Genomic DNA, 56,467 nt, shown 5'->3' with positions numbered 1-56,467 from the left:
GTGCGGGACTTCATGCAAACCCTGGACGATCGCCGCGTCGCCGTCAGTGTCCGCCGCACCCGGGGCCTGGAGTCGGATGCAGCCTGTGGCCAACTCCGCGCCAACCTGGGCAAACCCACCGGCCGAGTTGGACGATTTGGGGGCGATCGTCGCCGCTAGGTTCCCACGAAATGTGAATTGCTGACTACCATGAAATTAGTCATTGTGAATTCACATCATGTCAAACCAAAACTGGGGAAAGGAAACAATTACCCGTGGCCTAGAGCTTTTGCGCCAGGGATTGTTTCCTTTCATTCAGGAAGCCATGCAGACAGAATATGGGGATGATTGGGCTACAAAATCCCTACATTTCTTACCCAAGCTACGAACAGCCCAGCCAATTTTAAAAAAGTATTCTCCCATCAAAATCATTAGTGAAGATGTAGCCAATTTACTAACAATTCTAGATAAGCATTACACCAAGGTCTTTAAAGACCGATTAAGCAAAAGCGACAAAGTTCTAGTCAATGAACTTCAGGAAATTCGTAACCAATGGGCCCATGAATCAGAATTTCCCACCGCAGATGTTTATCGATCGCTCGATAGCATTCGTCGGTTACTACAGGCGATCGGATCGCCTCTATTGGAAGAGGTAGTCACCCAGCAAAATGAAGCTTTGCTAGCCTTGAGTCATCAAAACCAAGCGCAGCAATGGGGTCTAAACCCTAACAATCAGGCAGACCGACAGTTTCAAGAGCAGTGCGATCGCCTCATTTCTCAAATTCCGTTCCAGAATCTCAGCCTCCTGAAACAGGCTCTAACCCATAGGTCTTATAAGAATGAACACCCAAGCAGTGGCGATGACAATGAACGGCTGGAGTTTTTAGGCGATTCCGTTTTGGGATTGGTAGTGGCCGAGTATATTCATAATAAACACCCGTACCTAACCGAAGGAGAATTGACTCAAATTAAATCTCGAATTGTGGAAAATACGCAACTCGAGATTTTTGCGAGTCAATTGGATCTGGGTGATTGTCTGAGACTAGGAAATGGGCTTAAGCGTGATCAGAAAATTAGTCAAAAGAATTCAGTTCTTGCTAATGCCTTTGAGGCATTGATTGGAGCCTACTATCTTGATTCTGGTTTGGCAGCAGTTCAGGCATTCTTCTGGCCAAAGCTTGATCAAGTGATCGATAAACTGGGCTACGAAGGTGCAACGGCCCGACATCCTAAAAATGCTCTTCAAGAATTTCTACAACAGCCAGAAAATGCAAGTAAATATGGCATGGTAGATTACTGTCCAGTTCCAGGGGCGGAGCCTTGGACTGTAGAAGTCAAGCTTCAGAACCGAGTGTATGGCCAAGGGATAGGGAAGACCATTAAGGAAGCAGAAACCCAAGCAGCAATTGCAACTTTAGCTATGCTGAAAGCGGAAGGGTTTGGGGTCGATCGCCCGTGATTGCCATCGTTCCAAGTACTGAGCCGATCGCCCATTGGCAACCAGTGAGCTGGGAAACTTACCTAGCCGAGATCGCCCTTTACAGCAGCTTGCCGGGACTGAACTTAGATGGCCACGACAATTGCACCTATCGCCGATCGGGAGAGCTGGAAGTGCAGCCCGATGCCTCGTTTCATGTGGGCGATCGGGCGAATTTAATTCCCTGGGATGCAACGATTGTGGATTGATAGTAGTTTCAATTAGAAATGAGACAGTTTGCTGGCTTGTAAGAATGAGCTGGTCTATCCGCTATGGGCTGGTGCGTTGCCACTAGCTCATCGGTTGAGGTGTCTGCGGGCGCATATCGCATGTATACAAGCACTTAAACGGTTAGTTCCAAATATTTGTCCCTCGATATAAATCCCCGATCGCCACGTCTAACCCAATACTTTCAAACACCACTCGATCGCCCGCAGTAAATGCCACACAATCCCAATTTAAACTTCGCCGAAATACCTCAATTTGTTGTGTATGCTGTGAAATCAAGACGTACTCTTCTAAAGACTCCAAACATTGATAATCTTCAAACTTTTGCCCGCGATCAAATATTTCCGTAGAAGGGGACATTACTTCTACAATTAATTTGGGATGGCGCTTAATGTAATCATTACTGTGCCGCAGCCGTGATTGGTGAACTCTTCCCCCCGCCATCAGTCGGAATAACGATCAGGATTCATCGATGTCGCGGCGGTGGCCGATACGATCGATTGTGATCACTCATCGGTTGGGTCGCCCGATCACCTTGGATCTGTGGGGGCTTTGTCACGACGATTGCCCAGTGATCTCCCACGCACCGCAACCATTTCGCCATTCACGAAACCGGTTGGGCCGCGCCATTGCAGCGTTGCGTAGGGCACAAGCCCAATCTCCGTAAACTGCGAGCCGTTGCCCTACGGCACCCTACGGGCGTTTCGTAAGAGGAAGGGGATGCCGCTAGTATAAGCAGCCCATTCAATGCCCGTCTCTCTTGGGTTAGACCCGCTCCGTTGACGTAGCACCCGCCAGCCAGCCAAAGAGCCGATCGCCCGTCAAATCCAGATCCAAAGCTGGCAACACCGGCAACCGATCGCCCCCGGCCAGTTCCACCGGAGCGCGATCGGGCAAAAACACCACCACCACCCGATCGCGCGGCAACACCAACCATCCCAACTGGCTGCCGTGGGCCAAGCAATGGGTGAGATTCCGAATCACGCGGGTTTCGCCCTGGGCCGGCGACAGAATTTCGATCGCCCAAACCGGGGCAAACTCGATTCCTTCGGCAATCACATTTCCTTGGGAATCGATCAGCAACTCAGCGGTTTTCAGGACGCACAGATCCGGCACGATCGACCGATCGCTAAAGGTGCAACGCAACTCTGGCAAGGCTTCCCAGCCCGGCTCGATCGCATTAATCGCCGCCGCCAACCGAATTTGCAGCCGACTATGTTGAACTCCGAGCATTGGTTTTTGCTGGGCTAGGCGATTGTGAAATTCCCAAGCGGGCGACTCGTCAATAGACCTCCTGCACGAATCAGCTAACAGCCCTCATCCCCCAACCCCTTCTCCCAAGGAGGGCGAAGGGGAGTCAGAAATAGGGAGTTACGGCGATTTCGTTGTTGATTTTCCAGTCCCTCTCCCGACTTGGGAGAGGGATTTAGGGTGAGGGTCTTGATTGATGCAAGAGGTCTAATCTCTGGCCGCCGCAAAAAGTCCGCCAGGGTGAACGCCGGGGTAAGGGTTGGCAGCGTCATAACCCCATGGCCTCCAGGGTGAGATGTCGATGGTTTTGTAATCTAATTGTTGAGCAAATTTTCTTCGGCGGATTTTAAAAATAGCCGCCTGTGCTCCTCGCCGGGGAAAGGCTGGGTCGTTTCTGCCCTAGCGAGCTTGGGTTGCAGGAGCCTTCGGGGCAACATTGGGCTGAGGAGTCATGGGTTGGTAGCGCTGGAGCGCTTGGTTCGCAAACTGGCGCAACTGTTCAGCCTTTGCGTAGGCAGTGCTGGCCGGGTGAACGCGCTCTAGGTTGTTCTCGATCGCCTGGAGGATTCCCAGCAGTCGGGGGTTACTGGGATCGGCGGCGGCCAGGGTGCGCCATTGGGCGATCTCTTCATCAGCTTGTTGCAAGTAGTCGATCGACTGGCGCTCCAAGGCCTCCCGTTGCTTGGCAATGGCCAGATTTTGCGCATATTCCGCCCGGAGCCGCTGGGCTTCTGCAAATTGCGGATCGTCATCCTTAATTTGGTTCAACAGGGCCAAGGCCTCTTGCCACAGGTTTTGCACTACCCGCCACTGTTCCACCGGATGAGGGGGTTTTTGAGCGGCCAAGGCCGCCCGAAATCCATATTCCTTGGCCCCCGTGATCAGGCTACCCACTTGTTGCCGCCCCACCGCCCGACCGGTGACCGATTGAAAATCCCGATCGATCCCAACCAATTTGGCGCGTGCTTGCCGCCCGGCCAAGGTTTCCTGGGGCACTTCCCGCAGGCGATCGATTCCCGATTGCCAATCACCGAGAGCCGCGTTTTGGGCGCTGCCGTCCTTGGCGTTTTTGTGCTGTTGGCGGGCCGTTTCCACCGTTGCCAAGGACTGACTCAACAAGGCTTGGGCATTGCGCTCCTGAAACACCTGTGCTTCCAACCGGGCCACGGTTTTGCGGGCGGCGGCAAATTCATCCAACGAGAATCGCCACCGGCATGAAACCAGGCTGCAATAAACCTTAGGCCGAGACCCCAAAAACCAAACGGGCAGGCGATCGAGCGCCGCTTGGGCCGCTTGGGTCTTGGTGGCTCCCAGTTCAATATCGGCCGCACTGGTGGCATTGTCGAGCAATTGTTTGGCCTGGGCCGTGGCGGCGGTGGCGGCTCGATAATCTTGATCCATCATCCAAAAGCTGGGCAACAACAGCAATGGCGCGTTGTCTGCCACCACATTCCGAATTGGCGGCAATGGCAGGTTGGCCAGGGCAATCCCCCCCGTCGCCATCACCAGTCCCGCCAAACCACAGCCCCAAGATCCCCAGCCCCAAAATCCCCAGCCCGTCTTAGGCTGGTTAAGGCGAGCGGCGGACTTGAGCAAGCCCAGATCAAAATCCGGGAAAGCATCACTCACGATCGCCTGTAGATCTTCAAAGCCGGCCGGCTCGCCAGACTGTAACCGCAACTTTTCTAACCGCTGCCACAGCACTTCCTTGGGAATCCGGGTGGCGGGTTGCTGTTGATAGCGGGCGCGAATGGCTCCCTTCAGGAGTTGGTAAGCACGATCATTGAGGCGAGACATGATCCACGGGGTAGAAAGGGCCGATCGCGAGCAATGGTTGAACCCGATCGCGCTGTTAATCGCGGGCGTACTTTGGGGAAGTACCTATGTTGTTGTCAAGTCTAGTTTAGAGGCCGTTGCTCCAAGCGTTTTGATGTTGGTGCGGTTTGGGATTGCCACGATTGCGCTGCTCCCGATCACCCTTTGGAGCGGTTTACCGAAAAATTCGGCCGCTTGGGCAGTCACTGGGCGTGGCGGCTTGGAATTAGGCTTCTGGATGGCCTTGGGCTATGTGGCTCACACGATCGCGCTGCAATACACCACGGCGGGGCGGAGCGCGTTTATCACCGCCCTCTATGTGGTGTTGGTTCCGTTGCTGACGGGCGTTGCGGGCCAGCGGCTGTTCCCTAAGGTTTGGTGGGCCGCAGCGATCGCGGCCTTGGGGGTGGCGTTGCTGTCCTACGATGGCGCACCGCCCAACCTTGGGGATTTGTGGAGTGTGGGCACGGCCATCACTTGGTCTTTTTATATTTGGCGGATGGAGGCCTATGCAGCTCGGGCCCAAGTGTTGTGGCTGTCGTTGATTCAGTTGGGGATCACGACGCTGGCGGCGGCCCTGTGGGTGTGGGGGTCTTCGTTGGCGATTTCATCTGCCATTTGGAACCCCCAGACCATTCCTTGGCTAGATTTGGTCTATTTGGGAACCTTTGCCACGGCGGGCACGGCCTGGTTGCAGGCGATCGGCCAGCGATCGGTGGCGGCTCCGGTGGCGGCGATTTTGTATACCTTGGAGCCGGTTTGGGCGGCCCTGATGGCGGCGGCTTGGTTGGGGGAACAGTTGGGCGATCGGGGCCGGGTGGGAGCGGCTTTAGTGCTGGGAGCTTGTTTGTTGTGCCAGCTTCCGGTGCGATCGCTGGGGCGGCAACTGGGCCGGGCGATCGTCGCAGTTTGGCATCGACCCTAACTGTTGATTAACCCCTTGTCCGAAACGAGCAAAAAACAGAGCGGGGACATAGGCTCACCTCCCTTGTCCCCGCTCAATACGGTGCAATTGCTCAAAAAACTTTACCGATAACGGCGCTTCCGGCGGGCAGCAGCGGCCTTACGCTTGCGCTTTTCGATCGGGGTTTCATAGTACCGGCGATATTTCACGTCCGCCAAGATACCGGCTTTCGAGACTTGGCGCTTGAAACGGCGTAGCGCGGATTCGATTCCTTCGTTTTCACCCAAAACCACTTGGGTCATGCGGTTTCACTCCTTGCGATAGGTGGACAAAATACGGCGCACAGGCCCAAAGGCATGACGCTGACTCTTTTGGGGCGAATTGGACGCTGGCAAAAGAGGGCGATCGCTAAGAAAATCGCCAAATATCTATCGTACCAAATGGAACCACTTTGGGCGGAATCGTTTGCGGGAGTTGTGGCCGGGTGCTAACCGCCAAGCCACTGACCCAGGGGCGATCGGCTCCAGGCCAGGGCTGCCGCGCCGCTGCTCCACAGGCCATAGAGTCGGGCGCTGTACCAAACCAGCCCGAGAATCAGCAGCCCGCGCCCGATCGCCCGCCGAAGCGATCGCCCGATCGGCCAGACCAGTCGCCGTCGTGCCCGTAGTTCCACAGTCCATTGCAATCCCAGACCCAGTAAGACCCCAAACAACAGAGGGCCGAAGGGATGGTAGCCGATCGCCCCCGGCCAGTCCCCCCGGGCGATCGCCACGAACGATCGGGTCAAGCCGCAGCCGGGACAGGGTAACCCCGTCAACCAGTGAAAGGGACAGACCAGCGGTGAAGTTTGGTGACTGTGGGCCAGCCAGTGGGCCGCAACGATCGGGGAGGCCACCAGCGACAGGCCGATCAACCGATGCTGGCGATCGGCGGGGGCAAGGGGACGGTGAACCAACAGCGGTCGTTGCATCATCAAGCGAGGTTAATCAACAATCGGGTTTTCAGGAATCGGGTTTTCAAGAATTGGGTTCTCAGGAATTGGGTCGATCGCGATCGCCTATGGGCGCAGCTAGCGGAAAGAGTCCATGGCCAGCATCAACCCAACCAATCAGCCCAAGGTTTAGCAGCGGCTGATCCGGTGCGACGATATTAGGCGATAGCTTTCAGAGATCTTGAGCATAAGGGTAGGGTCATGGGCAACGGCTTAGGAACGATCGCGCCATTTTCTTTGCAGGAAGTGGCCCACATCACGGGAGCAACGATCCAGCACTTACCCGATCGCGCCTTGGCCCAGCCGATCGCCCAAATCAGCACCGATAGCCGTGCGATCGGCTCAGGGGAGCTGTTTGTGGCCCTGCGGGGGGCAAATTTTGACGGTCGGGCCTTTGTGCCGGGGGCGATCGCAGCGGGAGCCGTGGCGGCGATCGTTGAGGAGCCAATCGCGGAACCGTTGCCGCAACTGATTGTGCCCAATGCTCTGGCGGCCTATCAGGCCCTGGGACGGGCCTGGCGCGATCGGGCAGCCATCCCCGTCGTGGGCGTGACCGGTTCGGCGGGCAAAACCACCACCAAGGAACTGATCGCCGCTGTCCTGGGCACAGCGGGCCAAGTTCACAAAACCCACGCCAACTTCAACAACGAAATTGGCGTGCCCAAAACCCTTTTGCAAATCACCGGAGCGCATGATTTCGCCGTGGTGGAGTTGGCCATGCGCGGTCGGGGACAAATTGCCGAGCTAACCCAAATCACTCGCCCAACTGTGGGGTTGATCACCAACGTGGGCACGGCCCACATTGGATTGCTGGGGTCGGAGCAGGCGATCGCGGAGGCCAAGTGCGAACTGCTGACGGAAATGCCGATCGACAGTGTGGCGGTGTTGAATGCCGACTGTGCCCGGCTGATGGAGACAGCCAGCCGCCTCTGGCCGGGGGAAGTGATTGACTACGGCTTTGCCAACGGAACCTTTCGCGGTCAATTGCTGGATGCCCAAACCTTGCGCGTGGAAGGCAAAACCTTTCCCTTGCCGCTACCCGGTCGCCACAATGCCCTCAATTTTCTGGGTGCTTTGGCCGTGGCCAAAGTGTTGGGAGTGGATTGGGAGCCGATCGCAGCGGGATTGGTGGTGGAATTACCCGATGGGCGGGCCCGTCGCCACGATTTACCCAATGGGGTGACCCTGTTGGATGAAACCTACAACGCTGGTTTGGAATCGATGACAGCGGCTCTGTACCTGTTGGCGGAAACACCGGGGCAGCGGCGGTTAGCGGTTTTGGGAACCATGAAGGAATTGGGCGATCGCGCTCCCGAGTTTCATCAACAGGTGGGCGAGTTGGCCCGAGACTTACGCCTAGAGGGCCTGTTGATTTTGGCTGATGACCCCACGGCCTTGCATATCGCGGCGGGGGCCGAGGGCATTCCCTGCGAAACCTTCACCACCCATGAGGCGCTGATCGATCGCCTGCAAGGGGAGTTGCGATCGGGCGATGTGTGGCTCCTGAAGGCTTCCCGATCGGTTGGCCTCGATCGCGTGGTGCGGGCCCTACTGGCTCCGGATCGCTAAGCTCCAGCTAGCTGAATCAGACCGGCCAAGGGTAAAGGGCAAAATCCACAGGACTAGGGCTTCGGGGGTTCCAAGCGCAGATCCAGGGCGATCGCCCCTCGCTGGCTCACCCCCGCCACACGAGCTTCTAACCAGTTGGCACAAAGACCATAGGCATTGGTAAAATCAGCCCCCGCCAAGTTAGCCCCCTGGCCGTTCACCTCTTCCAAATTGGCTCCGGTTAAGCTGGCTCCGGCCAAATCGGCCTGGCTTAAATCCGCCCCCTGCAATTGGGCTTGGCTCAGGTTGGCTCCCCGCAAATCCGCGCCCCGCAAATCCGCGCCCCGCAGATTGGCTCCGGCGAGGTTGGCCCCGCTCAGAACCGCCCCGATCGCCATGGCCCGAGTCAGGTTCGCCCCCATCAGGATGGCTCCCCGAAAATTAGCCCCCCGCAGATCCGCTTCCGCAAAATCCGCCTGGGTTAAATTAGCCCCCACCCAAATTCCCCGGGCGATCGCCCCAGTGGCTTGCAGTCCCACCCCATTCACACCCGAGAGCACCGCCCGGTTTAAGCAGGCGTGGCGCAGATCTGCCCCGGTCAAAATGGCTCCCACCAACCGACTTTGGCTCAGATCCGCCCTGGATAGCTGGGCCTCTTCCAAGTCCGCACCCGTCAGATCCCGATCGGCTAACTGCAAAAGCTGACCATCGCGAATGGCATCCAAATCAAGCGGGAAAAGACTAGTCATAGCACCGGTCAACCTGAAAGTGATGGAGTTGAGGAGGGAGCATCATTTAGGCGATCGCCCCCTCGTCCAATAGCCAGAGGCCCGAGGAAGCTCGCAGCGACATCTGTGGCAATTCCCAGCCCTGTTGCAATCCCTGAGCCAATAGGGTCAAAGCTTCCAGCAGCTTTGGATCCCAGCGCCCTGACTGATCGCGGTAGTGCTGCAAAATTTCGTCCGGCTGCTCACCGCGCGATCGACGGTGCTGGAAGTCGGCACAAAGGGCCACCACTCGCGACTCCAGCGGAATGGCATCCCCCGCCAAACCCGAAGGCTGCCCGGAGCCGTCCCAATGCTCCGTCAGATGGTTCAGGATGTGGGCGATCGGGCGCAAGCGCGGCATCACTCGCAACACCTGCACCGCACTGAGATCGCAACAATCGGCGGATGGGTCAGCCAGCCCTTCACGCCAAACGGCGGGCCAACGGCCCAAGCGATGGAGCGCGGCGGCCAACCGCATTCGCTTGAGTTGGGCCGCTGGCAAATCCAGCAGTTGCCCGATCGCCTCCGTCAGCGCCGCCACCGCCGCCGCCGATCCGGAACTTTGCCCATCGGACAACTCCAACAGTTCCGCTAATCGCAAAAATGCCTGTAATTCATTGGAAACCAGGTTTTGATCCAGCGGGGCCCCCACTGCAAAGCCCAATTGCCCCGGTTGCAATTCCGGGTGGCGATGTTGATGGGTGGCTTGCAAGTAGTTCACCACTTGCTGGGTGATGGTTAACCAGTCTTCTCCTGGGGCCGTGGCCTGCGCTTGGGCCACCGCTGCCAATTGCCGTTGGAGCTGTTCCGCCAGGGCTGGTTGATAGCGAGCCACCCGTTCCACCAGCAAGGCCGCACCGCGATCGACCCACTGGGGCACAAAAGTCCACAAACCATAGAACTTGCGCTCTAAGTCCGATTGGGGCGGCCCTTCGGGGCCATAGTCCACCGCCGTCAATTCCTGACAAAGCACCATGGCACAGTAGGACGGCGACACGATGGTTAAGTGCCATTCTTGGGCGACCGGATCCGTGGGACTGAGGGGCACGATCGCCACGTTTGATCGCTGGCTGGTGGAATGCTCCGTAAACCCCGCGTCCGGCGCAGCCAAAATCACAATTTGGCGCGATCGATCCGCCAACTGCCCATAGCGATCGGCCTCTTGCAAATACCACTTACCCAGTTGAAATGCCGCCAGCACCACCGGCCGGCCCTGGGATTGGGCGATCGCATCTTCCAAGGCATGGCACAGGGCCACGAGCGTATTTTTGTAATAAACCCCCAAGTGGAGCGTTGCCCCTTCCACTCGGGCCAAATCCGTTAATTGCTTCAGAATCGATTCAGGTAACACAAGCGATTAACTACAAGCGAGGGATGAGGGCGATCGAAATTGGGGCGATCGGGCAATGGCGGCATTACCAGCCCAACAGTCCTTCATTCTCGCCTATTTCCAGGCCCCGGCTTGCGGCCAACCGCAAAGAACCATCATCAGCCCATTGCCATCTTGACCTCATCATCATCAGCATTTTCGCCCAACGGCAGCGATCTCCGCGTTCGATCGCCCGCCAGACTTTTGCAACTTTTTTAAAGATTTGATGAAGACGGTAGCCAAAAACTTGTCGAATCCCCTGCTCCTAGGGAATAATCAGGACAGCAACTCAGGCGAGAGAACACAGATGCTGACGCTCTCTTGAGTTTGTTTCCGCTCTTACTCTCGTCTTGAATGGCTGACGAGCAACCGAAAGTTGCGTTCGCAGTCCTAGCTCAGACTTACCTAAAACCTTGACCGTTAAGGCAGGTCAGCGCAGGGATTTACCAAGTAAGGCTTGATGGGTTACGGGGGTAGCTCACTGGCCGGTGGTTCCGCAAAGGCCCGATTTGACAAAGATTTCGATAAAAAAATCGGAATCGCGAGGGGGGAAGGCGACTCCGAATTCGTCTACGTCTTTTGGGAGGAAAACTTGAGGGCTACTTGAACGTGGCCCTTTGGCTTTCGCTCTAGTTGGATATTAGCATTTCACGCAGCAAAAGTTTAGTCTTCTTGTAGAATTTTTACCAATTCTGGATGAGGTACGGGCTAAACAGCCTCCCAATCACTGAAATTGTGGCTTTACAGCCTGAAAATTGGAGCCGCCAGCCAGGAAGCGCGATCCGGCTCGGTGATCCGGAGCAGAGCGTTGAAACAAGTCCTTGGACGCAAATCGGAGATGGTGCGGGGGTGTGATAAGACACACCCAGCCCCTTACCCCCACGATGGTTGGTAATTGGCGAGTGTCTCAGGATGCTTTTGGGTATCTCCTCAGCTCAGCATTGGCGATTCAGCTTAGGGAGCCGGTGACCCTTGGGGCGTGGGCACTGAGGTAGTGCTCAAGACTTTTTGGGTTTTTAGATCCAACTCTGCCACATTCAACACTTGGTCACGGGTGTAAAACACCGAAAAGCGCTGATCTTTCACCCCCGATGCGCCGTGAAACTCATCCACATTCTCGATGAGCAGTGCAAAGCGTTCACCATTGGCATCGGAAACCGCCAGTGTTTTGCGATCTTTCTCGGTCAGGCGGCGATCCTGGTTGCTGTCGGTTGTAATGACTAGATAAACGAACCCAACCGGCGTTGTGACTGGAGGATCCGTGGGCTTGGCAGGAGCGACTAAAAGTTTTTCATCTATCAAAATCAGTCCCCGATCGGGCGGTTTGAGCCAATAGGTTTGACGGGTCAGCTCGTTAAAAAAGAGATAGTTCTGTAGGGAATCTGCTTCTTTGGAATAGGAGGAGCTGCCGAATCCACGGCTTTGGTCATAATCCTGGGTTAGGTGCAGCGGTGCGCGTAAGGTGTTGGTTCCCTCGATTCGCGCAAAATTTCCCAATCGGGTTCGGGTCGCCATCGATTGGCTTTGGTCAATGTTCATGACTTGTGCAGCCGGGCGTGATCGCGCGTCGTAGGCCAGCATTGAGATCAAGGCCAACCCCATTAAGCCCAAAGAGAGCAGACCACCCAACAGAATAATGACCGCATTTACACGCCAGATTTGGACAAAAATTTGCCGAAGTTTCATAGGAAATAGAAGCAAGGTTTAAAGTCAGCCGATCGAGTCAGCGCCGAGCCAACATCCAGGCGAGGGCGAGCTAGGGATTAAGCTAGCCAAGGCCCTCAACCCAGATTTTATAGATAATCAGGATCTGCCAGATTCAATCATCGGCCACTTTTTCGCATCATCGATCGTCAATGATGGTCAGTTCATGGCCAATTAATGACTCATACAATGATCATGATTTGCCAAGCTTTAGGTGCAACTCTCTGCCTAGGACTCAACCCGTGAAACCCATTCGATCCTCAAAATAGGTTTTTGCTGCTCAACATTGCAGAAGACAGGTATAAAAAAATCCCCCAAGGGAGGATTCTGTCACAACAGGTCAGTCAAGGTTCTAGAGCATTCATGCAATCTGAGGGGTCGCATGGTGCTATGCCGTGGAAAGGTCAAATGATGGGAAAACGATGGTCAGAAGCTTCGGCAACTGACTCATTGGCTTTCGAGTAGCCTCAAACCATACACCTGAATTTCGCCCATGATCGTGGTTGGGAGGTTAGACAGTATTGCTATGATGCAGGCTTGATCGATCCCAATGAGGCAGTTGCCCTGGATCATCTCAACTCGTCACCACAATTCAAACAACCAGAGGCAAGAAATCGCTAAGCCTGCGCTAAATTAACCTTCAGCCAACCCTAAACCAACGCTGAACCAGTGACGAAAAGACTCGATCGACTGAGATCATCTTTGTCTCTGGATTGATCAAATATTGTTGGTCTATGGTTGGTCAGTTTTGCCAGTTAGGTTGTCTAATTTAGCCACGCCTTTAGCCACGACGTTCATCACCACGGCGCGGGGGATCTTGATTGCTAACCGCGCGGGCCACGACCAAGAGGGCTTGGGATGAGTCTTGATCGTGAGCAGAGGTTGCCTGAGCGACCAACGGGGCAGCGTTTTGGATCACGCCTGCCGCTGTGATGGTCACAACCCCAGTGGCGATCGCTGCACCTACGCGGGCAAACAGGGACGGCTTGGTAGGGGAAATGTGCATTTGAGTCATACAACCTCGCGCAATATTGAGAGTCTCTAGTCCTTCTTTCGGTTGACCTTTCACATTTCGGGAAAACTGCAACCGATCGCTCTAAAACTGACAATAGAAGGCCTCAAAACCAGCACGAGGATTGACATTTTCACTTTCGCAACTGAGCTTCAGACTTTGATTGATCCGGATCAGTTCATAAATTGACCTTGGGCACAGTAATGTTGCTATCTCAAGGGTTTGGAACTTTTCAGCCGCTCCGCAAGGGATGGTGCTAGGCGGGGCAATTTAGAAACTGGCACGAAGACTTCACGAAATTTTTAAAAATCTTCAGCTTTAACAAGAGGTCGTATTATGAGATGGCAATTCCATCGAGACTCCAAGCCCGATCGCCCCGAACAGGCTGACACTGGCGCGTAAACGTTTTTCATCACCAGACGCTCTGGCACTGTTGAGGGTGAAAGCGTACAAACGACAGCGTTAAATCACTATCGACTTGGGATCGACTCGTTTGGGTATCTAACTCGCTTCATATAGACAGCCAGCCAGTGCATTCACCCGGGCTGTCGCTTTCCGAGACTCAGGAGGCTTTTCGTGAAATCGTTGTTTTCTCGCGCTTCAGCCGCAACCCTGGCCGCCGTGAGCGCGGTGCTGGGATCGATGGTCTGTTTCCCGTCGATCGTGCAGGCCCTGAGCACCGATGAAATTGTGCGGCGCTTGGATGTGGTGCCGTTGTTTTCCGTCACCCAAGAAAATGGCCAGCCCATTTTGGTGTTCCCCAAGCAACAGGGCCAACCGGCCGCCGAACCCAAACCGGCTGATGGCGCAATTTTGCACTTTGTGGATCCAGAGGATGTGCGGGCCTTTGCGAATCGTGTTCAAAGCGAAGCGCCGCCTGAATCCCGCAAAGTTAGCTTGGCTCTGTTGACCCTGGGCCAGTTCTATCGGATGTGGACTGAGGCTCAAAATAAGCCGGAAATGCCCGACTTGGTGGTCACTCCCAGCAAGGAAGATGTGGAAGCGGCGATCGCGATTTTGAAGCAACAGGGCCAGTCCGTTGAGCAATTTGCGGGCATTCCGCTGTTTTATGCCGTGGATCCCCAGGCGGAGGATGCGCCTCTGACGCTGCGGGCGGATAATCGCGAAGTGGTGCCGTTTTTCTTCAGCAAACGGGACTTGCAAGCGATGCTGGATGATTACAAACAGCGTCAACCGGACATCATCAACCGGGCCCAACTGCGGGTCTTTACGCTGGATGGACTGATTGAGGAGCTGAAAAAGGCCACGGATCCTAACTCGTTGGTGGGCAGTGTGCGCTTGATTCCGTCCTCTTCGGCAGCAGCGTTCTATATGCGGGCCATGCGATCGAACCAACCCGGCCAGCCCAATGGTCAGGGCGCTGGGCAGTCGGGTGCTCGTCCCGCCACTCCGGCTCCCGCGAGCGGGGCTGCTGGGTTGGGAGGACAACCGGCTAATCGCTAATCACACCCGTTAAATGGTGTGCAAAACCGACCGGGGCAATTAGCGCACTGGTCGGTTTTGATTTTGGAAAGTGGGTTAGCTCCTAGACTGGTTTGGGAATCGCCTTGGGCATGGAACCGGGCGCATGAACGGTTTGATCAACAGGATGGAATGGACGATGGTGAGTTTGGGATTGCGAGAGCGTTGGCAATCAGTGCGATCGAACTGGCGGCAACTGGCCGGAGGCTGGGCGATCGGCTCCCTGGCTTGGTTGGCAGCGATCGGCCCCTTGGCAGCGCTGCCCCCCGAGGAAATTGCCCGCAAATTAGAAGCCGTGCCGGTTTTCGCCCTCACCGATGCCCAAGGTACGCCCGCCCTGATTGATGTGGGAAATGCCGATGGTCAGCGCACAACGGTGGCTCGGATGTTTTTGAACCCACAAGATGCCCAAGAGTGGCTGAAGCGGCTGCAAGCGGGAGCAGTGAGTTCATCCAGTGAATTACGGGTCAATGCCATTCCCCTTTCGGCAATCTATGAGCTATTGCAGAAACCATCCACCGAATATCAATTACAACTAATCCCTGATTTGGAAGAGGTGAAATTAGCCCGAGAACTGTTGGCATTAAATCAACAACCACCGGAAAAATTGCAGGGAATTCCACTCTTTTTGGTCACCGCGAGCGATGGGTCAGCCCCCACCTATGTCACGGTCGATCGGGATGGGACAGAAGAAATTCGTTTTTATATGGATCGCGCCCAAGCGGAATTGGTAGCCAAAACCTTCGCGGAACAAAACCCCGAACTAGCCGCCACCGTTCAAATTCAGGTGGTGGATTTTGATGAGTTTCTTTCGGTTCTTTCGGAACGGGAAGATGAGTGGCTATCGCGGGTGCGGATTATCCCTTCCCAAACTGCTCAGGCATTTTTTGAAACCATGGGCAATTAGGCTGTTTTTGAAAGCCACATCAATCTTGAACTGTTGATTAACCCCAAAACAAAGCCCCCACTCATGAACTGAGCAGGGGCTTTGCGATCGGGCAATGAAGGCACGAAGGAACCTAGGCAGCAGATCCTAGAAGTTCATTTCGGCGGCTTGCACCTTTTCTACTTGCTTCTTCTTCAGAACCAGCAGGATTTGGGTGATCATCACCGCCACAAACAACGCCAGCAGACCCAGAACGCGGTTGGGATCTTGCAGCACAATTTCCGTATCCATTTGGCCAAAGCCACCCACGTTCGGATCGTTGGTGATCGCTTGACCCGCCGTCACCACATCGCCTTCCTTGACGATCGGTTGGGGGCCAGCAGGGATCGCATCTTCCACCGTCGAGCCATCTTCCTTGATGATGGTCACAAGGTAGCCACCATCATCGGTCTTGCCGATCGCGCCGATCGTGCCAGCGGCCGAAGCGTTAAAGACCGTGTTGTTGCTCTTGTCGCCCGTGGGGTAAACCTGACCGCGGCCGCGGTTGCCACCCACATGCACGGCGTACTTACCGAACTTGATCGCCTTGTCCTCAGCGGGGTTGGGCGACAGCACGGGGAATACGATTTCTTGGTATTGATCGCCGGGCAGCGGGCCCACAATCACCACGTTATCTTGACCTTCCGCGTAGGACTGGTAGAACAGGCCTTCGGTCTTTTCCTTCAGTTCTTCGGGAATCCGGTCTTCGGGCGCAATCTTGAAGCCATCGGGCAGCATCAACACCGCACCCACGTTCAGGGGTCCGGGTTCACCGGTACCGGTGACTTGTTGCACGCTGGTATCGTAGGGAATCTTCACCACGGCTTCAAACACGGTGTCGGGCAGTACCGATTGGGGCACTTCCACGATCGTTTCTTTCTTAGCCAGGTGGCAGTTAGCGCAAACAATCCGGCCGGTCGCTTCCCGGGGGGTTGCCGGAGCCACTTGCTGGGCCCAGAACGGATAGGCCATGGCAGCCTGGGGAGCTACGAAGTCGCCACCGATCAACAGGGCGATCGCGGCGATCGCGGCGATCGCACCGCGAGTCAAAACCTTGAAAGCAGTCTTCATGAGTTGTCTAAAAAGTACGGTCAGCCGCAATATTGATGAGCAATTGTAGAAATTACGACCACCAGGGTTCTTCGCCGGTGCGGAAGTCGGTTTCCGGCCAGGGGCTGAGGCTCACGTTGTCGTCATCAACCGACACGTGGGCCAAGGCGAGGGACAGGGGCGCGGGGCCGCGAACCACTTTGCCTTCGTTGTTGTATTGCGAGCCGTGGCAAGGGCAAATAAATTTACTGGCGCTGGCGTTCCAGGGCACGACGCAACCGAGGTGGGTGCAAACGGCGTTCAAACCGTAATCGGCGATCGCTTCTTTGCTGTTCACGATTAGGTAGGTGGGGTCGCCCTTGAGGCCTTGGACCAACACCCGATCGCCCACATTGTGCTCAGCCAGGAACGAGCTGAGTTTGACGCTGTTGCCCAGAGCATCCTTAGCCGCTACGCCGCCACCAGTACCACCGGTCGAAGGGGGAATGAAGTAGCGCACAACGGGGTACAACGCGCCCAGGGCGATACCCGTTGCCGAGCCAAAGGTCAGAAAATTCATGAACTGGCGGCGACCCATGCTGGGTACGTCCGCAGGGCTGGAAGCTTGAGCCATAATGCCTACTCGCGTGCCTTCTCTTGGGGGTTCTATAACGAATCTTAAAGATTGTATGACTGCAAGGGTGGGGTTTGAACGGGCCAAACAAAGCCACCGCAATTGCTAGGGTATTATTGCATCTCTCGGGCCAGGTGATCGCGTTGCTGAGGGGCGATCGGGCGGTCGTAACAGATCCGTATAAAACTTCATATTGCGTTACAAATAATTACTACTCATCTCCTTCAACAAGGGGCTGAGAACCTGTCATCGAATCGTCTAAAACCCTGATTCCACCGTTACGATCTCGTGGGGGACAAGGGGCTGAGAGCCTGTCATTGAATCGTCTAAAACCCTGACTCCACCGTTACGATCTCGTGGGGGACAAGGGGCTGAGAGCCTGTCATTGAATCGTCTAAAACCCTGACTCCACCGTTACGATCTCGTGGGGGACAAGGGGCTGAGAGCCTGTCATCGAATCGTCTAAAACCCTGATTCCACCGTTACGATCTCGTGGGGGACAAGGGGCTTAAGCCCCTTGTTGCGACGATTGGGGCACGGAAAATTAACCGTTTCAGCCTCGCATCGAGAAATGACGACAGTCCCTAAAGCCCCTTGTTGTCCTGGGGCCGGTTTCAAACCGACCCAAACCCCGCCACACCCTTTATCACCATCACTCGATCGCGCCATGACTGGTCAGGACTTACACCAATGGATTGTGGACAAGTGGGGCTTTTCCTACGATGTGCAAGTCCGCAAAATCAAAGACAAAATTTTTGTGCAGGTGATGTGGCGCTACCTAGAGCAAGTGTCGTTTCCGATGACGGAAGCGGAATATTTTGAGCATCTGTCTACGGTGGCCACCTACATCCAAGGCTGGGGCGCGGCGGAGCAGGTGCGATCGTTTATTCAAAACACCAAAAACCGACCCCGACAAGGCAAGGCCGTGAGCATCCCGATCGACCTGGGCGATCGGGCCTCGGAATGGTTGTTGGATATGCCCTAGGGCTTGGTCGCCACCAACACGCCCATCAAGCCGCCCACCAAGGGATAGTGCCGCACGGATTGGAAGCCGATCGCCTGGGCCCGTTTTACCTGCTCGCGCCCCACGGGAAACCGCTGCAAACTGGGCAGGATGTATTCATATTCAGCCGTTGCGCCAAACTGCTGGGCGACGGGAACCACCAGCCGATCGAGATAAAGTTGCTGAAATTGCTGGGCGATCGCGCTGTCGGGCCGATGGAAATCCAAGGCCGCCAAGGTCGCTCCGGGTTTCAAGACGCGATAAAGCTCCCGGAGCGCTTGGTCAAAATCGGTCACGTTCCGCAGGCCATAGCCCACCGTAGCGCAGTCAAATTCCCGATCAGCAAAGGGCAAATTCAGCGCATCCGCTTCCACCCAGGCGATCGGGGCCAAAGACCGCAACCCTTGGGGCCGATCGCGTGCCCGATCGAGCATTTGCGCCGAAAAGTCCGCCCCCACCACCTGACCGTCGGGGCCCACCGCTGCCGCCAACCGTAGGGCCAAATCCCCACTGCCACAGCAAAGATCCAACGCGCGATCGCCCGGTTTTGCGCCGCTCCATTTCACGGTCATCTGTTTCCAAACCCGATGCAGCCCGAAGCTCAACCAATCGTTGAGATCGTCATAAACGGGTGCAATTCGGTTAAAGATGCCTTGGACGCGATCGGCGGAAGAAGTCATGAGAACCCGAAAAATCCAAAAATTATGGTTGTCTTGAATCGTTTTAAAAAAAGGGAAATCAACCCCCCAATTCCCGTAGGGGCGCACCGATGTGCGCCCTCGATCGATTAAGCCATTCAGCAATCAAGTCCGCCGATTGAAGGTGTTGGAATCGATTGATCGATCAATCAATGCCGCAATGACCGAGGGCGCAAGCGTTGCGCCCCTACCAGATTGAATTGAATTGATCGAGGGCGCAAGCGTTGCGCCCCTACCAAAGCGACTTGCTTAATCGACGAAGGCCGATCGCGCCTGTTGGGTTTGTTCATAGCAGGCTTGCAGCGCGGCCCAATCCTGTTGATCGATCGCCCCAATGATTTGATCCAACTGATCACGATAGCGCTGGAGCGATCGCAGCAATTCCGGCCGGTTGAATTGGGCCATCATCACCCCTAACTCCGGATTGCCGCCGCCAACCCGACTAGTATCCCGAAATCCGGAACTGGCCAGGGATTGAGCCAGGGCAAGAGTTTCGGGGTCTGGCTCCGCTCCGCAGGCCGCAATCAGGCTGGCGCTAATCGCCACGGGCAAATGGGAAATCCAAGCCACGGCCCGATCGTGCTGTTCCGGGGTGCAGCGGTACAGGGTCGATCGCAAATCTTGGGCGATCGCGGTGACCCGGGCGATCGCTTCGGCCGGGGTGCGATCGGTGGGCGTAATCGCAAAGGGACGACCCACAAACAAGTCCGGCAGGGCCGCTTCGATGCCGCTGTCCGCCGTGCCCGCCATCGGATGGGCCCCGACAAAGTTCGGCCAAAGGGGTTCGATCGCTTGGACAATCGCCTGTTTCACCGACCCCACATCGGTCAACACCGTACTGGGGCTGAAGTGGGGAATCAGTTGGCGCACCGTGGGTTCGATCGCCCCGATCGGCGTACATAAAATCACCAGATCAGCATCGGCCAGCAGCGACAGTTCACAGCCCGCCCGATCGGCAATGCCCAGCTCGATCGCCCGATCGGCCGTTTCCGGTCGTCGCGCCACCCCAAAAATTTCGTGACCCAAAGGCCGCAAGGCCAAGCCCAGCGACCCACCAATCAACCCCAAGCCAATCACACCAACCTTCATAGGTCTCCAGTCCCAAAACAATGGGGCACGGCACAGCCGCACCCCAACCCCACAGCAGTCTTAATAATCCAAATAATCCGATGGCTGGCCCCTAGGAAACCACGAAGGCGATCGCCATCACCCCGAGCACCAATCCCAGGCCCAGAGCGCCCAAAACCACATAGTTCCGCTTTTCCGTTGAAGAGGGCGTGTCAGCGGTATACATCTTTGGCTCTTTGGCAAAATTATTCAGGCGGCCGCCATCTTCCGTGGTGTAAGGCATTTGTTACAGTCCTTTGCAATTGTTAGCAACACAGCATTAATTCGCCACTGTAACAAACATCGACCGGCCCCGGTCAAGGGTCGTCCCTAGCCGGTGGTCACCAACCCGGTCAGGGGCGAGCTGGCGCTGGCCAATCCCTTCACCGGAATCCGCCCGGCCAGGTAGCCCAACCGACCGGCCGCCGTACCCAGGGCCATGGCGCGGGCCATGGCGGCGGGGTTTTGGGCCTGGGCGATCGCCGTGTTGATCAACACGGCCGAAGCGCCTAGCTCCATCGCCTGGGTGGCTTCGCTGGGCGTGCCGATCCCCGCATCCACCACCACGGGAACCTTGGCGTTTTCCACAATGATTTGAATATTGGCGGCGTTTTTCAGGCCCTGACCCGAGCCGATCGGGGAACCCAAAGGCATCACCGTGGCGCAGCCGGCCTCTTCCAAATGCTTGGCCAAGAGTGGGTCGGCGTTGATGTAGGGCAGCACGGCAAAGCCTTCTTTCACCAACTGTTCGGCGGCCCGCAAGGTTTCGATCGGGTCGGGCAGCAGGTATTTCAAATCGGGAATCACTTCCAGCTTCACGAAGTTGTTGTCCTCCTGGCCCAGTAGCTTGGCCATCTCGCGCCCCAGCCGCGCCACCCGAATCGCCTCATCGGCCGTTTGACAACCGGCCGTGTTGGGCAGCATCCAAATTTTTGACCAGTCGATCGCCTCGGCCAAGCCTTCATGGCCCGGGGCCTGGGTTTGCACCCGGCGCACAGCCACGGTCACAATTTCGCAGTCACTCGCGGCAATGCAGGCCTGCATTTGTTCGATGCTGCGATATTTACCCGTGCCGGTCATCAGGCGCGATCGAAAGGTGCGACCGGCGATCGTCAGGGGCAAATCAGACACCAAATCCGTGGGGATCCAATCTTGGGCCGCAAGCGTCGGTGCGTTGGAAATCTGCGTCATGGAAAATCCTGGCTGGAAATAAGCTGAGAGGGCGAACCCTTATTGTCTAACCAGTCGGACGCTCAAGGGGGTGGGATTTTGCGATCGGCTGGGGGCAGTTCTCGCGATCGTTGCGATCGTCCTGCGCCATCTCTTTGAGTCCCTTGGGCGCTGAAGTTGCACGAAAACCGGAGTACGATCGAATTGCGCTGGATTTGTTTTGCTGGATTCTTAACTTCAGCGAACCATCGGCCAATGATGAGCAGAGTTTGGATGCTGCTTGATCCAGAAATTGATCATCAATTGCCCTTCATATGGTTATTTTTGGAGTTTAAATTATCTTTGCTTTGGTCTTGTTTGCTTTGATCTGGACTGATTGGATTTTGACTGATTGTTGCTGTTTTCTTGTCGCGTCCTATGGCCGGAACTGAATCCTCGATCGCCCCACCCACTAGCACGCTCAACGCTCCGATCTTGCTCGTGGAAAGTGATGATTCGATCCTCGATCGGGCCATGACGGATCTCAAAAACGCCGGGTATGCCGTCGCCACGGCCAAGGATGCCCAAGCCGGTTTGACCTATGCGCGAGACTTACCCGTCTCCCTGATCGTGGTCGATCGGCTGCTGGTGCCTGGTGAATCGGGGCTGTGGCTATGTAATCAACTGCGCGAGCTGGGGAACGTGGCCCCCGTGTTGCTGATCATGGCCCGCGATGAAGTGGAAGACCGGGCCGCTTGCCTGGAAGCCGGGGCCGATGACTATTTGCTCAAACCCTACCGCAGTGAAAAATTACTGGAATTGGTGCGGCTGTACCTACGCCCCACGGAAACGGGCACACCCCTGCTGCACTTTGCCGATTTGGCCTTGGATCTCGATCGCCGTACTGCTATTCGCAATGGCCACACGATCGCCCTAACCATGAAGGAATTTGAGCTGTTGCGCTACTTGATGGAAAACCCGCGCGAAGTGCTCACCCGCGAGCAAATTCTCGAAAACGTTTGGGGTTACGACTTCATGGGCGAATCAAACATCATCGAAGTCTATGTGCGCTATTTGCGTCTAAAACTCGAAGACGAAAGCCAAAAACGCCTGATCCAAACCGTGCGTGGCGTGGGCTATGTGCTCCGAGAAACCTAGGCGATCGCCCATCTAGCCTGATTCAACAAAGTAATCCTCAGCAAACACCATTCCATAAAAGCAATCCAACAAATACCACTGAGCAGGAGACCCAAAAGCTCACCCACAATTCAGAACCGATCCAGAAAAGACAAGGGGCTTAAGCCCCTTGCTCCCGGCGCAATTAGAATCACCACAAATTCAGCCAACCCTCAACAGAAATATAAAAAACAAGGGGCTTAAGCCCCTTGCCTTCGCAATTTTGTAACACCAGAATCAAGGGTTTAGGACTCTAATTTGGAATCCTGGTTTTTGATTCTGAAGCTAGAGCCTAGTGCTCAATTTTCACAGACAGAATCTTGTCATTGGCACGGATTGCATTCACCACATCCATGTCCTCCGTGCGACCAAACACCGTATGCACACCGTCCAAGTGCGATTGGGGCGAATGGCAAATGAAGAATTGGCTACCACCCGTGTCGCGACCGGCATGGGCCATCGACAGGCTTCCCGCCATGTGCTTGTTTGAATTAATTTCGCACTTGATCGTGTAGCCCGGGCCGCCGCGACCATCACCATTGGGACAGCCACCTTGGATCACAAAATTGGGGATTACGCGGTGGAAGGTCAGACCATCGTAAAAGCCCTTTTCCGACAGATCCACGAAGTTTTTCACCGTGTTGGGAGCATCATTATCGAACAGCTCGATATGAATCGTGCCCTTGGCGGTTTCCATAATGGCGCGCGTCATGCGGTTGCCCCTTGTGTAGTCAGTTGAGATTGTTAGGTTGAATCCCTGGTGACGCGATGCTGGAAATGGGCAATCACAACGAGGTAACCCACAGTCCGCAACTGTCGCCAAAGAATGCTGTCTGAGTTTACCGCTGCCGGGGAATTTCGATCCCCATACAAGGATTAATCTCTGCTTAATTCACCGTTATTTGACCGTTGATTAATCCTATGCATTCATGCCCGATCGCCCCGGGAATGAACACTGCATTCGCCCAGCTCGTTTAGGCATGGGTTTGGAATTTTTCTGCGGCCGCAGCGGCCGATCGCACCCAAGTTAACAGCTCCTGAGGATGCTGAAACAGCATATCCGGCTGGCTGTTGCGCAACGCTCGTTCAGAATTAAACCCCCAAGCCACGGAAAGACTGACCACGCCCGATCGGCGGGCCGCTTCCACATCCCTTGTTTCGTCGCCCACATAGGCAACGGCTTCGCGCTGAAGGCCGGCCTGTCGCCGCACCCGTGAGATGGCGCGATCTTTGCTGAACAGGCGCAAACTGGCATCAATCCAGGTGAAATAGTGCCGCCAGCCCATCAGGGTGAGGAAGCGATCGACGGTCGATCGCTGGTTGGAAGTTACAATCCCCAGCCGATAGCCCGCCGATCGCAGTTCTCGCAACACGTCCTCAATGCCCTGAATGGGCTGGAGGCGATGCAAATCGGCCTGGAGTTCCCGCTTCAGGCAATAGATCAGCCAAGGGCGCTGCCAAGTGGGCACATTACTGTTTTGCAGCACCATGCGAGAGTCGCAGTCCCGCAGTCGGGCAATTCGTTCCGGGGTCAAGCGGGGATAGCCAAAGCGTCCCGAGAGGCGATCGAGAATTTCAACCACCGCCTGAAAGGAGTCTGCCAGCGTGCCATCAAAGTCGAACAAAATTAACCGCAAGTGCTGAGGATTAACCGATACAGCACTGGTGGGCAGGGACTGCGGCCCGCCGGCCGCCGCCGTAGACGCAAGCACGTGATGGGCGTTCAAGGATGAGACTCAGAATCCAGTTGGGGATCAATGGAGGGATCGATGGGGCGATCGGGAGGGGAATCAGCCGATCGGGGCGGAGACAACGATGAAGCTTGCAACGAAACATTCGGGTCTAATTTCAGACTAGCACGGGCATTTCGTCGCCACATCGCAGGCTTAATGCGTCGTAAAGCGGATCCCCGGAAGGCTTGATCCCAAGCCTCATCGCTGAGTTGAGCAAGCTGATCCAAGCGCGGAGCCACCACCCCCGATCGGGGTCGAAAGTCTTCAATATCCGTCGGCTGGGCAAATCGTTGATTCCAGGGGCAAACATCCTGGCAAATGTCGCAGCCCGCAACCCAACCCTGAAGGTTCTCGGCAATTTCCGAAGGCAGGGTCTCCGCGCGGTTCTCGATCGTGTGATAGGCAATGCAGCGGTTAGCATCCACCACAAACGGCTCGGGAATCGCCCCCGTAGGACAAGCATCCAGACAACGGGTGCAAGTGCCGCAATGGCTGGTATGCGGGCGATCGGGCAACAATTCCAGCGTGGTGAACAGCTCCCCCAAAAACACCCAGGAGCCATACTGGCGCGTAATCAAATTGCCATTTTTGCCAATCCACCCCAAACCCGCTTCCTGAGCCCAGGCTTTATCTTGCACCGGGCTGCTGTCCACGGCCCAGCGGCTCTGTGCTCGGGGATCCAACGTCACTAACCACTGAGCCAGAGCCTTCAGGCGGGTTTCCAAAACTCGGTGGTAATCCCGTCCCCAGGCATAGCGGGCAATTTTGCCAAATTGGGGCTGGTCAAGTTGGGGCTGAGCTTGGGCAGGCTGAGATTGGGCAGGCTCGATCGCTGACTCAGCTTGGGAAAAGGATGGGTTCAAGGGCCGCTGTTCGAGGGGCCGCTGTTCAGGACTGTAGTAATTCAGGGCAACGCAGATGACCGATCGCGCCTCGGGCATGAATTCTCGCGCATCAAATCGCTTGGGAGCCGCCATCCATTTCATTTCGGCGGCAAACCCGCGATCGAGCCAGCGTTGGAGGGCTGATACGGCCGATGGTAAGGGTGGGTACTCTGAGCTTATAGCTGCTATTCCCACCTGATGAAACCCCAGGGCGAGAGCTTTCGTTTTCACTTGGTATGTGTTTCGGCGAGCGATCGCCACTGGGGAAGACCCGCCCACAGCAGGGTCATACTCCAATGCGGTTGTGTCCATCGCGATTGGCTCACAAGACACGGCAGAGTAGTTGAGAGCCGGTCATGAACGATTGGTGCAAAAGACTGCGAAGGATCGTCATGGAGGGCGGTGCGGTGACTACAGACGAGATGTGTTTGGTTACTCGGGTTGAGGATGCTAAAGCGAATCAGCGCCCCAGCGTCCTTAGACTTGAACTAGCCAAGCACCTCGTTTAGTCATCTTCGAGGATTCGTTCCAATTGCCACAGAATTTGGTTGCCCTCACGTCGCACGCGAGTCACAATCCAGTTCCGCCAGACCCAGTTTTCACCCCGACTGGTCACGGCACTGGCGTTAACATCCATCAGATCAGCCAATTCTGAGCTGGCAATCAGATATCCTCGATCGGCGACCTCATCGGCAATGCGTAGGGTTTCGATCAAGTTGCGCAATTGACCCACACGCACGTCGCGCAGATCGGCATCCGTTGGCGCGATCGCCAGTTGATCCAAAACAGGTTCAGACATGGTTTCAGGTATAGCTGCTATCGAGACTGTAGTTGTGTCTGAAGCATCGAGATGAGATTTGCTCGCAGGCTCCGATTCCGGAAACTCCGAGCGATCGAAAATCTCTAGCTTCAATTGATCTAATTTAGGCGATCGGCCGGCCGCAAAAACGCGGGCAATTTCATCACATCGTTCATTTCCCGCCTCGCCCGAGTGGCCGCGCACGTATTCCCAGCGCACAGCGGGATTGTTCAAAGCATCCAGACGCTCCCAAAGATCTCGATTGAGCACCGGTTGCCCGCTGGCAGTTTTCCAGCCTTTTCGTCGCCAATTTCGCACCCACTCTGTAATCCCTTTAATAACGTACTGACTATCCGTTAGTAAAGTGATTGACTCGCCTTGGCCGTATTGATGCCAGAATTGCAGCGCTTCAATGGCGGCTTGCATCTCCATTCGATTATTAGTTGTGTTGGAAGTACCTCCACCCATTTCATGACAAGAGCTGTTTGAAAATCGCACTAAAACACCCCAACCGCCGGGCCCTGGATTACCGGAGCAAGCCCCATCAGTGTAGATACGCGAAATTTGATGTGAGTCGATCGACAATGGGGGCATGGAGGCGATGGGAGAGGGTGTCATTGTTAGTGGCGGGGCCGTTGGCAATCAATTGTTATATTTTTATGACTTTGCTGGCTGGAAACCCTAATAGCTCTGGGTTTTTCTCAATATCCCTACTAGGCTTTGCTCAACCTTGCTGAGTCTAAAGCACTCAATCTGGTCAAGTTCTTGAGTGGGTGTTGATGGATCCCGGTCGATCGAGCAGCAGCGGGGGGACTCTAGAATCCACGTTTTCAAAGTGCATGTTTTCAAAGTGAACATTTTGCCATGCACGTTTTGCCAAAAGCCTTTTGATCACCCGATCGGCCTTTGGCTCTCAACCTGTTCAAGATTTAGAGGCAAGTGGGAAACAATCGCTCATGCCCAGCCCGACAACCGCAACATTCAGCATCAGCAGACCGCTTGGTCTTTCACTCTGTTGCTGTTCATTCTTGGTTGTTAGACTGCGATCGAGCGTTGACCCTATTGCCCGATCAGGGCTATTGCCCTACTCATATTCTAGCCGTTGAAGAGACAACAGGGATCGAAAGGTAACACTCAAGATTGAAGAATCTATGAGAGTCACTTTTGATTTTTTAGTAATGCCAGGAGGCGGACTTGAACCGCCGACACGAGGATTTTCAGTCCTCTGCTCTACCGGCTGAGCTATCCCGGCTAGGATTTTCAGGCGCTGCTGTTTTCAGCGCCTAAATAAATTAGCAAACTTGATCAGGATTGGCAAGGGATTCGCTAATTTTTTTGGAAGAACCGGCTTTCTAACGCCTATTGGATCGGTTGTAGGCGGGTGACCTTGAGCTTGAAGGGGCCGCCAACGGCTTTGCCAAAGGTTTGAACCCGCACCACATACTCGCCTGTATTCTGAATGCTAGTAAAAATCAGGGAGTTCGTGCCGCTGTCGGGGCCGTCGTCATTCTCGGCAATGCTGGAACCGTCATCGGCAATGAGCATCAGGACGGTATCGAAGCTGTCGGAGCTGGCGGTGATTTCAACTCGATCGCCTGCCGTGAGCGAGATTTTATAGTCCCGGGCAAATCCCCCTTGGCCGGTGGGAATGTCCTTGGTCGATAGGGTGTCGTTCAACTCGCTGCTGCTGGAGATCGTGCCCGGTTGATAGGTCGGGCTGGCTTGGGCGATCGCCCCGCCACTGCCGGCCGTGACCAGGGCGATCGCGCCCATCATTCCCACTACACCACGCCGCTGCAAAAAAGACCAAAAAAGCATGAAATCACCGTCCCAAGGGCATTGCTCCGATTATAGCCAGTCCGATTGAAAATCCCAGTTCCGGAGCCAACCCGATCGCCCTGAATCTCCGGATTAAGCCGAGCGATCGCCCGGCTCCGAAACTCTGGCTAGTTTAATTACGTCACCGATCTAGCGGTAGCCAGACCCCTGCTCCGGAAAATCAGCCCAAACAGTCCCAACGGTTTCTGAACGGCCGAAAATCTTGGAGAGGTTGCCAAAACCTTGCCCAAACGTTCCCGATTCGGAACCCTTGGCGGTTGAATTTTTGATTGGCTGAAAACCCAGGGACTGGACTTGCCTGATATTTTGGTTCTGAAGCAACCCAACCGATTTTGCGAATATGGCTCCTGCGGCTCGTTTAAATGGTTCCGCCACCGTAATCATGCTGGTGAACGGTCAGTCCGTCGAAATGGCGATCGATGGGGCCAATGCCCCCGTCACGGCCGGCAATTTTGTGGACTTGGTGGAGCGGGGATTTTATGACGGTATTTCGTTTCACCGCGTGGTGCGATCGCCCGATCCCTTTGTGGTGCAAGCGGGAGACCCGGCGAGTAAAGATCCCAACGTGCCGCTCAGCAGCTTGGGAACAGGCGGGTTCATTGACCCAGACACCAACCAAACCCGCAGCATTCCCCTCGAAATCAAAGTTCAGGGCGCAGCGGAACCGATCTATAGCCAAACCACCACTCAACCAGTCGCCTTGCCCCACAAGCAAGGAACCCTGGCCATGGCCCGGGCCCAATCGCCCGATTCCGGCTCGTCGCAGTTCTACATTGCCCTGAAGGAATTGCCGTTTTTGGATGGTAACTACGCCACCTTTGGCCAGGTGACCCAAGGGTTTTCGGCGGTGGATGCGATCCAAGCGGGCGATCGCATCACGGCGGCCAAGGTGGTGGATGGAGTTTTGCCGGGCCGTGCTTCAGTGGTGCTGACGGATGCGACCCGCTTGAACAATGCACACAATTTTCTGAACCGGGCTGACCTGCCGCGCCAGTTCACCTTCCTCACAGAAGCGGCAGAAACCGTGACCCTGACAGCGGTCCAAAGCCAAAGCACCCCCAGCGGCGTGCGGGGGTTGGGGGGCGATGACGTAATCACCGGCTCCAGCGCGGCGGATATTGTTTGGGGTGATGCGGGCAATGACTCGATCTTCGGGGGGGACGGAGATGATTATCTGCGCGGCATTGATGGCAATGACCTGATTAATGGTAACGGGGGCAACGACTTCCTCAACGGCAATCAGGGCAACGATACGGTCAATGGCGGCGCGGGCGATGATTTTGTGCGCGGCGGCCAGGGCGATGATGTGCTGCTGGGGGGCGATGGCAACGATGTTCTCTGTGGTGACTTTGGGGCTGATACGTTGACCGGCGGCGCGGGGGCCGATACGTTCCTGCTGCGAACCGATACGGCGATCGGGATTCGGGCGGCGGCGGATTTGGTGGTGGATTTCAGTGCGGCTCAGGGCGATCGAATCGGCATTGTCGGTTCCGTGAGCTTGGAGCAATTAACGCTGCAAAATCAGGGCGGATCCACAGTGCTGCAATTGCCCACGGGTCAGACCTTAGCCACAATCACCGGAGCCACTCCCGATTTGGTGCGATCGGCTCTTGTGGCCGTCAGCGCCAGTGATGCGGTCATGCGTTTGTAGATTTCCTAGGGGGTGTCGTCATTGTTCGAGGTGATGCTGAAGTGGTTGATTTTCTGTCCCCCGTCGTTGTAACAAGGGGCTTAAGCCCCTTGTCCCTCACGATCTGACAACGGTGGAATCAGGGTTTCAGGCGATTTGACGACAGGCCCTAAGCCCCTTGCTCCCCACGATCCATAAACGGCAGATCTTGGGCTTCGGGCTAAACGCCGATCGGCTTTGGCCCGGCTTCCCAGTCGGTTTCAGGTGTTGTTTCTCGGCTTGATTCTGCACAGTAGAGATGCAGCCCCAACTGAGCTATAACTAGCTATTAATCAGTCACTAATCAGTCACGAGTGACTGGTGCTTGGGCGATCGCCACGACAGGCCAAGCCCAATCATGACATTCACCCTCATATCGATCGGGAGGACAGGAACGTGGGTTGGCGAGTCCGGGCCATTCGAGGAGCAACTACCGCAACCGAAAACACCATTGAAGCCATTCGGGAGGCGGTTCATGAACTACTCGATGCTTTGGAAACCCACAACCGTCTGGAGATGGATGAAGTGGTGAGCGTCACCTTTTCGGTGACCCGTGACCTGGATGCAGTGTTTCCCGCCAAGATTGCCCGCGAGCGGCCCAACTGGCAAAACGTGCCCCTGATGGATGTGCAGCAAATGCATGTGGATGGCAGTTTGCCCCAATGCATTCGACTGCTCGTGCATTTCAACACCCCTGACCCGATCGCCCGAATTCATCATCCCTATCTCCGAGGAGCCAAGCACCTACGCCCCGATTGGGTTTCCGCCCAAGAAGTGCGCCAAAAGGAACTGATCGTTAACTCCTAATTCTTTCAAGGGTTAAGCTAGCGGCAGTTTTGAGACTGAGACCTGTGACTGCTGAGCGTGCTTCTGTTCCCGATCGGTTAACCTTCCCAGCCAAGCTGGCCTATGGGGCCGGCGACGCAGGCCCCGCCATCACCGCCAACCTGCTTGTCTTTTTGCAGTTGGCATTTTTAACGGATGTGGCCGGGTTGCCCGCCGGGTTAGCTGGCTCGGTGTTGATGGTCAGCAAAATTGGCGATGCCATCAACGACCCGATCATCGGCGTAATGAGCGATCGCACTCGTTCCCGTTGGGGTCGTCGCTATTCCTGGATGCTCTGGGGGGCGATTCCCTTCGGCATTCTCTTTTTCTTGCAGTGGCTTGTGCCGCCGGGCAACACCTGGCTGCTCTATGGCTACTACGTGGTCTTGGGGCTGCTGTTCAATACTGCCTATACGGCGGTGAACTTACCCTACACAGCCCTCACCGCCGAGCTAACGGATGACTATGACGAACGCACCAGTCTCAACAGCTTCCGGTTTGCCTTCTCGATCGGGGGCAGTCTCCTATCGCTGATTTTGGGCAAGATCGTTGCCGATCAAATTCCCGACCCCGTTTGGCAATACATCTGGCTAGCCGCCATTTGCACCCTGCTTTCCGTGTTGCCCATTCTCTGGTGCGTTGTGGGCACGTTTCGGTATGGCATGGCCGCCGAGCGCCGCTGCGCCGAACGAAATGAAACCGCCCCCAGTTTGGGTCTGAAGCAACAATTGGCGATCGTCTTTCAAAATCGCCCCTTCCTCTACGTCATTGGGATCTATCTCTGTTCCTGGCTGGCCGTGCAACTCACCGCCTCCATTCTGCCCTACTTCGTTGTGAGCTACATGGGGCTACAGCAGGCAGACTTCTTCATGGTGGCGATCGGGGTGCAGCTCACCGCCTTTGCCATGTTGTTTGTGTGGAGTGCCCTCAGCCGCCGTTGGGGCAAACGGGGGGTCTACTTCGCGGGCATGAGCCTTTGGATCATTGCCCAAGCAGGTTTGTTATTGCTGCAACCGGGGCAAACCGGCTTGCTGTACCTGTTGGCCGTGATGGCGGGCGTTGGGGTCTCCACGGCTTATCTCGTTCCTTGGTCGATGCTGCCGGATGTGATTGAACTAGACGAGCTAACCACCGGGCAACGCCGGGAAGGTGTGTTCTATGCCTTCATGGTCTTTTTGCAAAAGTTGGGGTTAGCTCTGGCCCTGTGGCTGGTGGGTATTGCGCTGGAAGTGGCTGGCTATCTGCCCACAGCCGCCGGAGGCACGCCGGCCAACCAACCGGCCTCAGCCCTGTTGGCCATTCGGCTGGCGATCGGCCCTTTGCCTACCGCAGCCCTGATTGGCGGCTTGGTTTTGGCTTATTTCTACCCCATTACCCGTGACATCCACGCGGAAATTTTGCTGAAGCTGGCAGAGCGCAAACGTGCCAATCAACAGGCCAGTCAGGACTAGGAAAGCGCTAGGCCAGGATCCATCCTCACGGGGCGATCGCCCCGTTCCTCTGCCTTGCGAACTCGGTTCAAAAAAATTCAAAAAAATTCAGAAAACCCCTTGACCCTTCTCGGAAGTTGTTGTTACTATACTCAAGCCTTCGGGCAATGGGGCGTCGCCAAGCGGTAAGGCAGCGGGTTTTGGTCCCGCCATTCCTAGGTTCGAATCCTAGCGCCCCAGTTAAAAAACTAGTTACAGAAAATTAGTTACAGAAAGCTTGTTGATTGCGCCTCAACCAAGCTGGTCAATAAAAAACCGAAACATAAAATCAAGAGTAATTAAGATCAAGAACAGTGTCTTGGTAATTTACACGGGCCCACACCCAGACAGAGCTTAGGAACCCATCTAGAAATTGAGATATCAATCACTGAGGCGCGATCGAGACCCGATCGAGGCATGATTGAGAGATCAATTTGGCAATCCAATTTGGCAACTCAATTTGGCAACCGAGTTTAGAAACCCAATTTAGAAACCGAATCGGGAACTCAATTGGCAAGCTCCCCCTGTGAACTCAAGCGCGGGAAAAGCAAGTCATCGGTGGTCAATTTTGCACAATCCATCAACCCTATTGACGAGGACAACTGAGGTGGCAACCTGGCAATGTATCAAAGGCTGTGGAGCCTGCTGTCATCTCGATCCCAACGAACGCCCCGACCTGGAAAGCTATTTAGAACCCGAGGATTTATTGCTCTATCTGAGCATGGTGGGGCCCGATGGTTGGTGCATGAATTATGACCAATTGAACCGAGAATGCACGATCTATGACGATCGCCCCTGGTTCTGTCGGGTACAAGTCGAAACCTTTCAGCGGATGTTCGAGATTGAGCCAGCGGAATTGAACGACTTTGCGATCGAGTGCTGCCGCGATCAAATCAGCGGAGTCTATGGCGATCTGAGCTTGGAAATGCATCGGTTCGATCGCGCCGTAGGCCTCACCCTCAGCACCAACACCCCAGCAACCCCCGATCCGTTGGCGTTGGATCCGTCTGGATTGGATCAATCGGCATTTGAGTAGCAGAATTGACTCAACGGAATACTCAATGCCCCAAACAATGCAACAAAATGCGCAATGTAGTGAGATCCCAATCGCGCAGAGGGCTGCATTCGGATTAAATTGAGGATTGGCTCTTTCAGTTTCCTGAGTTCCATGTCTGACCCTAACGCTTTACCCGACTGGATTCGCCAAATCGTGCAGGATCAACCCCTCAGCAACGAGCAGGCGACTTGTTTGCATTGGATTGGCGATGCGTACCAACTGCTGATGCAGCTCAATAGCTTTAGCTTGAGTGAGTATTCTGAGCAGGTGCAGCATCTCGATCGGGTAGCGGAAATGGCTCGGGCAGGAAGTCGGCTAGCTCAACATGCACCGGAAGTGGTGGAAGCCTTGGTTCAACAGCAGCCGGTGGGCCGCTCCTCCTGATGTTCACCCCCGAACAATTGGCGCTGGTGGTGGTGGCGATCGCCCTGGGGGTTTCCGTCGGAAGCTTCTTGAATGTGGTGGTTTATCGCCTCCCCGCCGGGTTATCGCTGCTGCACCCGCCCTCCCGCTGCCCCAAATGTTTGCACCGGCTGGCTCCCCACGACAATGTGCCGGTTTTGGGCTGGCTGTGGTTGCGGGGTCGTTGTCGCTATTGCGCAGCCCCGATCGCCCTGCGCTATCCCTTAGTGGAAGCCAGTACAGGGCTGCTGTTTGCCGCGATCGCCCTGCGAGTTAGCACCACCGAACCGGAAGCAGTGTTCAGTCCCTGGGGTCTGAGCATGATTTTGGGGGGATGGATCTTCGTGAGCTGGCTGTTAGCCCTGGCGCTCATTGATTGGGACACCCTCACCCTGCCCAACTCGCTCACCCAATCGGGCCTGCTGTTGGGATTGGGATTCAGAACCGCCTTCGGAGCGATTGAAACGGGCCAGGGCAGCGGCGCGGCGGCCGGATTGCTGGATGCCCTGTTGGCCATGGCGCTTGGCCTGTGGTTGTTTCAGGCGATCGCCACCCTGGGCAGCTTGATTTGGGGACGCACGGCCATGGGGGCCGGAGATGTGAAGCTGGCGGCCATGCTGGGAGCTTGGTTGGGTTGGAAATTGCTGTTGCTGGCGAGTTTTTTGGCCTGCGCGATCGGGGCAGTAGCCGGCTTGGGCGCAATTGGCCTGGGTTGGCTACGGCGCGATCGGGTCTTGCCCTTCGGCCCATTTTTGGCCCTGGGTAGCCTGATCGCCCTCCTCTCGGGCCCGGAAATTATCACAGCCTACTGGCAATTTTGGATGCGCTAGGCCGCAGTCATGGTCTGGCCACCACCTCCTCCACTGACGATGGCCAATAGTTTCCCCAAGCCAAATTCAGCAACGTTCCTTGCATCTCACAGAGGCATTGCACCAGCCGTTGGGCAGTCCGCACCATTAATGGGCTAGTTTTCAAAAAAGCAGCCACCTGAACCGCCTGGGCCGATCGCTGCAAGGTGGGTGAAATGGCCGTCGCCGTGGTGATAAACGATCGCTCCTGCCATTGATCCAAATCCTCGCGAACCGCTTGCCAGTAAAGGACTTGGAATTGCACAAAGTCAAAATCGCACTCCCGCAGCACCCGCTCAATGCGGGCATAGCGATGCAGACACCAGTTGCGCAAAATCACCCAGGATGGGTGTAAATCCCGCGCCAAAACCAGCTTGAACGCCCGTCGGCGCAACTGCGGCAAATAATCATCCACCCAAAAAACCATCATGTCGTGATAGGCCGGCGTGCCGATGCACGATCGATCCAAAACCGCCGCCCGATCGACCCCAAACCGATCCAACACCTCCTGGGGAAAGTAGCAGATCCCCTGGCGCGCATCCTCATCGATGTCGCGCAGGTTGTTATAGAACTGATCGACCGCTCCAAAGTGATAGGCCGCCTCCCACTGGGACGGACTCAAAAACGGCAGAATCTGGAAAAAGGAACCCGCCAACGTCTCCAGCATCGTTTCATAGTCAGCTAGCGTTTCAATCCGTAGATTGTCCGTGTGGTAGGTCAAGATTGCATCCAGATACCGATCCCACGACTGGACCGATAAGCGATCGCTCAGACTTGCCTCCGCATGAAACCAGCGCTGTTGCATTGTCGCCAGCAAACTGGCATCTTCTGTGACCATGGCCGCCGGGCCATGGCTCAGTAAACGCTTCCAAGCGCGATAGAACGCGAGGAAACTAGGCTGCTCCGTAGATGTGTGATTTTCTTTACAGACAAGTTCTGCCTCCGCCAATCGATCAACCTTACGAATCCAACCAATCCGTTCAATCCAGTCCCGTTGCACATCTGACTCGAGTCCTAAGACCCAAGCAGCATTATCTTCATCCTTAAGAGAATCATCAGCAATCGCGCAGTATTGCGACGATTCGACCAGCTTGGCCACAGCCGATCCGTTCATGATGCACCCGTGAAATCCCTGACGCACTCTATTAGAACTTTAGCCCCTTGTTCTGGTAGATGAACAAATACCACCAATTTCTAAGGAAGTCTTGGCCGTCAGGGGCGATCGCCCTTTGTTTTAGCAAGAAATGGCCAGACTTTATTGCTGTGTGACACCCCCTAATCTCAGGAATTGAGAGCATCAGCCAAATTCAGCCAGGATTGAAATTTAAAGCGCTTGTTTTCAGGCATGAAATTCTTTTTTTAGGCCATGAATTAGTGATGATTCTCAATCTTTAAAACACTTGTATTTTCTACTACATCAATTCAGAGAGAAATCCCTTAAGGTGTCTCGCCACTCAATTGGTGGTCTCCGCAAATTCTCGGAGCTAACGCCCCCAAGTGCCAGCCTTTGGTATGCGCAATCAGAACGACAACACGGAAGCCCCCTAAAAAAAGACACAGGCTAACGGGGCGCAAGTTTTGAACAACTGCCGCCGTTGACTGACCCGATCGCCGATCGAGTGCGCGCCTATCTATGACTCAATCAAGGGCCTATCTTGCTGAACCCGAGGTTGGATTGAGACCAGATCAAGGCCGCTGCATCCAACGGTCAGACCAAGGTTGACCCAAAATCGATACAACCGAATGGATACGATAAGTGATCACAGGCGATGAGTAATTGCGGATCGCGCTGATCCCGATCCTGGCAAGATCATGCTGATCGCCCCTGATCACGGAAAGACTCACCGGATTGCAACCCTGGACTACAAAACAGGGCGATCGGCAAATCCAAGCGCGTTATGGCTAAGGGAAGAATTTTGGGTTCTGGGCCAGAGCGTGGGAAACTAGGGCAGCGATCACCCGCTGCTGGCAAGGGCGCATCTGGAAGCAGGTAAACTGCGCCGGCCGAAAGCAGCAACGCATTTTGGTAGCCCTGTTGGAACGAATCCGCCGAGCCTCTGGGATGGTTTACAACACCCCCAATCGACCGTTACCAGTGCCTTTGACGCAACCGTTTCTGGTGTCCGCAAGAGTATTGTAACGCCCCGAGGGGCGGGGAATCTACCCGGAGAGTATTGAACCCATGTCGTTGTTTGATTGGTTTGCAAATCGTCGTAAGAGCGATCCGGCTGGACATTCAGGCCAAGAGCGAGAGATCGCCGATGGTCTCTGGACGAAGTGTGAAGCCTGCGGCGTTCTCGCCTACACGAAAGACCTTCAGGCAAATCAGATGGTTTGCCTGGATTGTGGGCATCATATGCGGGTCTATAGCGATGAGCGGATCCAGCAATTAATTGACCCGGGCACTTGGGTGGCGTTGGATCGGGATGTGCGCCCGGTGGATCCTCTGGGCTTTTTCGATCGCAAGTCCTATAGCGATCGAATTGTGGAGGCCCAAAGCAAGTCCGGCCTCATTGACGCGGTGCAAACGGGCTTGGGTGATTTAGAAGGTCAGCCGATCGCCCTGGGGGTGATGGACTTTCGGTTCATGGGCGGCAGCATGGGATCCGTGGTGGGCGAAAAGCTAACCCGGGCGATCGAACGAGCCACCGCTGAACGCCGGGCCATGGTGATTGTCTGCGCATCCGGGGGGGCCCGAATGCAGGAAGGAATGCTGAGTTTGATGCAAATGGCCAAAATTTCCGGGGCCCTGGAGCAGCATCGGGAGGCCGGCTGTCTCTACATCCCTGTGCTGACCCATCCCACCACGGGCGGTGTGACGGCCAGTTTTGCCATGCTCGGTGACATCATCATCGCCGAACCCAAAGCGTTGATTGGGTTTGCGGGCCGGCGGGTCATTGAACAAACCCTGCGCGAAAAGCTCCCGGATAACTTCCAAACGGCGGAATATTTGCAACAAAACGGGTTTGTGGATGCGATCGTGCCGCGAACCCAACTGAAGTCTACGTTGGCCCGCTTGGTTCGGTTGCATCACGCTTCCCGGCGGGCGGTGTCCACGGCTCCCACGAATGGGGCCCGGCTGCGGGATGAGGTGATGCTGGATGGTCAACGGGATGGGTTGCATGTGGAACGTTCGATCGCCCCTGGTTCGATCGCAGCCCAGCCCTAAATCCTCCCACCCGCGATCCTCTCACCGGCTCTCAGGAATTCGATTCGCCCAATTCGATTCGCTCCAGCAGCCCTCTTCAAGATTGCGGCCCGAAATTGCAACCCGAGATTGCAACCCGAGATTGCGATATGTTTCCGAACGATGGTTTCGGAATCCAGGTTCTACGGGGGATCACCCCGCCCCCAAAGCGAGACTCGGGCCATGGGCTGAAAGCCTTGACCCCCAACGGTTATTCAGCCCCCGATCTCGGAAAGTCATGCCCACTGATGCGGCTTGAGTTGATAACTTGCTATCTCTCGGAGCCTGAAAGGCGGGGGCTTTGCCCTCAATCCGGTAAGATTAAAATCAACTTTTGGCTACCGCATTTTTTCTCCAAAACATTTACCGTTTAGGGCTTTGCCGGCCAAAGGCAACCGTTATCATTACCCGGCGATCGCTGGGTGAGACTCGGACACTTTGAAGAGACACCGGGGCCAACCCCGCTCCCATCGCTGGGCAGTGGAGAGGGCTTTGGGGTCAAACCACCGATCAACGCAGCCGTTTTAGCTGGCTGCCTAGATCGGGAATCCCCGTTGCTTTAGCATGGGGAGGATGTGAATTGTGGTTAGAGTGCCGCAGCGGGGGCGATCGCGCGATCCGAGCGACAATCTAGCCGGCTATAACATCGGCCTGACTTTGATCGAGATCAAGAGACTCAAGTCTAGAAAGAACCATGCTGAAAAAGGTTGTTTTGCTAGTTGTAGCGGTGGCGTTTTTTGCCTTCCAACTGGCCGTTAGCCCCGTAAGCGCGGCGGAAATGAAGCCGGAACTGCGCACGGTCAAGGTCAACGAAAAGGGTGATACCGTCACCTTGACCCTGGAGCAAGTGGCTCTGGGCAAGAGATTGTTTAATGACACTTGTGCCCAGTGCCATGCGGGCGGTGTGACCAAGACCAGCCCTGATCTGGATCTGTCGCCTTCGACCTTGGCAGGTGCCATTCCTAGCCGCGATCACATCGCTGGTTTGGTGGACTACATGAAGAATCCGACCACCTACGACGGTGAAACGGAAATTTATGAACTGCACCCCAGCACCCGCAGTTCTGACATTTTCCCGGAGATGCGGAACCTGACCGATGAGGAATTGGAAGCGATCGCTGGTCATATTCTGAGCCAACCCAAGGTGATTGGTTCCCGCTGGGGCGCTGGTAAGACTCGTTATTCAACTTGATGAATGAGTGAATATGGAGGGCGATCGAGCAGCAGGGTAGATGATGCCCGATCGCGATGCCCTCAGGGTTCTCTGGATGGTTGTTTGATTCAGTTGCCCCATTCAAGACTCGTAATCGATTGCTTGCCCGGTTAACCGAAGGATGGTGGCCGGGTATTTATTTGGAATTAATTGGGCCTTGGGATTAATTAGGCTCCGGGATTAATTAGGCTCTGGGATTCCTTGAGCGGCGGCCACCCCGCAATTTTGCAGGGTAGAATCGAAAGGTCTCTGGGCTAAGGTTCCATGGCCGCATGAGTTCCACTAGCTGTGCCGTTTGCCCCGCGTCATCATCATGTCTAAACGTCAGTCCGATCGATTTGCGCTGGGGATCCTGCTGGGGGCGGCAACTGGAGCCGTAGCAGGATTATTGTTGGCTCCCCGATCGGGTCGAGCTTCTCGCCAGCGTCTACAACAATCTTTGCAAAGCACTTTGCAAAACACCTTACAAAACACGGTGAAGCAATCGGGCGATCGCCTGCCGGGAGCGTTGGAGGAGTTGGGACAAGTGGTGCGCGACCAAGCGGCCATTTGGTCCGATCGCACCCGCGATCGCCTAGAAGGGGCACTCGATCGACTGCGGGACGCGATCGCCAGCGGTGTGGCCGCCAGCCAAACGGTGGATCAGGAAGATGTCAGCTTGTCGGAAGCGGGCGACGCAATTCCAACCGGCTCAGCCCCAACTCCGAAGCCCCGCCAGTTGGCCTATAACCGAATGGCCGCCCCCATGACCCAAACGGGCGATCGCTAACGGCGCGCATTCCGTCCTCTGAACCCATGATCGATCCGTTATTTTGGCTGGGGCTATCGTTTTTGCTCGTCAGTGTCTGCTTGGCGATCGCCCTGGCCGCTGCCATTCCTGCCCTGCAAGAGTTGGGGCGGGCCGCCCGCAGTGCCGAGAAGTTATTTGACACCCTCACAAGAGAGTTGCCGCCCACCCTGGAAGCCATTCGCCTCACGGGTTTGGAAATTAGTGACCTGACCGATGACATGACCAGTGGCGTGCAAAGCGCCGGTCAAGTGGTGCAAAAGGTGGACAGCAGCTTGGATACGGCCCGGCGGCAAGCGCGGCGAGTGGGAGCCACGGCCCGGCGGGCGGCGGCAGGTCTTCAGGCCGCTTGGCAGGTGTTGGTGAAGCCTGGTCGCGATCGCCGTCGAGATAACCGATTGGAAGGGCGCAGTGAGCGGAATGAATTGCGCGGCGAATTGCGCGGCGACCTCAGGAACGATCGCAACGAACGAAATGATCGCGATGAGAGAAACGACCCAAGAAATGAGGGGCTGAACCGGCGATCGGAACGGCCGGGACTACCGAGTGGATCCACTTGGCAACCACCCGATCGCTATGCGGAGGCCTACCTAGAAGACGAGCTGGATAATGATCTTGATGAAGATTTAGGGGATCTGGATTTAGAGGATCTCGATGAATTAGATCATCTAAACCATCGAGCCAACTACGATGATCCTTATCCCAGCAGCGATCAAAATCCAAGGAACGATCGAACCAGTGAATCAGGCACTCACTCAGACAGTGAATTTGGAGATGGAACCCTGGTTGAGCGATCGCAATGAGCCTTCGAAATGAGCCTTGATTTGCGGGACTGGCCCCTAAAACTCACTCCCTTAAAATTGACGGATTTACCCGAAACGGCCTATTTGGTTGGTGGAGCCGTGCGGGATGCTCTGTTGGGGCGGCAGCGGGAGGCGGTGGATTTGGATGTGGTGCTGGCGACGGGAGCGATCGAACTAGCCCGATCGATTGCTGGTCGCTACGATGCGGGGTTTGTGGTGCTAGATCGAGAACGCCAGATTGCGCGGGTGGTTTTTGCCCAGGGAACGCTGGATGTGGCGGCCCAGGTAGGCGACTCGATCGAGGCGGATCTGCGACGGCGGGACTTCACGGTGAATGCGATCGCCTATCAACCCCATCGCCAGGAATGGGTTGATCCCCTCGAAGGCCGGCGAGATTTGGCCGATCGGGCCCTGCGAATGGTGTCCGTGGAAAACCTGCGGGAGGATCCCCTGCGATTGTTGCGGGCCTATCGGATCAGTGCCCAATTGAATCTCCAAATGGAGCCAACCACGGCCCAGGCGATCGCCCAACAGGTTCCGAATCTGCGGCTTGTGGCGGCCGAACGGGTGCGGGCTGAGTTGGACTATTTGTTGGAAACGCCCCGGGGCGATCGAGTGCTGATGGCGGCCAGCGAAATTCAGCTTTTGCGCGATTGGCTGCCCCCTTGGCAAGGACAGCATGGGGTAACGCTGCCGGCCCTATCCAAGGCGATCGGGCAATTACAAAACCTTTGGCCCAATGCGCCCCTCGATTGTCCGCTGCCCAATGGGCGATCGCCCTTGGCGGCGGCCCGGTTAGCCTGTTTATTGGGATCAGACTTGATGATCGCTCAACGGGCCCTGGAGCGACTCAAAACCAGCCGGGTTGATCAGCGCATTCTGTTGGCGATCCTGGCGGCCAAGGCGAGCCTACCGGCCGATCGCCAATCGCCGCTCGATCGCGCGGCTCAGTACCAATTTTGCAAGGCGGCGGGGGAAGGATTTTTGGCGGCCGCGCTTCTGGCTTTGGCGGAAGGAACGGCCCCGATCGCCCTGGCCGAGGCGATCGCCCGTTGGCAAGATGCCACCGATCCGGTAGCCCACCCCAGCCCACCGCTCACGGGTCACGAGTTGATGACGGAATTTGGCTTGCCCCGGGGGCCGATCGTCGGTCAACTGTTGGCGGCCTTGGAGCGGGCCCAGGCCCTTGGGCAAATTCAGGGATCCGAAGGCGCTCGGCAGTTTGCCCAACGCTGGCTTCAGTCAGCCCAATCCTTCCCGACATAGCCAACCTTTGCGGGCCAACCTTTGCGGGTCGATCGCGAAAGGCAATCTCAAGGCGATCGAGATGCGCTATGCTAGGTGGGCTGAACGGGAAATGGAACATGGCAAAGCGCCGTAACCTCAAAAAAGAAAAAGCACAGCGTAACTTGGCTTACGCACGTAAATTCCGCAAGCGCTCCAATAGTGGACGGATGCACCGCTCTCGTCGCCCGTCTGCATCGGCCGAAGCGGAAACCAATGAAGAGGAAACGACCACCGACGTTCAAGACGGTGCAGCGGTCTAACCCAACCCAAGTCTCTCTTCTATGGCCGAAGCGGCCTGTGGCTAAAAACGTTTTGGGTTTCCTTGCTCCGTCGTGGATCCAATTTTCCATTAACCTTTGGGTTGTGCCATGGATTGGGTTTAACCCACGGCCGGAGCCAGAAGCACCCGATTGCGGCTTTGAGGAAGCGCAGCAGTTCTATTAACTGTTGCGCTTCTCTGTTTTTGCCATTTATTTTTGCCATTTATTTTTGCCATTTATTTTTGCCATTTATTTTTGCCATTTATTTTTGCCATTTATTTTTGCCATTTATTTTTGCCATTTGTTTTTGCCATTTATTTTGAGGATCATCTCACTTGACCAAAGGCAACGGCCGAGTCAGGCGTTGCAGATGTGGGAAATTAGACCGCTTTCACGAAAATCCCTTTCCTCCAGATCGGCCGATCAACGATCATTTTGTAGGTTGGGTTGAGGCACGAAACCCAACAACAGCAAGGTTTGTAGTGATCGAGTTGGGTTTCGCAAAGCTCAACCCAACCTACCGAAGAACCAAGCATTTGAGCGCTTTGTCAATCAATCAGTAATCTTGGAAAGGAATTTATAGTTGCTTTATCAATCAGCTCTAAAGACCTCGTTAAAGATTTTTAGAGATTTTTCAGAAAGTCCTCCATTTCTTGGGACTCGGTGACCATTCCCAAGGCTTGGAAGTGCTCGATCGCCCGTTCGGCCCAATTACGCGACTCCTTGCGCAATCGCCCGGCCGAGGCAGCGCGGGCCAAATGCTTGCAGCAATAGGCACAACACCGCTGATCAACAATCACTGCCGCCAACCGGTAGCTGGCTTCCAACTCCCGCATGGCTCGGGAATATTGCCCCTGGACTATCCGCACCTGCCCGATCGAGGACTGAATATAGGCCGTTCCCCGTTGCCACCCCAAAGCCTGTGCTTTTTTCAGGGCCGTCGTATAAAGTCGCAAAGCTTCGGTGGAATTCTGTGCCTGCTGTGCCAAATCGCCTTCGTAGTAAAGACTTTGGCACTCCAAACGCAACCGGTGCTCGGCGTTGAGCTGGGGATGGTGAATGAGCTGCTCCACACGGTGTTTCCACCGATCGCCATGGTCGATCGATCCCTGGTCATAGGCCAGGCGCAGTTGGTTAATGGCTAAATCCGATTGCAACTCTAGATCCAGATGATCCCGCAATTGCCAAACGGCCTCAAAATCTGCGCAGGCCTGGCGAAGGGATTGGGAGTCATTGCGGAGGGCATGGGTCCAACCGCGATCGAACAAAAAGCGTGCTTCCAAGGCCGAGTTCTGTTGCTGGCGAGCCAGTTGGATGGCTTTGGCATCGCGGGCAATCCGCTCCGACCAATGGCCGCGAAAGTGGCTGTAGCCCCTGAGAGGTTGAAAAACCTGCCAAAACGACTCCAATCGCCCGGCCGCTAAACACCAATCCAAAACCTGGTTCAGGGTGCCCCAATGACAATCGATCGCTTGGTGATCGGTTAACCACTCCAGGCGATCGCCCTGGCCATGTTGCTGCACATAGTCGATCGCCCATTGCAACCATCGCTCACGCATCGCCGTTTCTTTAGTTGCGGCCAGGCGATCGACCCCCACCGTTGCCACATAACGCCGAGCCAAGGACGACAGGTCATAGCGCCCGTCACAATGGAGGGTCACCATGGACTGCTCAGCCAGCTTGGCCAAATGGGCCCAAGTGGCGTGGGCTTCCGGATCCACCCCGGCCACCTGGGCTAACAATGCTGGTTGGACGGGAACCGCAAACCAACTGAGGGCCAACAGGAACTGCCCCGCCAACTGCCCGCCCAAGGCCTCCAGGATGTTGGCACAGTAAAACTGCGTCACCCAGTGATCCGGCTGTTCCAGTTGGGCAATGACCCAAGCGATCGATTGGCCCGCCGTCAATTGCCCCAACCCCCAGGCGATCGGCCCCGGCAAGGAACCCGCCGCCGCCACCAAGCGCCGATATTGCCCCAGAGACCAAGGCCACCCCGCTTCCGGAACCCGCTGCATGATCCACCGCAGGGCCGCCTCTGGCTCCAGGGGATCTAGATGGAGCGATCGGGCGATCGGCAATCGATAGCGGCAGGTGAACAACACCTTGACCGTGGCTGGCAATTCATACAAAAACGCCAACGTGGCCTGCGGATCTGTCATTTCTTCAAAACTATCCAAAATCAACAACATGGGTTGTTGAGCCATCAAAGTCCAAGCCTGTCGCATTCGATCGGGCAAGGGGCGATCGTTCCATTCACTTGTCATTCGATCAGAATCGGATGTGAGATTCTGCAAAACTTCCGATAATAACTGCTCTAGGGTTTGTTGCGATCGCCATCCTGGCAGCAGCCCCATTCCCGTTAAGTAATGGGTTTTAGCGGAAGTGAAAAAGACCCGCTGGAAAGGGCAAGAATTTTTTTGAATTAAATAATGAACGCTCGCTAAAGCCAGGGCCGTCTTACCGGTTCCACCAGCTCCTTCAATCACCAAAAATCGCTCTTCTTGATTCTGTTGCAGCCAGTGAATCAGGTGTTCCCACTCTCGATCGCGGCCTTCCAAAATCGCACTATCCTGAGCTGGCAAATAAACCTTCCAGTTTTGATGCTCCGCGATCGGAGCAGAGGAGATTCGATAGGGACGTTCTGCTAACATTGCCAAAATTCGGCGACGACAAAAACGCCCTTCCCAATTCAATAACGTTTTAAGATAAGTGTAAAGCTTATTTGTGAGTTCTGTTCGGAGAACATCAGCATTAACTTCAAGCACTGTGGCTAAGGCTTCAATGCTCATTCCTGTGAGAAATCCGCGTAAATAGAGCCGTTCAGTGCGGCTGAGTTGCGATCGCCGAGAATCACCAGTGGCGGGAAACTCCGGACAGGGCTGCCCCCGCTTTGCCCACAGCAGCCGGGCCTTGACTCGGCCCAAGTCGCGATAGAGACCTTCGAGATTCCATTCGCACCCCACCTCCTGAAACAAAGTGCTTTTGTTATCCATCGCTCGCTGGGTCAACCTCCTTCGGGAAAGACTCGATAAGCCAAAGTTCGTGGTCGGGATTCAGGTCAGTTTCATCGAATTGATCGAAGATTTGAGATTTACCTAAGATTTTAGGGTTTTACCTAAGATTTTGGCTTTAGCTCTTACAAAACGGATCGAGATATTCTGATTTTCAAGCTAATTTCGCCACCGATTCCGCGCCGATCGCGTGGGGGAAACCGATCGCTCAGTCCTCATGAATTCCTGTTAGTTCAGAGGACTCGTTCAACAAATTCGTTCAACGGACAGACCTAGGGCCGATCGCCCCTGGATCTGGTTCAAAAGCCGCGAGCAATTCATCTGGGTTCTGTGCCAAAGCCCGCTGTCATGGGCCGCAACCGGATCCAAGCCAATGGGCTGCTGATGGTTTTTGGGCTAAATCAACAACAACCCCAGGTCTTGGAGCCTGCATAAAAATTTCTAAGCAAGGCGATGTTAATGCAGTTGATGTTGGGTTTAGGGCTTGAGTAATTGCGCCCTAGCGGCTTGCTCTGTGTTGCTGAATTCTTGAAACTTTGGTCGAGAATGCCCCATGATCCTTCCCTCTCCGGTGTTGTCTCAGGATCGGAAAACGGCTTGGCCCGACGGAACCCTAATTCACGATCGCTACAGCATCCTGCGGGGGCTGAATGCCGCCGCCACGCGATTGCCCCAAGTTGGTCAGGTGCAGGTGTTTGAGGTGGTGGACTTGGAGGACGACGATCGGCCCAAGGTTTTGAAACTGTTGATTCGTCAACAATCAACCCGGCTCGATCGGCTTTACCGCGAAGCGGAAGTGCTGATGCGTGGCCCCCAGCATCCCCAAATCCCCAAGGCGGCCGTGGATGGCTTCTTTTGCTGGCGACCGATCGACAGCCGCTGGCCCTTTCAGGGGTTGGTGATGGAGGCGATCGCGGGGGAATCCCTAGAGGCTTATCTCGATCGACAGGGGGCGATCGACCCCATGGAAGCGATTCGCTGGTGGGTTCAACTCAGCAGCCTGCTCCACAACCTTCACCAGGCCGGCTGGGTCCATGGGGATGTGAAGCCCGCCAATCTGATTCGGCGGCCCCAGGGGGATTTGGCCCTGGTGGATTTTGATGCGGCCATGGCGGTGGGCGATCGGGCGGCCGCCGCCTGTGGCTCTGCGGGCTACATTGCCCCAGAGCAGCGAGAACGGGAGCCAGTGGGCCCCGCCAGCGATTGGTTTAGCCTGGGCCGCACGATCGTGCATTGGCTCACGGGGCAGCATCCCTTAGATTTGATGGCCCAAAGTGTTGACTCTGACTTTGACTGGCGCTGGGCCGTGCCGGGGTTGCCGGACTCGATCGCATCGGCGATCGATATCCTGATGGCTCCCAACCCGAGCGATCGCCGAATCATGCCAGCGGGAACCACCGCCACTTCCTTGCTTCCCCTGGCGCAGCGCCTGGCGCGGCCGCCCGTTGTTGCCACGCCCCCTAGGCAGTTCCCGGAATTCCCGAGGGCTGCCTAGGGAATCCTAGCAACCTGGTAGCACGGCAAGCTTATTTTGATCGGTCAAGTCCAGTGACGGTTGCCGCTATCCGATCCTTAGGCAGCAAGGGGCTGAGGGCCTGTCGTCAAATCGCCTGAAGCCCTGATTCCACCGTTGGCAGATCGTGGGGGACAAGGGGCTTAAGCCCCTTGTTACGGCGACTGTCTCCACAACTTTGACCCCATGAATTAAGGCAGCCACGCTACTAGGGGTTTCTAGGGATTTTCTAGTGTTCCTCCACACCACAATCTCTCTGTTCAATTCGGCAGTGGACTGTGCTCCACGAGCCGGATTTTTTTGTGGCAAATCTTGGTGGCAAATCTTGGTTGCCAATCAACGCGGCAAATTTTGGTTGCCAATCAACGCGGCAAATTAGCGCAGTACTGGGGGCGATCGCTCCGGTACGGAATGCCAAGGGCGCGGGACTCCATACAACGCCACCGTTCCCTGGCCGTTCCAGCGCTCCCCATTCGGCAGGGTAGCCCGCCGAAAATCCGCTTGCTCCAATTGAGCATCGTGCAAAACGGCCCGGGTGAGATTGCTGGCAAACAGGATGGCTTGGGTCAAATCTGCCCGACTCAGATCCGCATCCATTAGCGCGGCCCGACTTAAATCGGTGCGGATCAGATTGGCTCGACGGAGGTTAGCCCGACTCAGATCCACTTCTGACAAATCAAAATGGCTCAGATCGGCGGTGGCCAAGTTACTTTGGGGCGCAATTAACCACAGACCGGCCCCGATCGGGTCAAAGTCTTGGGGCCAGCAGGTGGCCTCGTCCATCAATGCCCCCTGAAAACTAGCCCCTTGGAGTTGGGCTTGGCTCAGGTCAGTTCCGCGCAAATCTGCCCGATCGAGATAAGCCTCCTGCAACTGGGCTTGGGCTAAATTCCAACCCCGCAAGTCCGCTTGGCTGAGGTTGCTGGCCGCCGCTTTCAGTTGGGAACCAAGGACGATCGCCCCCTGTTGCAACCAGTCGATCGCCCCTTGGGTGCGGGCATCCACGCGAGCCTGTCGCCAGTCCACCCCATCCACCCAAGTCCACCGCAAATCCGCCCCACAGAGATCCGCTCCGTTTAAGCTGGCTCCCCGCAGATCTGCCCCCCGTAAATCGGCTTCGCGCAAATCCGCCCGCCGCAGGTAAGTGCCCCGTAAATCGGCTTCGCGCAAATCCGCCCGCCGCAGGTTCACCCCCGATAGATAGGCCGAAGACCAATTGACCGACCGAGCCACAACCTCACGAAAGCGGGCCCCGGAAAAATCCGCCCCGCTTAGGCGTAGTTCCGACAAGTTGGCTCGATCAAAATTCCACTTTCCCTGGTGATATTGCTCAATCCACTCAGCCGCCTGACTCTGTTTCATGGAGATCACCGATCGCGCCGTTGGCTACCAACTGTTGATAGTCTTCGGCCGTTAGTCCTTCGTTATTACCCAAGACCGCACCTGTGACGATCGCCCGATGAAAATTCACCCGGCTTAAGTTGGCTCCACTCAGGTTAGCCCCACTCAGGTTAGCCCCACTCAGGTTGGCCAGGGCCAAGCTGGCCTTGTGCAAATCTGCTTTGGTCAAATTGACATCACTCAAGAGGGCCCCGGACAAATCTGCCCCGGCCAAGCGTGCTTCCGCTAAGTTTGCCCCGCTCAAGTCTGCATCACAAAGCTGGGAACCGCGTAGATTCACCCGTTGCAGATTGGCCCCGCTCAGATCACACCCCTCCAGTCGCACCCCCAAAAGTTGTCTACCGGTTAAGTCTTGTTGGGGATTCAGTCGGGCCAGGGTCAACAGATCAAGGAAGCTGGCTTGCGGATTGGCCCAAATGGCTGCGATCGCCCCGGCCCAGGGCCCGTCAATGGCTCCACCCGATCGCGCCAGGAGGCAATCCAACACGGCTCGCTGTTCCGGCGACAGGGGGTGACGCTCCGCCAGGTTCAACGCTTGGGTAATTTGTTCGATCGCCGCATCCAAATCCACGCGCGATCGATCCGCACCCGCCTGTTCCGCAGGGGCCCCTGCATCCTGAAAAACCGTCACAATTCAATCTCCTTCAATTGCCGTTTGCACAACGGCTGCTGCACATGATCACTACCCGTTTTTAGGGTAACCCGAAGGGAACCGGCGGCCGGCTGAATGCAAAGAGAGTTCAACATTCTCACGATCCACATCAGGGCGGAGCCAGGGTTCAGGTGGGTAACCAGGTTTGCACCACGCGCCCCGCAATTTTGTGACCCAGCCATGGGGTGTTCTGGGCCAGGGACCGCAATTGGGCCGGCTCCACTGTCCAGGTGGCGGCGGGGTCAAACCGAATCAGGGGCTGGGCCTGACCAGGGCCGATCGGTTGGGGCATTTGGCCCAACAACTCGGCGGGCCGCTGACTGAGCGATCGCCACAGTTCCAGCGCCGTCAATTCCCCAGTCATCACCAACCCTGACCAGAGCAAGGGCAAGGCCAACTCCAGCCCGATCGCCCCTTTGGGTGCTTCGGCAAAGGCGACGGTTTTTTCTTCGTAGGTGTAGGGGGCATGATCCACCGCGATCGCGTCGATCGTCCCGGCTTTGAGGGCGGCGATCAGGGCCTGGCGATCGGCAGGATTACCCAAGGGCGCAGACAGGTGCAGGCTGGGATCGTAGGGCGAAGGGGGGCGATCGCTGCCCGGCAGAAGTCGCCGCCCGTCAATGTGGCTGGTGTCGCAGAGCAATTGCAACCAAGACAGGCTGGCCGTGAGGGGCAATCCATCGGCCTTGCCTTGGGCCACGAGGGCCGTGGCTCGACCGGTGGCCAAACGCATCACATGCAGGCGGGCGGGGCGATCGCGCAGCAATTCCAGGAGGGTGGCGAGGGCGCTGCTTTCGGCCACCGCCGACACCCCCACCACCCCCAGCCGCAACGCCTCAACCCCTTCCAGAACGGGGCCGCGACTGGCGGAGGTACTCTGACCCATCACCATCAACGGCAACCCCAAGGGCCCCGCATAGTCCAGCAGCCGTTCCATCAAGACCCAATCCCGGATCGATCGCCCGTCGGTGAAGCCCACAATGCCCGCAGTGGCTAACTCTGCCAACTCGCTCATCTGTTCCCCCTGGGCCCCTTGGGTCAAGGCTCCCCACAGGTGCAGATGGGGGCTTGGCTCCGGCAAGGCTGCCCAGCGATCGCGCAGGTTTTGCACCAGGGCGGGCTGATCCATGGCCGGTTGCGTGTTGGGCAGCAGGGCCAAGGTGGTGAACCCGCCGGCCAGGGCGGCGGCGGCCAAGCTAGCGAGGGTTTCTCGGGACTCATGGCCCGGTTCGCCCGATCGGGAATAGCAATCCACCAGGCCCGGGGCCAAAATTTGCCCCGCCGCCTCAATCACTTGGGTTCCCTCGGGCAAGGCTTGGGGATCCGGGTCGATCGCCCGCACTTGCCCCTGATCCAGCAAGACCGTGGCCGGTCGATCGACCTGGGCCACCGGGTCAATCAGGCGAATTTCCCGTAGCAGTTCGATCGTCATCTACAGCGCCCCAGCGGCCGTTTTGTCCAAAATCGTGCCCGATAGGTGATGGGTAATGTTCATCGCCTGCAACACCGGCAAACTATCGGGCCCGTCGGGATAGCAAATTGCCGTTACCCCGCCGTTCCCTTGCTTAAAGCGCCAAATGCTTTCGGGGCCAAGGCCCGTGAGCTGGCAGAGCAGGGCTTTATTCACGGCATCATGGGCCACTACCAACCCGGTCAAGGGGCGATCGGCCGGCGTTGCCACTTCACCCGCCTGAGCCAACACGGCCGCCCAGGCCTGTTCAGCGCGATCGAACACCTGTTGCAGGTTCTCACCCTCCGGCATTTGCACCGTTTCCGGGTGCGTTTGCCATTGTTTCAGCAAGCCCGGATATTCCGCCTCAATTTCCGATTCGTACTTGCCCTCCCACAGACCATGGCCAATCTCCTTGAGGGTATCCAGCAAGCCCAATTCCAGCCCTGGATGATGCGCCAAAATAGCCTCTGCGGTCGCTTTGGGGCGAGCCATGGGGCTGCTGAAGGCAAAGTCGATCGCCACATCCTTCAGGAAGTTGCCCGCTTTGGCCGCTTGACCATGACCCGTTTCATTCAGGGGCACATCAATTTGGCCCTGAAACCGCCCCTGACGGTTCCACTCCGTTTCCCCGTGGCGCACCAACAGCAACTGCGGCCCCCGATCGTCCCCACCGGGCTTGGGCACGGCTGAGCCACCCAAGGATCCCAAGTGCGCCGTCAGGTTCATTGACTCCAGTTGCACCGCATCCCCCAAACCACCGGCAAAGTTCAGCACACTGATCCCACAGTTCGATTGCAGCAGGCAGTGGTAGCGATCGGGGCCGATTCCCAACGCCGTACTCAGCAAGCAGCGGTTAATGCCGTTATGGCCCACCAAAGCCACCGTCTGCCCCTGATGGCGGCTCAAAATCTCTTCCCAAAAGGCCTTGGCCTGATCTCGCAAGGACAGCACCGGAAAATGCGTCCCACTGGCCAAAGCCATGCTGAATTCGTGGGGCTGGTGTTTCCATTGGTCATAGGCTTCAGGAAACTGAGCCTTCACGTCACTGACGGCCATCCCTTCCCAAAGGGGCAAATCCACCTCCCGCAACCGTTCGTTGGTGGTCAGGGGCGGCGAAGGCTGCAATTGCTGACAGATGGTTTCGGCCGTTTGGCGCGCACGCTGGAGGGGGCTGCAATAGAAGGCATCGATCGCCAAACCTTGCAGGGCGATCGCCACTTGGGTGGCCTGGTTACGCCCCAGGTCAGTCAGCACCGACTGATCGCAGCGCCCTTGAATGATCCGGCGGGTGTTGAAGTTACTTTGTCCGTGGCGGATGAGGATAACGCGCGTAGCCAAGGGCCTGTCTCCTAAAGTGGGGGTCAAGGGGAAGCGGGGCAACAGGACATTGCCGGGCTGAGATATTGCCAGACCGAGGTGAGGCGGTTTTGCGATCGAGCAGGGCCTGGCGGCAGGGATTGGTTGCAGACCCAGGGCAGACAACCGGCGCTCAGCCAGGATGCATTCTACCGCTCTGGGGCGAATCAACAGTTCTTCTGATCGGATCTTCTGGTCGGAGATCTTCATGGAAAAACAACCGCCCCCCAAGGAAGCGGTTGAAACCAAAGCACAACAGGGGCCGATCGAGCCAGAAGCCGCTACGCCACCGGGTCAAACCCGATCGGGCAGCAACCTCCTACGGTGGGCTTATTGCGCCAGCACATCCGGCGCGGTGGTTTCGCCAAAGCCCGATCGCCGCTGATTGGGTGGGTTTGGGCTGGCGCTGGGTGTGGGCTGCTGGGTCGGTTGGGCCGCAGGCGGATTGGTGGCCTCAGAAGTGGGAGTCGATCGGCTCTGGGGCGTGGGGGTAGGGGTTTGGGCCGGTACGGTGCGCGGCGCGGGGGTCACCGGCTCAGGCGATCGCGGCTCGGTCGCCTGGTTCAAGGCCGTGCGCACGGCTTCGATCGGCTGGGCTTCCTTGAGCCGGCCCCCTTCCCACAGCCCCGCCAACTGTTGCCCATTGGCATAGCTATAGATGCCACGGCCATGGAAAGCGTTGTTACGAAATTCTCCCTCGTAGCGATCGCCATTGGCGGTGCGGTAATTGCCGCGGCCGTTAAACTGACCCGCCAGAAAGTCGCCTTCATAGCGATCGCCTGCGGGCGACACATAAAGCCCCCGCCCTTGCAGCTTGCCGTTCACCACCTGTCCTTCATAAACTCCACCCGCCGCATAGGCATAGCGGCCGCGGCCCGTGCGCTGACCTGCCACAAAGTCTCCCTCGTAGCGATCGCCGTTGGCCGCCAAGCAGTTGCCCGGGCCCGTGAAGATGGCGGCCTTGGCTAATTCTTCACAGGACGCAGCGGCGGAGCTGGTGGATAGGCGAATTTCTTCCGATCGCGCCGCTGGACTAATCCCGATCGTGCCAACGCAGGCACTCAGAACCATCGGAAACACAACACCCCGACCCCATGGCCAAGGCAAACAAGTTGAGTTGGATCGCATAAGGTCTGGATAAGTAGCTATTGCAATCGTTCTGAGCAACCGCCCCGAGGGAGCGTGGCGAGCGACGTAGCTAAGTCTTTTGTAACTGGCTGATCGCAATCCTGACGAATTTTCTATTAAATCGTTATCTTAAATCGGGTTGGACTGTTTTGTCTGTATTCAAACAATCACCTTAATCAATTTGTTTGTGAGCATCAATTCATTTGAAAATATTTCACCCTCTTTTTTCACTCTAGCTTTTGAATTATTCCAGTTTCATGAACATCACCATGAGCATTACAAAAACCAGGAGTCCCCCCCTAATAGGGATGTCTGAAAAGCCAAAACTGCTACCTTGCGGGTTACACCGATTAACTAAGATAGGGGGCTTAGGACTTGTCGTCAAATCACCTGAAACCCTGATTTCACCGTTGGCGGATCGTGGGGGGCAAGGGGCTTAAGCCCCTTGTCTAGGTTGGTTAATGATGATGAAGCGATTACAAACTCCCAAAGCAGTCAGCCCTTAAGTCATTCAAGGCCAATTGCAGATCAAGAACAGATCAAAAAACAAAATCGACAGAAAATCAGTCGAAAAACCCTTCAAAATCGATCCAAGACTCCCATCAGGGGCGAGGAAGATTGGCTTGAAACCTTGATTAGTTCCCTCAGCTTTGCTCATAGACATAGGGCATAACCGATGGAATAGCTGATGGATTAGCTGGGAGAATGGGCGGGAATAATGACTAGGGACAGGGTTGTGGCGATGCATTAGCGCGGATCCCGCTTTTTGGGGGCATCGTTAGTTTGGGGGCAATGGCTGCGGATGGCTTCCCTCCTGCGATCGCCCTTGGGGTCTGAAATGCTAAAAATGCCGCCCAATTAGTCCCGAGCAGGGTACATCAGCACCGATCGAAGTAAGCAGTATGTGCGCTGGTTGATTGACCACCCCAGGGTCTGGCCCAGGCCGGGTCGGGTGATCATCCCCAGTCCGCAACACTTGAGGCGATTTCCTTGGGATCTGCGCCGTGGCTCATCCTTGCAGCCTGGGTCTGCCCACAGCCGTGTTATGCAATTCAGTATCGTCATCGCTACCTATAACCGCCGTCGGCTGCTTGATCGGGCGATCGCCTCCGCCTTGGGGCAAAGCTATCCCTGTGAAGTGGTGGTGGTGGACGATTGTTCCCGGGACGATACCCCCGAATGGGTAGCTCAGTTGCAACTCAGCCTCCCAATCGAACGACGCGCCCAACTGGTCTATTGGCGCAACAGCATCAATCAGGGGCATTCAGCCAGCGTGAACCGAGGTGTGGAGCTGGCCAAGGGCGACTGGGTGAAATTGCTTGATGATGATGATTATCTTGATCCAAATTGCATTGCTGAGTTTGTGCGGGCAATTCGCATTCACGATCAACGCTGTGGCGAAGGCTTGCGCCCGCCCGCGGCCCTGTGCTCCTGCCAGGCCTTGCAGGTGGACTTACAGGGCCATGAAATGGGGCACACCCCTCGCACGGGGCCAGGTTTAGCCTATTTCATTCCCCAAGAGGATATTCACTACGGCATGTTGGTGGAGATGGTGCCGTTTGGTACGCCCGTGCAAGTGGCCTTTCGTCGATCGGCCTTTTTGCAGGCCCGGGGCTGGGACTCTCAGTTTGATACCAATTTTGATGATATTGATGCTTGGATTCGCATTGCCGAGTATGGCGATGCCATTTTTTTAAATCAGTGCTTGGCCTATCGCACCGTTTGGGACGGAGCCTATAACCGGCAATTTTCGTTCGATCGCCGTTTTGACACCAACTGGTCCATTAAACAAAAAATTCACGGGCTGGTGAACGAACGGTTCCAACAGCAATTGCCCGAAAGCCGCGCCGTTCAGTCCTATCTGCGCCTGCATTGGGGATTGGTTGCCCTGAAGCATTACCAATGGTTCAAGGCCTTCTCGATCGCGGCCCCCAGTTTGCTATCGGCTCGGGGATGGGGCTTGATGTTGCGCACTCGACTCAACCGCATTTTCCACGCCCTCACCTGGACATACCGCGACACCCAACGCTATCTGAAGCGCCGCCTTCAGGCCTGGATTCGGGCCCAATCCCCCCAATCACTGCTGCGGGGTGGGTGGTTCAAACTGCGCTGGCAACAGATGCGTTTTCGGTTGCAGTTAGCGCGGCAACTGTGGCAGCAGGGGTTCCCCCTCGCGGCTTTGTTTGTGGTGAAAACGGTGGTGATGCGTTGGGCGATCGCCCTGTGGCTCGATCCTTTGGTGCGCTGGGCCCAACGATCGCCCCGGCGGCGGGCTTGGCTGCTGCGTCGTGCGGCCCGACTGTGGCGTTGGCTCGATCGGGACTTAAATTTTCTGAACCATTTAGACCATGCCCAGCGCCGAAGCAGTCCCCATCACTCCAGCGCTTCCCGTTATTCCAATCGCCCTTACCTCCTCAGCGATCGGATCAGGAATCACCTCGATCGCCTGAGTCGCCTGAATCGCCTGAGCTATTTACCTCCCAGCAATCCTTTGTTCGCTTTGCCCGCTGCCCCAGTCTCCAGCCCAGCGCAACCGCTCCCGCCCCGGCCGCCTATGACCCCAAGGTTGCGCCAATGGATCGATCGACTGCGATTCGTGCAAGCTCGCCAATTGTGGCATCAGGGGCGCTGGCTGAAATCTTTGGCGCTGTCGATGCCGCTGCTGTTGTCCCCTGCCATTTGGAGGCTGATGTGGCAACGGGGCGGGCGGGCAATGCGCCGGCCGAAGGTTCGGCGGTTTGTGCTGCTAGATTTGCCAGCGACTCCGGGCGATCGACCCCATCCTCACCCCTGAATCAGGATCCGATCGGGGTGAAAGGAAGAGCGAACCGGAGCGAAACCGGGATGAGATCGAGATTAATCGCTCCGAAATGGGAATCGATTCTTTGGCTCCCAACCGATTAGGGACGCGGCTGTGTTGATCGCTGCCAGTGATAGCATGAGCAGGGGCCAGGGCCGGAGAACGATCGAGTGCGATCGCCCGTCCAAACCCAATGTTTCTGAACCTATCGTGATTTTGACTGCGCGCAGACCGCGCGACTAACACCTATGTCGCAAAACAAAGGATTTGGCTTCGGCTTGGGCAAAATGAAGGAAATTGCCCAAGCGATCCAAAAAGCCCAGCAAGTGCAAGAAGATGCTAAAAAGCTGCAAGAAGAGCTGGAAAAAACCGAAATTGAAGGTCAAGCGGGCAACGGCTTGGTGAAGGTGGTGATGAGCGGCAACCAAGAACCCCTCCGCGTAGAAATTTCCGCAGAAGCCTTGGGCGAAGGGGCTGAAGTTTTGTCGGATCTGGTTTTTGCGGCCATGAAAAACGCCTACACCGCTTCCACAGAAACCATGCGGCAACGGATGGAAGCCCTGACCGCTAATCTTCAGCTACCGGGCATGTAGTCCCCGTGAATCGACCGATCAACCCCGAGGGTTCGTCGTCATTGCCTGGAAGCCAATGGGAGCCGTTAATTTTCCAGACTCCAACCGTCGTAACAAGGGGCTTAAGCCCCTTGCTCCCCACGATCTGGTCACGGTGGAGTCAGGGTTGCCGACGACTTGATGATCGGCTCTCAGCTCCTAATTCGGTTATTCCGGCATCTTGGCAGACCAGGAGCGTTGGCCCTTGGTCTGCGGTGAGTGAGACACATCGAATTCAGTTGCCTTCTTTGGCATCTTGCTAGACTCTGCGAAATCTGTGCCCTATGCCTGTCAAACTGCTATTTGTCTGTTTGGGCAATATTTGCCGATCGCCCGCTGCCGAAAATTTGATGAATCATCTCATTGCACAGCGCGGCTTGCAGGGGCAAATTGAGTGTGATTCGGCGGGCACAGGAGCCTATCACGTGGGCGAGCCACCCGATCGGCGCATGAGCGCAGCGGCGGCGAATCACCCAGGCATCAAACTGCAAGGGCGAGCGCGACAGTTTTCCTCCGTTGATTTCGCGGATTTTGACCTAATTTTGGCGATGGATCGGGATAACTATTGGGGCATTTTGGCCCGCGATCCCGATCGCAAATATCGCGACAAGGTGAAGATGATGTGCGATTTTTGTCGCCACCATGACCTCAAGGAAGTGCCTGATCCTTACTATGGCGGCCCCGAAGGATTTCAACAGGTTATTGATCTGTTGCTTGATGCCTGTGAAGGACTGTTGGAAACCCTAATTAAAGAAGGTAAGGTTACGGCTCCTCAGGATTAGGCAACCGCAGGGTTAACCACAGGATTCAACAACTGTTAACCAACCTCAGGGTTAGACCATTCAGAATTTAACCATTTAGCATTTAGCCATCAAACTCGATCGCTCCAGGCCAATAGTCCCATAACACCAAAGCTTGGCCCTGAAACAAGATGGGGTCTCCGAGGGTAATGAATTCGTTGGTTAATTCATGGGGTAATTCATGGGGTAACTTAAGGTTCAATTGAGGGTTCGATCGATCCATCCACCCCGCAACCGGCCGAGTGACAGTTCCCCGAGCCGATCGCCCCACCAACGCTACATCAAACCGCCGAGCTAAATGGGCCCATTGGGGATGTTGAATTAAAAACAACTCCGCCGTTCGCAAGAGTTTAAGTTGCTTGGCGGGAGTGATGGCCAACGCGCCGTTGCGATCCCAATTTCCAGGACTGCGGGTTTTTACCTCCACAAAGG

General features: G+C 56.0%; 55 protein-coding genes and 2 tRNA genes (2 of these 57 cut by a window edge). 27 read left to right on the top strand and 30 right to left on the bottom strand.

The features are described from left to right. The 3 genes in view from rlmN to AC2IAX_RS16590 are tightly spaced (at most 58 nt apart) and all read left to right on the top strand, a layout consistent with a single transcriptional unit that may run on beyond the window. Positions 1-159 carry the 3' portion of a dual-specificity RNA methyltransferase RlmN gene (rlmN, locus tag AC2IAX_RS16600; RefSeq protein WP_494388434.1) on the top strand. Its footprint begins 978 nt before the window's first position, so only the last 159 of its 1,137 coding nucleotides appear in the window; its start codon lies beyond the left edge, outside the window; it ends in the stop codon at positions 157-159. A gap of 58 nt (positions 160-217) precedes the next feature. Next, complete coding sequence (gene rnc / locus AC2IAX_RS16595) at positions 218-1,438, top strand: ribonuclease III (protein WP_494388433.1); 1,221 nt, start codon at positions 218-220, stop codon at positions 1,436-1,438. Beyond that, positions 1,435-1,665, top strand: a complete 231-nt coding sequence (locus AC2IAX_RS16590; RefSeq protein WP_494388432.1) for a hypothetical protein — start codon at positions 1,435-1,437, stop codon at positions 1,663-1,665. The genes rnc and AC2IAX_RS16590 overlap by 4 nt, the downstream gene beginning before the upstream one ends. Positions 1,666-1,807: 142 nt before the next feature. Here AC2IAX_RS16590 and AC2IAX_RS16585 read toward each other — a convergent pair whose 3' ends face one another. From AC2IAX_RS16585 to AC2IAX_RS16570, 4 genes are all read right to left on the bottom strand, one after another. Then, the gene (locus tag AC2IAX_RS16585) at positions 1,808-2,128 is read right to left on the bottom strand and encodes a Uma2 family endonuclease (RefSeq protein ID WP_494388431.1); all 321 of its coding nucleotides are present in this window, start codon (positions 2,126-2,128) and stop codon (positions 1,808-1,810) included. A gap of 321 nt (positions 2,129-2,449) precedes the next feature. Further along, a complete protein-coding gene (locus AC2IAX_RS16580; RefSeq protein ID WP_494390423.1) occupies positions 2,450-2,971 on the bottom strand; it encodes a Uma2 family endonuclease in 522 nt (173 codons plus the stop codon). Positions 2,972-2,991: 20 nt separating this feature from the next. Beyond that, positions 2,992-3,207, bottom strand: a complete 216-nt coding sequence (locus tag AC2IAX_RS16575; protein WP_494388430.1) for a hypothetical protein — start codon at positions 3,205-3,207, stop codon at positions 2,992-2,994. Between the two features lie 127 nt (positions 3,208-3,334). Further along, a complete protein-coding gene (locus AC2IAX_RS16570) occupies positions 3,335-4,732 on the bottom strand; it encodes a hypothetical protein (RefSeq protein ID WP_494388429.1) in 1,398 nt (465 codons plus the stop codon). Here AC2IAX_RS16570 and AC2IAX_RS16565 point away from each other — a divergent pair. Beyond that, a complete protein-coding gene (locus AC2IAX_RS16565; protein ID WP_494388428.1) occupies positions 4,731-5,675 on the top strand; it encodes a DMT family transporter in 945 nt (314 codons plus the stop codon). The genes AC2IAX_RS16570 and AC2IAX_RS16565 overlap by 2 nt on opposite strands. A 101-nt stretch (positions 5,676-5,776) precedes the next feature. Here the strand turns inward: AC2IAX_RS16565 and rpsU are convergent, their stop codons facing one another. Beyond that, entirely contained in the window at positions 5,777-5,956 is a 180-nt protein-coding gene (gene rpsU, locus AC2IAX_RS16560; protein WP_099532024.1) for a 30S ribosomal protein S21, read from the bottom strand. Positions 5,957-6,141: 185 nt separating this feature from the next. Next, a complete protein-coding gene (locus AC2IAX_RS16555) occupies positions 6,142-6,627 on the bottom strand; it encodes a DUF2752 domain-containing protein (RefSeq protein ID WP_494388427.1) in 486 nt (161 codons plus the stop codon). A gap of 219 nt (positions 6,628-6,846) precedes the next feature. Here AC2IAX_RS16555 and AC2IAX_RS16550 point away from each other — a divergent pair, with 219 nt between their 5' ends. After that, on the top strand, positions 6,847-8,214 hold the full coding sequence (locus AC2IAX_RS16550) for a UDP-N-acetylmuramoyl-tripeptide--D-alanyl-D-alanine ligase (protein ID WP_494388426.1): 1,368 nt from the start codon (positions 6,847-6,849) through the stop codon (positions 8,212-8,214). 53 nt (positions 8,215-8,267) lie between these two features. On the opposite strand, the gene AC2IAX_RS16545 is transcribed toward AC2IAX_RS16550, so the two are convergent. The 4 genes from AC2IAX_RS16545 to AC2IAX_RS16530 form a co-directional block, all read right to left on the bottom strand. Next, positions 8,268-8,942, bottom strand: coding sequence for a pentapeptide repeat-containing protein (locus AC2IAX_RS16545; RefSeq protein WP_494388425.1), 675 nt, complete (start codon positions 8,940-8,942; stop codon positions 8,268-8,270). A gap of 46 nt (positions 8,943-8,988) precedes the next feature. Continuing rightward, positions 8,989-10,311 (bottom strand): DICT sensory domain-containing protein, encoded by a 1,323-nt coding sequence (locus tag AC2IAX_RS16540; RefSeq protein ID WP_494388424.1) that lies wholly within the window; start codon positions 10,309-10,311, stop codon positions 8,989-8,991. A 972-nt stretch (positions 10,312-11,283) separates the two neighbouring features. Continuing rightward, positions 11,284-12,015, bottom strand: coding sequence for a hypothetical protein (locus AC2IAX_RS16535; RefSeq protein WP_494388423.1), 732 nt, complete (start codon positions 12,013-12,015; stop codon positions 11,284-11,286). Positions 12,016-12,814: 799 nt separating this feature from the next. Continuing rightward, a complete protein-coding gene (locus AC2IAX_RS16530; RefSeq protein WP_190526143.1) occupies positions 12,815-13,039 on the bottom strand; it encodes a hypothetical protein in 225 nt (74 codons plus the stop codon). A 582-nt stretch (positions 13,040-13,621) separates the two neighbouring features. On the opposite strand from AC2IAX_RS16530, the gene AC2IAX_RS16525 reads away from it, so the two are divergent. After that, positions 13,622-14,509 carry a Tic22 family protein gene (locus tag AC2IAX_RS16525; RefSeq protein ID WP_494388422.1) on the top strand — a complete coding sequence of 296 codons (888 nt, stop codon included), beginning with the start codon at positions 13,622-13,624 and terminating at the stop codon, positions 14,507-14,509. A 145-nt stretch (positions 14,510-14,654) separates the two neighbouring features. Beyond that, positions 14,655-15,434, top strand: a complete 780-nt coding sequence (locus tag AC2IAX_RS16520; RefSeq protein ID WP_494388421.1) for a Tic22 family protein — start codon at positions 14,655-14,657, stop codon at positions 15,432-15,434. A gap of 126 nt (positions 15,435-15,560) precedes the next feature. On the opposite strand, the gene petA is transcribed toward AC2IAX_RS16520, so the two are convergent. Both petA and petC read right to left on the bottom strand, forming a co-directional pair. Beyond that, positions 15,561-16,523, bottom strand: coding sequence for a cytochrome f (petA, locus tag AC2IAX_RS16515; protein WP_494388420.1), 963 nt, complete (start codon positions 16,521-16,523; stop codon positions 15,561-15,563). Between the two features lie 52 nt (positions 16,524-16,575). After that, a complete protein-coding gene (gene petC / locus AC2IAX_RS16510) occupies positions 16,576-17,115 on the bottom strand; it encodes a cytochrome b6-f complex iron-sulfur subunit (RefSeq protein WP_494388419.1) in 540 nt (179 codons plus the stop codon). 667 nt (positions 17,116-17,782) lie between these two features. Between petC and AC2IAX_RS16505 the strand changes: the two genes are divergently transcribed. Beyond that, positions 17,783-18,100 carry a DUF3067 family protein gene (locus AC2IAX_RS16505; protein ID WP_494388418.1) on the top strand — a complete coding sequence of 106 codons (318 nt, stop codon included), beginning with the start codon at positions 17,783-17,785 and terminating at the stop codon, positions 18,098-18,100. On the opposite strand, the gene ubiE is transcribed toward AC2IAX_RS16505, so the two are convergent. The 4 genes from ubiE to AC2IAX_RS16485 all read right to left on the bottom strand — a co-directional run bounded on the left by ubiE (position 18,097) and on the right by AC2IAX_RS16485 (position 21,114). Next, complete coding sequence (ubiE, locus tag AC2IAX_RS16500; protein WP_494388417.1) at positions 18,097-18,798, bottom strand: bifunctional demethylmenaquinone methyltransferase/2-methoxy-6-polyprenyl-1,4-benzoquinol methylase UbiE; 702 nt, start codon at positions 18,796-18,798, stop codon at positions 18,097-18,099. The two genes, AC2IAX_RS16505 and ubiE, sit on opposite strands and share 4 nt — an antisense overlap. 267 nt (positions 18,799-19,065) lie before the next feature. Further along, a complete protein-coding gene (locus tag AC2IAX_RS16495; protein WP_494388416.1) occupies positions 19,066-19,905 on the bottom strand; it encodes a prephenate/arogenate dehydrogenase in 840 nt (279 codons plus the stop codon). 91 nt (positions 19,906-19,996) lie between these two features. Beyond that, a complete protein-coding gene (gene psb34, locus AC2IAX_RS16490; RefSeq protein WP_143473129.1) occupies positions 19,997-20,167 on the bottom strand; it encodes a photosystem II assembly protein Psb34 in 171 nt (56 codons plus the stop codon). Positions 20,168-20,253: 86 nt separating this feature from the next. Then, a complete protein-coding gene (locus AC2IAX_RS16485; RefSeq protein ID WP_494388415.1) occupies positions 20,254-21,114 on the bottom strand; it encodes a thiazole synthase in 861 nt (286 codons plus the stop codon). A gap of 396 nt (positions 21,115-21,510) precedes the next feature. Here AC2IAX_RS16485 and nblR point away from each other — a divergent pair, with 396 nt between their 5' ends. Further along, entirely contained in the window at positions 21,511-22,230 is a 720-nt protein-coding gene (gene nblR, locus AC2IAX_RS16480; protein WP_099534505.1) for a response regulator transcription factor NblR, read from the top strand. 310 nt (positions 22,231-22,540) lie between these two features. Here the strand turns inward: nblR and AC2IAX_RS16475 are convergent, their stop codons facing one another. The 6 genes from AC2IAX_RS16475 to AC2IAX_RS16450 all read right to left on the bottom strand — a co-directional run bounded on the left by AC2IAX_RS16475 (position 22,541) and on the right by AC2IAX_RS16450 (position 27,482). After that, on the bottom strand, positions 22,541-22,960 hold the full coding sequence (locus AC2IAX_RS16475; protein ID WP_099534504.1) for a peptidylprolyl isomerase: 420 nt from the start codon (positions 22,958-22,960) through the stop codon (positions 22,541-22,543). A 262-nt stretch (positions 22,961-23,222) separates the two neighbouring features. After that, a complete protein-coding gene (locus AC2IAX_RS16470) occupies positions 23,223-23,960 on the bottom strand; it encodes an HAD-IA family hydrolase (protein WP_494388414.1) in 738 nt (245 codons plus the stop codon). Between the two features lie 11 nt (positions 23,961-23,971). Next, entirely contained in the window at positions 23,972-25,177 is a 1,206-nt protein-coding gene (gene queG, locus AC2IAX_RS16465) for a tRNA epoxyqueuosine(34) reductase QueG (protein ID WP_494388413.1), read from the bottom strand. 193 nt (positions 25,178-25,370) lie between these two features. Beyond that, positions 25,371-26,258 carry a ribonuclease HI gene (gene rnhA / locus AC2IAX_RS16460; protein ID WP_494390422.1) on the bottom strand — a complete coding sequence of 296 codons (888 nt, stop codon included), beginning with the start codon at positions 26,256-26,258 and terminating at the stop codon, positions 25,371-25,373. Between the two features lie 585 nt (positions 26,259-26,843). After that, a tRNA-Phe gene (locus AC2IAX_RS16455) sits at positions 26,844-26,916 on the bottom strand. Between the two features lie 107 nt (positions 26,917-27,023). Beyond that, positions 27,024-27,482, bottom strand: coding sequence for a PPC domain-containing protein (locus AC2IAX_RS16450; RefSeq protein WP_494388412.1), 459 nt, complete (start codon positions 27,480-27,482; stop codon positions 27,024-27,026). A 361-nt stretch (positions 27,483-27,843) separates the two neighbouring features. Here AC2IAX_RS16450 and AC2IAX_RS16445 point away from each other — a divergent pair, with 361 nt between their 5' ends. The 7 genes from AC2IAX_RS16445 to AC2IAX_RS16415 all read left to right on the top strand — a co-directional run bounded on the left by AC2IAX_RS16445 (position 27,844) and on the right by AC2IAX_RS16415 (position 33,755). Further along, entirely contained in the window at positions 27,844-29,154 is a 1,311-nt protein-coding gene (locus AC2IAX_RS16445; protein WP_494388411.1) for a peptidylprolyl isomerase, read from the top strand. Between the two features lie 414 nt (positions 29,155-29,568). Beyond that, a complete protein-coding gene (aroH, locus tag AC2IAX_RS16440) occupies positions 29,569-29,979 on the top strand; it encodes a chorismate mutase (protein ID WP_099534499.1) in 411 nt (136 codons plus the stop codon). Positions 29,980-30,014: 35 nt separating this feature from the next. Further along, positions 30,015-31,448 (top strand): MFS transporter, encoded by a 1,434-nt coding sequence (locus tag AC2IAX_RS16435; protein WP_494390421.1) that lies wholly within the window; start codon positions 30,015-30,017, stop codon positions 31,446-31,448. Between the two features lie 147 nt (positions 31,449-31,595). After that, positions 31,596-31,667, top strand: a tRNA-Gln gene (locus AC2IAX_RS16430). Between the two features lie 406 nt (positions 31,668-32,073). Beyond that, the gene (locus AC2IAX_RS16425; RefSeq protein ID WP_494388410.1) at positions 32,074-32,502 is read left to right on the top strand and encodes a YkgJ family cysteine cluster protein; all 429 of its coding nucleotides are present in this window, start codon (positions 32,074-32,076) and stop codon (positions 32,500-32,502) included. A gap of 132 nt (positions 32,503-32,634) precedes the next feature. Continuing rightward, positions 32,635-32,907 (top strand): hypothetical protein, encoded by a 273-nt coding sequence (locus tag AC2IAX_RS16420; protein WP_099534496.1) that lies wholly within the window; start codon positions 32,635-32,637, stop codon positions 32,905-32,907. Then, complete coding sequence (locus AC2IAX_RS16415) at positions 32,907-33,755, top strand: prepilin peptidase (RefSeq protein ID WP_494388409.1); 849 nt, start codon at positions 32,907-32,909, stop codon at positions 33,753-33,755. Before AC2IAX_RS16420 ends, AC2IAX_RS16415 begins: the two co-directional genes overlap by 1 nt. A gap of 7 nt (positions 33,756-33,762) precedes the next feature. Here AC2IAX_RS16415 and AC2IAX_RS16410 read toward each other — a convergent pair whose 3' ends face one another. Beyond that, positions 33,763-34,887, bottom strand: coding sequence for a squalene/phytoene synthase family protein (locus tag AC2IAX_RS16410; protein WP_494388408.1), 1,125 nt, complete (start codon positions 34,885-34,887; stop codon positions 33,763-33,765). Positions 34,888-35,955: 1,068 nt separating this feature from the next. Here AC2IAX_RS16410 and accD point away from each other — a divergent pair. The 6 genes from accD (at position 35,956) to AC2IAX_RS16380 (ending at position 41,310) form a co-directional block, all read left to right on the top strand. Beyond that, positions 35,956-36,942 carry an acetyl-CoA carboxylase, carboxyltransferase subunit beta gene (accD, locus tag AC2IAX_RS16405; protein ID WP_190531627.1) on the top strand — a complete coding sequence of 329 codons (987 nt, stop codon included), beginning with the start codon at positions 35,956-35,958 and terminating at the stop codon, positions 36,940-36,942. A 712-nt stretch (positions 36,943-37,654) separates the two neighbouring features. Then, positions 37,655-38,152 carry a photosystem II cytochrome c-550 gene (psbV, locus tag AC2IAX_RS16400; protein ID WP_494388407.1) on the top strand — a complete coding sequence of 166 codons (498 nt, stop codon included), beginning with the start codon at positions 37,655-37,657 and terminating at the stop codon, positions 38,150-38,152. Positions 38,153-38,486: 334 nt separating this feature from the next. Next, on the top strand, positions 38,487-38,942 hold the full coding sequence (locus AC2IAX_RS16395; protein ID WP_494388406.1) for a YtxH domain-containing protein: 456 nt from the start codon (positions 38,487-38,489) through the stop codon (positions 38,940-38,942). A 26-nt stretch (positions 38,943-38,968) separates the two neighbouring features. Further along, a complete protein-coding gene (locus AC2IAX_RS16390) occupies positions 38,969-39,763 on the top strand; it encodes a hypothetical protein (RefSeq protein WP_494388405.1) in 795 nt (264 codons plus the stop codon). Between the two features lie 9 nt (positions 39,764-39,772). Beyond that, positions 39,773-41,029, top strand: a complete 1,257-nt coding sequence (locus AC2IAX_RS16385) for a tRNA nucleotidyltransferase/poly(A) polymerase-related protein (protein WP_494388404.1) — start codon at positions 39,773-39,775, stop codon at positions 41,027-41,029. A 98-nt stretch (positions 41,030-41,127) separates the two neighbouring features. Further along, complete coding sequence (locus AC2IAX_RS16380; protein ID WP_099534512.1) at positions 41,128-41,310, top strand: hypothetical protein; 183 nt, start codon at positions 41,128-41,130, stop codon at positions 41,308-41,310. A gap of 623 nt (positions 41,311-41,933) precedes the next feature. On the opposite strand, the gene AC2IAX_RS16375 is transcribed toward AC2IAX_RS16380, so the two are convergent. Beyond that, positions 41,934-44,303 (bottom strand): P-loop domain-containing protein, encoded by a 2,370-nt coding sequence (locus AC2IAX_RS16375; RefSeq protein WP_494388403.1) that lies wholly within the window; start codon positions 44,301-44,303, stop codon positions 41,934-41,936. A 571-nt stretch (positions 44,304-44,874) separates the two neighbouring features. Here AC2IAX_RS16375 and AC2IAX_RS16370 point away from each other — a divergent pair. After that, positions 44,875-45,816, top strand: coding sequence for a serine/threonine-protein kinase (locus AC2IAX_RS16370; protein WP_494388402.1), 942 nt, complete (start codon positions 44,875-44,877; stop codon positions 45,814-45,816). Between the two features lie 393 nt (positions 45,817-46,209). Here AC2IAX_RS16370 and AC2IAX_RS16365 read toward each other — a convergent pair whose 3' ends face one another. From AC2IAX_RS16365 to AC2IAX_RS16350, 4 genes are all read right to left on the bottom strand, one after another. Continuing rightward, positions 46,210-47,196: a pentapeptide repeat-containing protein gene (locus AC2IAX_RS16365; protein WP_494388401.1), complete on the bottom strand. Its 987-nt coding sequence runs from the start codon at positions 47,194-47,196 to the stop codon at positions 46,210-46,212. Next, positions 47,174-47,866: a pentapeptide repeat-containing protein gene (locus AC2IAX_RS16360; RefSeq protein WP_494388400.1), complete on the bottom strand. Its 693-nt coding sequence runs from the start codon at positions 47,864-47,866 to the stop codon at positions 47,174-47,176. Before AC2IAX_RS16360 ends, AC2IAX_RS16365 begins: the two co-directional genes overlap by 23 nt. Before the next feature lie 148 nt (positions 47,867-48,014). Continuing rightward, complete coding sequence (locus AC2IAX_RS16355) at positions 48,015-49,319, bottom strand: dihydroorotase (protein WP_494388399.1); 1,305 nt, start codon at positions 49,317-49,319, stop codon at positions 48,015-48,017. Next, a complete protein-coding gene (locus tag AC2IAX_RS16350) occupies positions 49,320-50,678 on the bottom strand; it encodes a histidine phosphatase family protein (RefSeq protein WP_494388398.1) in 1,359 nt (452 codons plus the stop codon). 226 nt (positions 50,679-50,904) lie between these two features. On the opposite strand from AC2IAX_RS16350, the gene AC2IAX_RS16345 reads away from it, so the two are divergent. After that, positions 50,905-51,081, top strand: a complete 177-nt coding sequence (locus tag AC2IAX_RS16345) for a hypothetical protein (RefSeq protein ID WP_494388397.1) — start codon at positions 50,905-50,907, stop codon at positions 51,079-51,081. Here AC2IAX_RS16345 and AC2IAX_RS16340 read toward each other — a convergent pair. After that, the gene (locus AC2IAX_RS16340; protein ID WP_494390420.1) at positions 51,027-51,767 is read right to left on the bottom strand and encodes an MORN repeat-containing protein; all 741 of its coding nucleotides are present in this window, start codon (positions 51,765-51,767) and stop codon (positions 51,027-51,029) included. The genes AC2IAX_RS16345 and AC2IAX_RS16340 overlap by 55 nt on opposite strands. 1,102 nt (positions 51,768-52,869) lie before the next feature. Between AC2IAX_RS16340 and AC2IAX_RS16335 the strand changes: the two genes are divergently transcribed. The 3 genes from AC2IAX_RS16335 to AC2IAX_RS16325 all read left to right on the top strand — a co-directional run bounded on the left by AC2IAX_RS16335 (position 52,870) and on the right by AC2IAX_RS16325 (position 56,017). Then, positions 52,870-54,618 (top strand): glycosyltransferase family 2 protein, encoded by a 1,749-nt coding sequence (locus AC2IAX_RS16335; RefSeq protein ID WP_494388396.1) that lies wholly within the window; start codon positions 52,870-52,872, stop codon positions 54,616-54,618. A gap of 254 nt (positions 54,619-54,872) precedes the next feature. Then, positions 54,873-55,217 (top strand): YbaB/EbfC family nucleoid-associated protein, encoded by a 345-nt coding sequence (locus tag AC2IAX_RS16330; protein ID WP_099532961.1) that lies wholly within the window; start codon positions 54,873-54,875, stop codon positions 55,215-55,217. Between the two features lie 302 nt (positions 55,218-55,519). Beyond that, positions 55,520-56,017, top strand: coding sequence for a low molecular weight protein-tyrosine-phosphatase (locus tag AC2IAX_RS16325; protein ID WP_494388395.1), 498 nt, complete (start codon positions 55,520-55,522; stop codon positions 56,015-56,017). An 82-nt stretch (positions 56,018-56,099) separates the two neighbouring features. Here the strand turns inward: AC2IAX_RS16325 and AC2IAX_RS16320 are convergent, their stop codons facing one another. After that, positions 56,100-56,467 carry the 3' portion of a YraN family protein gene (locus AC2IAX_RS16320; protein WP_494388394.1) on the bottom strand. The gene runs 175 nt beyond the window's last position, so the window shows 368 of its 543 coding nt (coding positions 176-543); the start codon falls outside the window, past its right edge; it ends in the stop codon at positions 56,100-56,102.

It is taken from the genome of Limnothrix sp. HT2024 (genome assembly GCF_059138625.1).
The sequence above is the reverse complement of the archived record's forward strand: the minus strand, read 5'-3'. Positions and strand labels throughout refer to the sequence as shown.

Excerpts from the sequence above, each read along its gene's own strand:
- rnc (WP_494388433.1), top strand. The coding sequence starts at position 218 with ATGTCAAACCAAAACTGGGGAAAGGAAACAATTACCCGTGGCCTAGAG.
- AC2IAX_RS16585 (WP_494388431.1), bottom strand. The coding sequence starts at position 2,128 with ATGGCGGGGGGAAGAGTTCACCAATCACGGCTGCGGCACAGTAATGAT.
- AC2IAX_RS16575 (WP_494388430.1), bottom strand. The coding sequence starts at position 3,207 with ATGACGCTGCCAACCCTTACCCCGGCGTTCACCCTGGCGGACTTTTTG.
- AC2IAX_RS16565 (WP_494388428.1), top strand. The coding sequence starts at position 4,731 with ATGATCCACGGGGTAGAAAGGGCCGATCGCGAGCAATGGTTGAACCCG.
- AC2IAX_RS16570 (WP_494388429.1), bottom strand. The coding sequence starts at position 4,732 with ATGTCTCGCCTCAATGATCGTGCTTACCAACTCCTGAAGGGAGCCATT.
- rpsU (WP_099532024.1), bottom strand. The coding sequence starts at position 5,956 with ATGACCCAAGTGGTTTTGGGTGAAAACGAAGGAATCGAATCCGCGCTA.
- AC2IAX_RS16555 (WP_494388427.1), bottom strand. The coding sequence starts at position 6,627 with ATGATGCAACGACCGCTGTTGGTTCACCGTCCCCTTGCCCCCGCCGAT.
- AC2IAX_RS16550 (WP_494388426.1), top strand. The coding sequence starts at position 6,847 with ATGGGCAACGGCTTAGGAACGATCGCGCCATTTTCTTTGCAGGAAGTG.
- AC2IAX_RS16545 (WP_494388425.1), bottom strand. The coding sequence starts at position 8,942 with ATGACTAGTCTTTTCCCGCTTGATTTGGATGCCATTCGCGATGGTCAG.
- AC2IAX_RS16535 (WP_494388423.1), bottom strand. The coding sequence starts at position 12,015 with ATGAAACTTCGGCAAATTTTTGTCCAAATCTGGCGTGTAAATGCGGTC.
- AC2IAX_RS16530 (WP_190526143.1), bottom strand. The coding sequence starts at position 13,039 with ATGCACATTTCCCCTACCAAGCCGTCCCTGTTTGCCCGCGTAGGTGCA.
- AC2IAX_RS16520 (WP_494388421.1), top strand. The coding sequence starts at position 14,655 with ATGGAATGGACGATGGTGAGTTTGGGATTGCGAGAGCGTTGGCAATCA.
- petA (WP_494388420.1), bottom strand. The coding sequence starts at position 16,523 with ATGAAGACTGCTTTCAAGGTTTTGACTCGCGGTGCGATCGCCGCGATC.
- petC (WP_494388419.1), bottom strand. The coding sequence starts at position 17,115 with ATGGCTCAAGCTTCCAGCCCTGCGGACGTACCCAGCATGGGTCGCCGC.
- AC2IAX_RS16505 (WP_494388418.1), top strand. The coding sequence starts at position 17,783 with ATGACTGGTCAGGACTTACACCAATGGATTGTGGACAAGTGGGGCTTT.
- ubiE (WP_494388417.1), bottom strand. The coding sequence starts at position 18,798 with ATGACTTCTTCCGCCGATCGCGTCCAAGGCATCTTTAACCGAATTGCA.
- AC2IAX_RS16495 (WP_494388416.1), bottom strand. The coding sequence starts at position 19,905 with ATGAAGGTTGGTGTGATTGGCTTGGGGTTGATTGGTGGGTCGCTGGGC.
- psb34 (WP_143473129.1), bottom strand. The coding sequence starts at position 20,167 with ATGCCTTACACCACGGAAGATGGCGGCCGCCTGAATAATTTTGCCAAA.
- AC2IAX_RS16485 (WP_494388415.1), bottom strand. The coding sequence starts at position 21,114 with ATGACGCAGATTTCCAACGCACCGACGCTTGCGGCCCAAGATTGGATC.
- nblR (WP_099534505.1), top strand. The coding sequence starts at position 21,511 with ATGGCCGGAACTGAATCCTCGATCGCCCCACCCACTAGCACGCTCAAC.
- AC2IAX_RS16475 (WP_099534504.1), bottom strand. The coding sequence starts at position 22,960 with ATGACGCGCGCCATTATGGAAACCGCCAAGGGCACGATTCATATCGAG.
- queG (WP_494388413.1), bottom strand. The coding sequence starts at position 25,177 with ATGGACACAACCGCATTGGAGTATGACCCTGCTGTGGGCGGGTCTTCC.
- rnhA (WP_494390422.1), bottom strand. The coding sequence starts at position 26,258 with ATGCCCCCATTGTCGATCGACTCACATCAAATTTCGCGTATCTACACT.
- AC2IAX_RS16450 (WP_494388412.1), bottom strand. The coding sequence starts at position 27,482 with ATGCTTTTTTGGTCTTTTTTGCAGCGGCGTGGTGTAGTGGGAATGATG.
- AC2IAX_RS16445 (WP_494388411.1), top strand. The coding sequence starts at position 27,844 with ATGGCTCCTGCGGCTCGTTTAAATGGTTCCGCCACCGTAATCATGCTG.
- AC2IAX_RS16420 (WP_099534496.1), top strand. The coding sequence starts at position 32,635 with ATGTCTGACCCTAACGCTTTACCCGACTGGATTCGCCAAATCGTGCAG.
- AC2IAX_RS16415 (WP_494388409.1), top strand. The coding sequence starts at position 32,907 with ATGTTCACCCCCGAACAATTGGCGCTGGTGGTGGTGGCGATCGCCCTG.
- AC2IAX_RS16410 (WP_494388408.1), bottom strand. The coding sequence starts at position 34,887 with ATGAACGGATCGGCTGTGGCCAAGCTGGTCGAATCGTCGCAATACTGC.
- accD (WP_190531627.1), top strand. The coding sequence starts at position 35,956 with ATGTCGTTGTTTGATTGGTTTGCAAATCGTCGTAAGAGCGATCCGGCT.
- psbV (WP_494388407.1), top strand. The coding sequence starts at position 37,655 with ATGCTGAAAAAGGTTGTTTTGCTAGTTGTAGCGGTGGCGTTTTTTGCC.
- AC2IAX_RS16395 (WP_494388406.1), top strand. The coding sequence starts at position 38,487 with ATGTCTAAACGTCAGTCCGATCGATTTGCGCTGGGGATCCTGCTGGGG.
- AC2IAX_RS16390 (WP_494388405.1), top strand. The coding sequence starts at position 38,969 with ATGATCGATCCGTTATTTTGGCTGGGGCTATCGTTTTTGCTCGTCAGT.
- AC2IAX_RS16385 (WP_494388404.1), top strand. The coding sequence starts at position 39,773 with ATGAGCCTTGATTTGCGGGACTGGCCCCTAAAACTCACTCCCTTAAAA.
- AC2IAX_RS16380 (WP_099534512.1), top strand. The coding sequence starts at position 41,128 with ATGGCAAAGCGCCGTAACCTCAAAAAAGAAAAAGCACAGCGTAACTTG.
- AC2IAX_RS16375 (WP_494388403.1), bottom strand. The coding sequence starts at position 44,303 with ATGGATAACAAAAGCACTTTGTTTCAGGAGGTGGGGTGCGAATGGAAT.
- AC2IAX_RS16370 (WP_494388402.1), top strand. The coding sequence starts at position 44,875 with ATGATCCTTCCCTCTCCGGTGTTGTCTCAGGATCGGAAAACGGCTTGG.
- AC2IAX_RS16365 (WP_494388401.1), bottom strand. The coding sequence starts at position 47,196 with ATGAAACAGAGTCAGGCGGCTGAGTGGATTGAGCAATATCACCAGGGA.
- AC2IAX_RS16355 (WP_494388399.1), bottom strand. The coding sequence starts at position 49,319 with ATGACGATCGAACTGCTACGGGAAATTCGCCTGATTGACCCGGTGGCC.
- AC2IAX_RS16345 (WP_494388397.1), top strand. The coding sequence starts at position 50,905 with ATGGAAAAACAACCGCCCCCCAAGGAAGCGGTTGAAACCAAAGCACAA.
- AC2IAX_RS16340 (WP_494390420.1), bottom strand. The coding sequence starts at position 51,767 with ATGGTTCTGAGTGCCTGCGTTGGCACGATCGGGATTAGTCCAGCGGCG.
- AC2IAX_RS16335 (WP_494388396.1), top strand. The coding sequence starts at position 52,870 with ATGCAATTCAGTATCGTCATCGCTACCTATAACCGCCGTCGGCTGCTT.
- AC2IAX_RS16330 (WP_099532961.1), top strand. The coding sequence starts at position 54,873 with ATGTCGCAAAACAAAGGATTTGGCTTCGGCTTGGGCAAAATGAAGGAA.
- AC2IAX_RS16325 (WP_494388395.1), top strand. The coding sequence starts at position 55,520 with ATGCCTGTCAAACTGCTATTTGTCTGTTTGGGCAATATTTGCCGATCG.